This window comes from Bradyrhizobium sp. 2S1 (genome assembly GCF_011516625.5).
Lineage (GTDB): Bacteria > Pseudomonadota > Alphaproteobacteria > Rhizobiales > Xanthobacteraceae > Bradyrhizobium > Bradyrhizobium septentrionale.
Genome location: NZ_CP147717.1, coordinates 288,358 through 346,028, shown reverse-complemented (window position 1 = coordinate 346,028; position 57,671 = coordinate 288,358). Strand labels below are relative to the sequence as shown.

The 57,671-nt window shown below is 62.3% G+C and carries 44 protein-coding genes and 6 pseudogenes (1 of these 50 running past the window's edge); 31 read left to right on the top strand and 19 right to left on the bottom strand.

Going from position 1 to position 57,671, the window contains the following annotated elements:
- Window positions 1-40 carry the start of a hypothetical protein gene (locus HAP54_RS01600; protein WP_165128049.1) on the bottom strand. The gene continues 227 nt to the left of window position 1, outside the view, so the window shows 40 of its 267 coding nt (coding positions 1-40); it begins with the start codon at window positions 38-40; its stop codon lies off the left edge, out of view.
- Window positions 41-212: 172 nt separating this feature from the next.
- Here HAP54_RS01600 and HAP54_RS01595 point away from each other — a divergent pair, with 172 nt between their 5' ends.
- Window positions 213-437 carry a hypothetical protein gene (locus tag HAP54_RS01595; RefSeq protein ID WP_166298585.1) on the top strand — a complete coding sequence of 75 codons (225 nt, stop codon included), beginning with the start codon at window positions 213-215 and terminating at the stop codon, window positions 435-437.
- Here HAP54_RS01595 and HAP54_RS01590 read toward each other — a convergent pair.
- Complete coding sequence (locus tag HAP54_RS01590) at window positions 434-1,102, bottom strand: hypothetical protein (protein WP_165128053.1); 669 nt, start codon at window positions 1,100-1,102, stop codon at window positions 434-436. The genes HAP54_RS01595 and HAP54_RS01590 overlap by 4 nt on opposite strands.
- A gap of 1,029 nt (window positions 1,103-2,131) precedes the next feature.
- On the opposite strand from HAP54_RS01590, the gene HAP54_RS01585 reads away from it, so the two are divergent.
- Window positions 2,132-2,305 carry a hypothetical protein gene (locus HAP54_RS01585; RefSeq protein WP_165123024.1) on the top strand — a complete coding sequence of 58 codons (174 nt, stop codon included), beginning with the start codon at window positions 2,132-2,134 and terminating at the stop codon, window positions 2,303-2,305.
- Between the two features lie 223 nt (window positions 2,306-2,528).
- Here the strand turns inward: HAP54_RS01585 and HAP54_RS01580 are convergent.
- Window positions 2,529-3,337 (bottom strand): annotated as a pseudogene (locus HAP54_RS01580) (IS256 family transposase); the annotation flags it as partial.
- A 57-nt stretch (window positions 3,338-3,394) separates the two neighbouring features.
- On the opposite strand from HAP54_RS01580, the gene HAP54_RS01575 reads away from it, so the two are divergent.
- Window positions 3,395-4,729 (top strand): IS1182 family transposase, encoded by a 1,335-nt coding sequence (locus tag HAP54_RS01575; protein WP_166202952.1) that lies wholly within the window; start codon window positions 3,395-3,397, stop codon window positions 4,727-4,729.
- 223 nt (window positions 4,730-4,952) lie between these two features.
- On the opposite strand, the gene HAP54_RS01570 is transcribed toward HAP54_RS01575, so the two are convergent.
- Both HAP54_RS01570 and HAP54_RS01565 read right to left on the bottom strand, forming a co-directional pair.
- On the bottom strand, window positions 4,953-6,296 hold the full coding sequence (locus HAP54_RS01570; RefSeq protein WP_166204320.1) for an IS1380-like element ISBdi2 family transposase: 1,344 nt from the start codon (window positions 6,294-6,296) through the stop codon (window positions 4,953-4,955).
- Window positions 6,297-6,412: 116 nt separating this feature from the next.
- Window positions 6,413-6,771: pseudogene (locus tag HAP54_RS01565) on the bottom strand (transposase); the annotation flags it as partial.
- 386 nt (window positions 6,772-7,157) lie between these two features.
- On the opposite strand from HAP54_RS01565, the pseudogene HAP54_RS01560 reads away from it, so the two are divergent.
- Window positions 7,158-7,937, top strand: a pseudogene (locus tag HAP54_RS01560) (TrbI/VirB10 family protein); the annotation flags it as partial.
- Between the two features lie 4 nt (window positions 7,938-7,941).
- Window positions 7,942-8,184, top strand: a complete 243-nt coding sequence (locus HAP54_RS01555) for a DUF2274 domain-containing protein (protein WP_029085104.1) — start codon at window positions 7,942-7,944, stop codon at window positions 8,182-8,184.
- Between the two features lie 534 nt (window positions 8,185-8,718).
- Here the strand turns inward: HAP54_RS01555 and HAP54_RS01550 are convergent.
- On the bottom strand, window positions 8,719-9,774 hold the full coding sequence (locus HAP54_RS01550; protein WP_283843094.1) for a GDP-L-fucose synthase family protein: 1,056 nt from the start codon (window positions 9,772-9,774) through the stop codon (window positions 8,719-8,721).
- Window positions 9,758-10,840, bottom strand: coding sequence for a GDP-mannose 4,6-dehydratase (gene gmd / locus HAP54_RS01545; protein ID WP_166298584.1), 1,083 nt, complete (start codon window positions 10,838-10,840; stop codon window positions 9,758-9,760). Before gmd ends, HAP54_RS01550 begins: the two co-directional genes overlap by 17 nt.
- 718 nt (window positions 10,841-11,558) lie before the next feature.
- Here gmd and glmS point away from each other — a divergent pair.
- From glmS to HAP54_RS01525, 4 genes and pseudogenes are all read left to right on the top strand, one after another.
- Complete coding sequence (glmS, locus tag HAP54_RS01540; protein WP_166298583.1) at window positions 11,559-13,385, top strand: glutamine--fructose-6-phosphate transaminase (isomerizing); 1,827 nt, start codon at window positions 11,559-11,561, stop codon at window positions 13,383-13,385.
- Between the two features lie 692 nt (window positions 13,386-14,077).
- On the top strand, window positions 14,078-14,464 hold the full coding sequence (locus HAP54_RS01535) for a hypothetical protein (protein WP_275949058.1): 387 nt from the start codon (window positions 14,078-14,080) through the stop codon (window positions 14,462-14,464).
- A gap of 442 nt (window positions 14,465-14,906) precedes the next feature.
- Window positions 14,907-16,249, top strand: a pseudogene (locus HAP54_RS01530) (IS1380 family transposase).
- 227 nt (window positions 16,250-16,476) lie between these two features.
- A complete protein-coding gene (locus HAP54_RS01525) occupies window positions 16,477-17,811 on the top strand; it encodes an IS1182 family transposase (RefSeq protein WP_166202952.1) in 1,335 nt (444 codons plus the stop codon).
- Window positions 17,812-18,034: 223 nt separating this feature from the next.
- On the opposite strand, the gene HAP54_RS01520 is transcribed toward HAP54_RS01525, so the two are convergent.
- The gene (locus HAP54_RS01520; protein ID WP_166298582.1) at window positions 18,035-19,378 is read right to left on the bottom strand and encodes an IS1380-like element ISBdi2 family transposase; all 1,344 of its coding nucleotides are present in this window, start codon (window positions 19,376-19,378) and stop codon (window positions 18,035-18,037) included.
- A 141-nt stretch (window positions 19,379-19,519) separates the two neighbouring features.
- The gene (locus tag HAP54_RS01515; protein ID WP_166298581.1) at window positions 19,520-20,317 is read right to left on the bottom strand and encodes an N-formylglutamate amidohydrolase; all 798 of its coding nucleotides are present in this window, start codon (window positions 20,315-20,317) and stop codon (window positions 19,520-19,522) included.
- A gap of 103 nt (window positions 20,318-20,420) precedes the next feature.
- Here HAP54_RS01515 and HAP54_RS01510 point away from each other — a divergent pair, with 103 nt between their 5' ends.
- From HAP54_RS01510 to HAP54_RS01500, 3 genes are all read left to right on the top strand, one after another.
- Window positions 20,421-21,323, top strand: a complete 903-nt coding sequence (locus HAP54_RS01510) for a transglutaminase family protein (RefSeq protein WP_166307306.1) — start codon at window positions 20,421-20,423, stop codon at window positions 21,321-21,323.
- Between the two features lie 2 nt (window positions 21,324-21,325).
- Entirely contained in the window at window positions 21,326-22,138 is an 813-nt protein-coding gene (locus HAP54_RS01505; RefSeq protein WP_166298580.1) for a transglutaminase-like domain-containing protein, read from the top strand.
- Between the two features lie 183 nt (window positions 22,139-22,321).
- On the top strand, window positions 22,322-22,720 hold the full coding sequence (locus tag HAP54_RS01500) for a gamma-glutamylcyclotransferase family protein (RefSeq protein ID WP_166298579.1): 399 nt from the start codon (window positions 22,322-22,324) through the stop codon (window positions 22,718-22,720).
- Window positions 22,721-22,848: 128 nt separating this feature from the next.
- Here HAP54_RS01500 and HAP54_RS01495 read toward each other — a convergent pair whose 3' ends face one another.
- Window positions 22,849-23,403, bottom strand: a complete 555-nt coding sequence (locus HAP54_RS01495; protein ID WP_166298578.1) for a chlorite dismutase family protein — start codon at window positions 23,401-23,403, stop codon at window positions 22,849-22,851.
- Window positions 23,404-23,611: 208 nt separating this feature from the next.
- Between HAP54_RS01495 and dnaG the strand changes: the two genes are divergently transcribed.
- Both dnaG and rpoD read left to right on the top strand, forming a co-directional pair.
- Window positions 23,612-25,630 (top strand): DNA primase, encoded by a 2,019-nt coding sequence (dnaG, locus tag HAP54_RS01490; RefSeq protein ID WP_175619349.1) that lies wholly within the window; start codon window positions 23,612-23,614, stop codon window positions 25,628-25,630.
- Between the two features lie 250 nt (window positions 25,631-25,880).
- Window positions 25,881-28,013: an RNA polymerase sigma factor RpoD gene (gene rpoD / locus HAP54_RS01485; RefSeq protein WP_166298577.1), complete on the top strand. Its 2,133-nt coding sequence runs from the start codon at window positions 25,881-25,883 to the stop codon at window positions 28,011-28,013.
- A gap of 150 nt (window positions 28,014-28,163) precedes the next feature.
- Here rpoD and HAP54_RS01480 read toward each other — a convergent pair whose 3' ends face one another.
- From HAP54_RS01480 to HAP54_RS01470, 3 genes are all read right to left on the bottom strand, one after another.
- Window positions 28,164-29,267: an ISAs1 family transposase gene (locus tag HAP54_RS01480; RefSeq protein WP_166297973.1), complete on the bottom strand. Its 1,104-nt coding sequence runs from the start codon at window positions 29,265-29,267 to the stop codon at window positions 28,164-28,166.
- A 340-nt stretch (window positions 29,268-29,607) separates the two neighbouring features.
- Complete coding sequence (locus HAP54_RS01475) at window positions 29,608-29,844, bottom strand: hypothetical protein (protein ID WP_029082033.1); 237 nt, start codon at window positions 29,842-29,844, stop codon at window positions 29,608-29,610.
- A gap of 114 nt (window positions 29,845-29,958) precedes the next feature.
- Window positions 29,959-32,763: a CHAT domain-containing tetratricopeptide repeat protein gene (locus HAP54_RS01470; protein WP_166298576.1), complete on the bottom strand. Its 2,805-nt coding sequence runs from the start codon at window positions 32,761-32,763 to the stop codon at window positions 29,959-29,961.
- Window positions 32,764-33,208: 445 nt separating this feature from the next.
- Here HAP54_RS01470 and HAP54_RS01465 point away from each other — a divergent pair, with 445 nt between their 5' ends.
- From HAP54_RS01465 to HAP54_RS01450, 4 genes are all read left to right on the top strand, one after another.
- Window positions 33,209-33,619, top strand: coding sequence for an ester cyclase (locus tag HAP54_RS01465; RefSeq protein WP_051346428.1), 411 nt, complete (start codon window positions 33,209-33,211; stop codon window positions 33,617-33,619).
- Window positions 33,620-33,702: 83 nt separating this feature from the next.
- Window positions 33,703-34,032: a hypothetical protein gene (locus HAP54_RS01460; RefSeq protein ID WP_166298575.1), complete on the top strand. Its 330-nt coding sequence runs from the start codon at window positions 33,703-33,705 to the stop codon at window positions 34,030-34,032.
- 96 nt (window positions 34,033-34,128) lie between these two features.
- Window positions 34,129-34,935, top strand: a complete 807-nt coding sequence (locus HAP54_RS01455) for a lytic murein transglycosylase (RefSeq protein WP_166298574.1) — start codon at window positions 34,129-34,131, stop codon at window positions 34,933-34,935.
- Between the two features lie 111 nt (window positions 34,936-35,046).
- Window positions 35,047-35,895 carry an FRG domain-containing protein gene (locus HAP54_RS01450; RefSeq protein ID WP_166298573.1) on the top strand — a complete coding sequence of 283 codons (849 nt, stop codon included), beginning with the start codon at window positions 35,047-35,049 and terminating at the stop codon, window positions 35,893-35,895.
- Window positions 35,896-36,097: 202 nt separating this feature from the next.
- On the opposite strand, the gene HAP54_RS01445 is transcribed toward HAP54_RS01450, so the two are convergent.
- Complete coding sequence (locus tag HAP54_RS01445) at window positions 36,098-36,964, bottom strand: SDR family NAD(P)-dependent oxidoreductase (protein WP_166298572.1); 867 nt, start codon at window positions 36,962-36,964, stop codon at window positions 36,098-36,100.
- 168 nt (window positions 36,965-37,132) lie between these two features.
- Here HAP54_RS01445 and HAP54_RS01440 point away from each other — a divergent pair, with 168 nt between their 5' ends.
- The 5 genes from HAP54_RS01440 to HAP54_RS01420 all read left to right on the top strand — a co-directional run bounded on the left by HAP54_RS01440 (window position 37,133) and on the right by HAP54_RS01420 (window position 41,713).
- A complete protein-coding gene (locus HAP54_RS01440; RefSeq protein ID WP_166307300.1) occupies window positions 37,133-37,537 on the top strand; it encodes a response regulator in 405 nt (134 codons plus the stop codon).
- A 132-nt stretch (window positions 37,538-37,669) separates the two neighbouring features.
- A complete protein-coding gene (locus tag HAP54_RS01435; RefSeq protein ID WP_166298571.1) occupies window positions 37,670-38,527 on the top strand; it encodes a dienelactone hydrolase family protein in 858 nt (285 codons plus the stop codon).
- 22 nt (window positions 38,528-38,549) lie between these two features.
- Window positions 38,550-39,161 carry a LysE family translocator gene (locus HAP54_RS01430; protein WP_166298570.1) on the top strand — a complete coding sequence of 204 codons (612 nt, stop codon included), beginning with the start codon at window positions 38,550-38,552 and terminating at the stop codon, window positions 39,159-39,161.
- A 680-nt stretch (window positions 39,162-39,841) separates the two neighbouring features.
- Window positions 39,842-41,056: a GGDEF domain-containing protein gene (locus HAP54_RS01425; protein WP_166298569.1), complete on the top strand. Its 1,215-nt coding sequence runs from the start codon at window positions 39,842-39,844 to the stop codon at window positions 41,054-41,056.
- Between the two features lie 36 nt (window positions 41,057-41,092).
- Window positions 41,093-41,713, top strand: a complete 621-nt coding sequence (locus tag HAP54_RS01420; protein ID WP_166307297.1) for a peptidoglycan recognition protein family protein — start codon at window positions 41,093-41,095, stop codon at window positions 41,711-41,713.
- Between the two features lie 341 nt (window positions 41,714-42,054).
- On the opposite strand, the gene HAP54_RS01415 is transcribed toward HAP54_RS01420, so the two are convergent.
- Window positions 42,055-43,184, bottom strand: a protein-coding gene (locus HAP54_RS01415) for an IS3-like element ISRj2 family transposase (RefSeq protein ID WP_166204126.1) whose coding sequence is annotated in 2 segments (ribosomal slippage) — window positions 42,055-42,932 and window positions 42,932-43,184 — 1,131 coding nt in all. Because the reading frame shifts where the segments join, the coding sequence is not laid out codon by codon here.
- Window positions 43,185-43,478: 294 nt separating this feature from the next.
- Here HAP54_RS01415 and HAP54_RS01410 point away from each other — a divergent pair.
- From HAP54_RS01410 to HAP54_RS01395, 4 genes and pseudogenes are all read left to right on the top strand, one after another.
- Entirely contained in the window at window positions 43,479-44,360 is an 882-nt protein-coding gene (locus tag HAP54_RS01410) for a L,D-transpeptidase (RefSeq protein ID WP_166298568.1), read from the top strand.
- Between the two features lie 137 nt (window positions 44,361-44,497).
- Window positions 44,498-45,934 carry an IS1182 family transposase gene (locus HAP54_RS01405; protein WP_166298567.1) on the top strand — a complete coding sequence of 479 codons (1,437 nt, stop codon included), beginning with the start codon at window positions 44,498-44,500 and terminating at the stop codon, window positions 45,932-45,934.
- A 316-nt stretch (window positions 45,935-46,250) separates the two neighbouring features.
- Window positions 46,251-46,628 carry a VOC family protein gene (locus HAP54_RS01400; RefSeq protein ID WP_166209588.1) on the top strand — a complete coding sequence of 126 codons (378 nt, stop codon included), beginning with the start codon at window positions 46,251-46,253 and terminating at the stop codon, window positions 46,626-46,628.
- Window positions 46,629-46,866: 238 nt separating this feature from the next.
- Window positions 46,867-46,989 (top strand): annotated as a pseudogene (locus HAP54_RS01395) (N-acetylmuramoyl-L-alanine amidase); the annotation flags it as partial.
- A gap of 12 nt (window positions 46,990-47,001) precedes the next feature.
- On the opposite strand, the gene HAP54_RS01390 reads toward HAP54_RS01395, so the two are convergent.
- Entirely contained in the window at window positions 47,002-47,349 is a 348-nt protein-coding gene (locus HAP54_RS01390; protein ID WP_166298566.1) for a hypothetical protein, read from the bottom strand.
- Window positions 47,350-47,841: 492 nt separating this feature from the next.
- Between HAP54_RS01390 and HAP54_RS01385 the strand changes: the two genes are divergently transcribed.
- Window positions 47,842-49,635, top strand: coding sequence for an adenylate/guanylate cyclase domain-containing protein (locus tag HAP54_RS01385; RefSeq protein WP_166298565.1), 1,794 nt, complete (start codon window positions 47,842-47,844; stop codon window positions 49,633-49,635).
- Window positions 49,532-50,863 (top strand): IS1182 family transposase, encoded by a 1,332-nt coding sequence (locus tag HAP54_RS01380; RefSeq protein ID WP_166297236.1) that lies wholly within the window; start codon window positions 49,532-49,534, stop codon window positions 50,861-50,863. The genes HAP54_RS01385 and HAP54_RS01380 overlap by 104 nt, the downstream gene beginning before the upstream one ends.
- A gap of 399 nt (window positions 50,864-51,262) precedes the next feature.
- Here the strand turns inward: HAP54_RS01380 and HAP54_RS01375 are convergent, their stop codons facing one another.
- Window positions 51,263-51,637: a transposase gene (locus tag HAP54_RS01375; RefSeq protein ID WP_224741417.1), complete on the bottom strand. Its 375-nt coding sequence runs from the start codon at window positions 51,635-51,637 to the stop codon at window positions 51,263-51,265.
- 118 nt (window positions 51,638-51,755) lie between these two features.
- Window positions 51,756-52,944: pseudogene (locus HAP54_RS01370) on the bottom strand (IS3 family transposase).
- Between the two features lie 466 nt (window positions 52,945-53,410).
- Between HAP54_RS01370 and HAP54_RS01365 the strand changes: the two are divergent.
- Window positions 53,411-54,564 (top strand): IS3 family transposase gene (locus tag HAP54_RS01365; RefSeq protein ID WP_166295259.1). Its coding sequence is split into 2 segments (ribosomal slippage): window positions 53,411-53,660 and window positions 53,660-54,564, totalling 1,155 coding nucleotides; the frame shifts between segments, so codons are not numbered across the junction.
- A gap of 96 nt (window positions 54,565-54,660) precedes the next feature.
- Window positions 54,661-56,367, top strand: a complete 1,707-nt coding sequence (locus HAP54_RS01360) for an adenylate/guanylate cyclase domain-containing protein (protein WP_166298564.1) — start codon at window positions 54,661-54,663, stop codon at window positions 56,365-56,367.
- 335 nt (window positions 56,368-56,702) lie between these two features.
- On the opposite strand, the gene rpoH is transcribed toward HAP54_RS01360, so the two are convergent.
- Complete coding sequence (gene rpoH, locus HAP54_RS01355; protein WP_029084390.1) at window positions 56,703-57,599, bottom strand: RNA polymerase sigma factor RpoH; 897 nt, start codon at window positions 57,597-57,599, stop codon at window positions 56,703-56,705.
- Window positions 57,600-57,671 lie beyond the last annotated feature (72 nt).

The window sequence follows — 57,671 nt, the reverse complement described above, 5'->3', positions numbered from 1 at the left end:
CTTTGGGAACGCCGATTGAAACCATCCATCCTGCTGCCATCTCACTCGTCCGATATTCAAGACAGGCGGTTACTCTACGCATCCACGCCTAGTAGCCACCTCCCAATAATGGGAGGATTGCAAATCCGTGGCGGCCAAGTCCGTAGGATCACGGGACCCTCTTCCATGCGTAGCGCGAGCTGCGCTAGGCTACGACTTGGAGGAAAGCCGCCGTGGCGAGCAAGTTTGAGCGGATCGACACTGTCGCGCGGTCGGCCATCCTGCCACGCCTCCGCCGTGTGCAGGCGTGGCGCAGAGCGCGGTTCCAGCGCCTCCTATCTGATCCCAACATCGCACAGAATGACCCGGGAAGGCTCAAGTCTATCAAAGCGGCACAGCACTACATGGCCGTCTCCGTGCGCGCCAAAGCCATCCTCGCCGGGATCATCGATCGCTAGGGGACGCCGGGGGCAGCGCAGCAAATAGCCAAATCAAGCATCGGGCCGTAGAGCCTGCCAGCTCCGATCAATAGTTCTTCCGCGACAATTTCGATAGCGCGCCAGCTTTCCGCCACGAGCGTCTTTGCTTTCGCCTCATAGTGCTCGCGCGGCTCCGGCAATTGCGTCATTGCGCTGGTGATGTTGGCTTCGTCATCGCCAGCACAAAGCAGCCGGCCGGTGAAGCGAGCTTCCGCGAATGGCCCTGCCATCGTGATCAAGATTTCAGTCTTGGGACTGGCCTTCTCGTGCCACACGTGCCCAATGCGACCCATAAAAGGAATGATGGCAACACACGCGACCTCTATGTCTAGTGCGCGAGCAATCACTGCATGCCCCGCCTCGTGATATGCAGCGATCTCGCGCTCTTCGAATACTTCGGTGTACTCCTGCTCGATATCCGGAGGATGGCAGCGCGACCCTAGGGGCCTGACATTGCTAGGGCGTAACTTTAACGCGCGCATCCCCGTTATGGAAGAAAGCTTCCGTTTTGGAGGCCGCCTAGGTGTCGGCCTACGCGCTTCGAGCTTCGCGATCGCGGCAAGCACGACGGCCGTTGCGACCTTCCCTTGAGACCATTGTGTGAGCGCCTCAATGGCGATCTTTAACGCCCCTTCACGGGTCATGGCATGATCTCCACAGCGTGCACTAGGCCGATGCTACCGAAAGAAGCGCGAGCGGCTGGAGGAGCCGCTCGCGCTAGCGCAAGGCTGCGCGGACTTCGCCATCTCATGGGGGTTGCGCGAAAGTATGAGAAGCCGAGTCCAAACGTCCCTCAGCAACTCGCATGCCAGACCGTCGCGACGCAAAAGAGGCGAAAAGCTGCGCAGCCTTTCCACAGGTCACGATCCACACGAAGCGCGGCGCTAAGGCCAGCACCGTGAAAAGCGTGCGGACGGCGGAAGGAGCCGCCCGCACGAGTTGCTGGTGGAGACTTGGCCGTCTCACGAGGTTCATCAGTAAGCAACCAAGCCATAAGGGGGTAGCAACCGGCGTGCCAAATAGTCGAAATGCAACTCTGCTTGAAGGAGAGGCAGAACGCAGCGCTTCCAGCTTTGGCCCGAGCAATTACTCGCAATTCAAATGGCGGCTTCCGGACACATGTCATCAATCGGACGCGGGTGAGCGAGATCAGACGTGCAGCGCTTTTAGTGACGTTGGGGTCGCGAGATGATTGGATCGATCTAGTCATCGAGTATAGCGATCAGCTCGCCGGGCTCCACGCCGGGCCTTTGCAACTGCTTCTCTTCGATCGGGCAGTTTAGCATTGCGGCCTTTGCCCCCGCAGTCTTTCAGGGGCAGCTTCACGGCTGACCGCAAGGTTACATGCCTGTTCGTCGTCGCTGTCTTCCTTGAGGATGGCGACCGTCACTATCCAACCATCCATCTTGCTGCACCTTGGAAAGAGTCCTGGCTATGTGAGGCCGGCTCGCTCCGATAATCTTGCAAATCCGGAGCCACCGGACTTATCAACGCCGCGCAGCACCGCACTGTCGTCTATGCATGCCAAAGTCATTCTGTTGGGGCTGATAGGCGCTAGGCATATGCCGCGCGGAAAGGCGAAGGTCTTCTCAGCCCTATGGGCGAGACGCTAGGTCTTTACGCTCTCTTAACCTCTCATGCTGCGGATGTCAGGCAGAAAGGAGGTGACTGCCATGACACTCGACGAATTTGTCGCTGCCGATATCGCTCATCTTCGAAAGCCAATTGCGATCGGCGATAGCTGCCCGCCAATAGCGGACAAGAACAGGCACAGCGCGCTAATCGCAGAACTCGAAGCATCGCTCAAGACGACCGATCAGCCGCAGAGCGCGGCCTGGTCAGGCTAGATGCGGTAAGGGGCCCTGCTCCGAGCAAAGGGGGCATGATGGTGGCTGTCCCCTGATCAAACGGGGTCACGACTTGAGTCGGCCCAAGCATCCGGAGACGGAGGGTTGCCGTGGAGAACTAGGCCGGAATCGACGTGTCATTGGAACTGTCGAGCGTGTGCGTTGTGGATGCCCAGGGTAAAATCCTGAAGGAAGCAAAGGTCGCGAGCGAACCCGACGCCTTACTCAACGGCGCGATGGTTTCCAGTGTCATGTAACGGGCACGCTGGACGGCCCATTCATCGTTCTGCTCGAGCAGGATCGCGCCGATGAGGCGGACGATGGCATCCTCGTTGGGGAAGATGCCAACCACCTCGGTGCGCCGCTTGATCTCGCCGTTGAGGCGCTCGATTGGGTTGGTGGAGTGCAGCTTGGTGCGATGTTGCGGCGGGAATTCATGTAGGCCAGCACATCGGTCTCCGCTTCGTCGAGGAAGTCGGCAAGCTTGGGCAGCTTGGGGCGGAGTTGATCAGCGACCTTACGCCACTGCGCCGTTGCGGCTTCGGCATCGTCCTGGGCGAAGGCGGTGGCGATGAAGGCGGAGACGACGCGCCGCCCGCTCTTGCCGGCGTGCGCCAGCGCGTTGCGCATGAAGTGGACGCGGCACCGTTGCCAGCCGGCGTTGAGCACCTTGGCGACGGTGGCCTTGATGCCCTCGTGGGCGTCGGAGACGACGAGCTTGACGCCGCGCAGGCCGCGGCGGGCAAGTTTGCGCAGGAACGCCGTCCAGAACGTCTCGGCCTCGGAGGGACCGATATCCATGCCGAGAACCTCGCGGTGGCCGTCACTGTTGACGCCGACCGCGACAATCACCGCGACCGAGACGATGCGGCCATTCTGGCGCACCTTCACATAGGTGGCGTCGATCCACAGATACGGCCAGTCGCCCTCGATCGGGTGGGCGAGGAACGCCTTCACTTTGTCGTCGATCTCGCCGCACAGCCGGCTCACTTGGCTCTTGGAGATGCCGCTCATCCCCATTGCCTGCACTAGGAGCTTGTCTGGATAGTCGCTGTTCAAATCTGGTCGGGTCTGATTCAACATTGGGCGATGAGCAAGTATTTTCGGCCTTGGAACATCGATCAGACGCTGCTTCTGCCGCCGAATGTGCAGGACTTCGTGCCGAAAGGCCATGTCTCGCGGTTTATGGTTGATCTGGTGCGGGAGAGCCTCGATCTCAGGGAGATCATGGGCAGCTATGTGAGCGGGCTTGGGCAGCCGCCGTTTGATCCGCGGATGATGGTGGCGCTGCTGCTGCATAGCTATGCGAGTGGGCTGTATTCGTCGCGTCGGATTGCCAAGGCCTGCCGGGAGCGGAACGATTTTGTGATGATCGTGGCGCTGGATGCGCCGGATTTTCGGACGATCAGCGACTTTCGCAAGCGACATTTGAAGGCGCTCGGCGCGCTATTCGTGCAGGTTCTGAAGTTGTGCGAGACGGCCGGGCTGGTCAAGCTCGGTCATGTCGCGCTGGATGGTACGAAGATCAAGGCGAACGCGTCGAAACACAAGGCGATGAGTTATGAGCGCATGAAGAAGCGCGAGGCGGAATTGAAGGCCGAGGTCGCTCGCATGCTGGCGGCCGCCGAGGCGGCGGATGCCTCGGAGGATGAGACTTTCGGCAACAGCGACGAACTGCCGGACTGGACCGTCGACAAGCAGAAACGGCTGGCGAAGATCCAGCAAGCGATGGCGGCGCTGGAAGCGGACGCCAAACTGGCGGCGGAGGAAGAGCGCCGCATCGAGGCCGAAAAGGAACAGCAGCGCCAGGCCGAAGGCCGCAAGAAGCCGGGCAAACCGGCGGCGCTGCCATCGGAGGAACCCAATCCCAAGGCGCAACGCAACTTCACCGATCCGGAAAGCCGCATCATGAAGTCGAAGGATGGCTTCGTTCAGGCCTATAATGCCCAGGCGGCCGTCGATGCACATGCCCAGATCATTGTCGCGCAAGAACTGACCCAGCACGGCAGCGATCAGGGCCAGTTGGTGCCCCTGATCGAGGCCATCGAGAGCAATCTTGGCCGCAAGCCGCGGCAGGCCTCAGCGGATTCCGGCTACTGCAGCGAAGCCAATCTCGAAGCGCTCGACACACGCAGCATCGATGGCTATGTCGCGCCCGGACGCGCCAAGCACCCGACAGTAGCGAACGGAAAAGTCGGCGGCCCGCTGACACAGGCCATGCGAAAGAAGATCGACGATGGCGGCTTCGAAACACCCTACCGATTGCGAAAGCAAGTGGTGGAGCCGGTGTTCGGGCAGATCAAACAGGCAAGAGGCTTCCGCCAGTTCCTGTTGCGGGGCATCGAGAAAGTGCGCGCCGAGTGGACAATGATCTGCACCGTCCATAACCTCCTCAAGCTGTTCAACCTCGCAAACGCAGCCTGAGCCTGCTACTCTACAACAAATGCCCGTCACGAAAACATATCTGGACGGGCTCCTAGCCCGTCCTATTCGTGAGAGTGCTTTTTTTAGTCCGATTGATGTGGCCGCACATCTGCTCTGACGAGGCGCGCGGGATTGCCTTCGGCTTTTCACCGCCTGACCGACCCGTACTTTGCAACGCGCTTGAGGTGTAGGTTGGGCGAACGGGGGGCGGACGCCCCGCCGGTCAAGGACCGAGCGGCAGCAGCGCGCCTGGCAAGCCGCGGATCAGGTCGGCTTCGGGACATGCCGCGGCAAACGCAAGGCGAATGCGGCTCGTGGTCTCGACGACACGGGCAGCGAGTTTCAAGAGACGAAGACGCAGCGTCGCGAACTCGGCTGTGGCCAATTCCCGGGCTTTGGGAATCGCGTCGCGCACGGTCAGCATCAGCCAATAAGCGGCGGTGTGGAGAACGAGGCGGACTTGATTGGCGAGCGCCGAACGGCAGCTGGTGCGATCGGAGGCGAGCTGTGTCTTATGCAGCTTGATCAGATTCTCGGCTTGGCCGCGCGCGCAATACAGGCTGTCGTAGATCCACTCGGCCGAGCCGACATCGAGGCTGGTGACGACGAAACGGATGTCGAGGCCGAGCATCGTCGCCTCAATACGGGCGACGGTACGCCGTTCGCGATCCCAGGACTTGGCCTTGTGGCGCGTCTCGGTATAGCCACGCAGAACCGGCAGGTTCTCGATGGCGCGTCGCGTGCGGATGTCGTCGGCGGCCTCGTCGAGTTTTCTGGCGAGCGGCTTGGTGCCGGACAGACCGAAGATGTAGTCGATGCCGTTGGTCTCGCACCACGCCATTGCCTCCGGCCGGGCATAGTGCCCGTCGCCACGGAACGTAATTCGCGTGTTGTGCCACCGCGTCCGGATATGCCGTATCAGGCGGCGCAGATGGGCACGCACCTCGACGCCGCCCGGCGTCTTGCCGGGCCGCAACACGACCGCCACGGGCCGGCTCTTCTCCGTGTCGTAGACGTGGATCGGCAGGAAGCAGCGTTCGTCATAATGAGCGTTGAACAGCGAGAGCTGCTGATGGCCGTGGACGACATCGCAGGTATCATCGATGTCAAGCGTGACGGATGCCGGCTCGCGCGGGTAGCTATCCATCCATGCGTCGACCAAAGTGTAGGTCAGTCGGATCACGTCGCGCAGGCGCGGAGCATTCTCCAGCCGCGACAGCGTCGGTTGGGAACACAGATCGCGACCCGTGTCCGGCAGCCGTCCGCAGGCCAGCTTGAATGCGGGATCGGACCGCAGATGATCGAGGTCGTCGGCGTCCTCGTAGCCGCAGCAGATCGCGAACATGCGCGCGCGGAACATATCGACAAGGCTGTGCACGACCCGCGTCGGATCGCGCCGATCCGGGAACACCCGGGCCAAATTGTCGGCCAAGCCGAGACGCCGCTCGGCCATCGCCAGAAGCATCACGCCCCCGTTCGAGGTCAGCCGACCGCCATCGAAGGCAGCTGTGACTTTCTTGGCGTGAACGGCTGGAAACGAGAAGGGCAGAATCGTATCATCGGTCATGGCGGGCCTGGCGTTCGCGGTTGAGGTGATGGGGTTGGCTTTGCAACCGAATCCTACGCCGCATCAGCGCTTTACACCACGCTCGCCAGCCTCTCAGGCGCACTCTGACGAATAAGACGGGCTAGGTCGTCTACCGAACGGGTCGAGACGCCCTGCACGTAGGCCTCCTGCACCACGGCGGTGAGCGCCTTCTCGGCCATCCGGCGCGGCTCTAGGAAGCCTGGGAAGTAGGAGCCCTTGCGCAGCTTGGGGATGCGCAATTCGACCGCGCCGGCGCGGGTCTCCCAGATCCGGTCGCGGTAGCCATTGCGCTGCGCCAGACGCTCGGGGTTCTTCTCGCCGTAGGCCGCCCGGTGTGGCCCTCGACTTCCAGCTCCATCAGCCGCTGGGCGGCAAAGCCGATCATCTCGCGCAACAGATCGGCATCGGGGGTCTTCTCCACGAGCGTGCGCAGGTTCATCATATCGTCGGTCATCGGTGATTCCTCGGTTGCGTTGGCGTGTCGCAACCCGATCCTACCGGAGAACTGCCGATGACCACCGCAAAGCCGCCCGCCCGCTACGGCGCTATTTGAGGCGCGCGTGCGGGCGGCTTTGCTCTACCGAGCTACACCATCACTGGGGACACGACCGGATTCTCATAGAGCAGTTTCTCGGTGGCTCGCGCATCATCCACATGTACGGGAAAATACGAGACGATGTAGCCAACGCTATTCAGGTTGACTGAGAAGCAGAAGGCACGGTCTTAGAAGCTGCGTTCGGCCGTGGCACCGGCGAATATCATATGAGAATGAAGCACCTTCTTGATGTGGTACATGCTGCGTCAGCGGGGTTGCGTGTGATCGACCCTCACGACAAGCACAAGTCGGCGCGTACCAGCAAGGTCTGTGCCAGCACCAATGTCCGTCCCTCAACTGCTGTGACATCGGCCAATGAAACGCCTTCGAATGCCACGACATCATCTGATGAAACGTTCGCCCAGAATGGCCAGGAACGGAAGCTTGCCTTCGTCAGCGCATCCGTCGACCGCCGGACGACCAGTCCGGATCGCCTCGTGAGGCCAGCTTCGCCGTTTGTGGTGCAGGCCGGCACAGTCATTCCGGCCGCTCTCATCACGGGCATTCGATCCGATCTGCCGGGGCAGATCACGGCGCAGGTGACGGAAGCTGTCTATGACAGTCCAACGCGGCGAGCGCGCCTTATCCCGCAGGGGGCAAGGCTGATCGGCACCTACGACAGCCAGGTGGCATTTGGCCAGTCGCGCGTACTGTTGGTTTGGACGCGGCTGATTATGCCGAACGGGCGTTCGATCGTCCTGGAACGGCAGCCTGGCGCAGATGCATCTGGATACGCCGGCCTCGAGGACGAGGTCGACAATCACTGGAAATAGCTCTTGGGCGCAGCAGCGGTTTCGACACTGCTCGCTGTTGGCACGGAGGTCAATTCGGGCGCGGACGCAGGCAACACCAACAGCGACCTCATTGCTGCGCTCCGGCGTGGAGCGGAGGATTCCGCAAATCAGACAGGACAGCAGCTGGTTCGCCGCAATCTCAACATCCAGCCAACGTTGACGATCCGCCAGGGATTCCCGGTGAGGGTGATCGTCAACCGCGACCTGGTGCTCGAACCATATATAGGATAACGCGATGGCAAAGCTCAAGCTTGGAGCGATCGAAGACGACAAACCGATCAAAGTGGCGCACGAACTGCCGGCAAGCGTCCACCGGGACCTCGCTGCCTACGCTGAAATCCTGGCCCAGGAAACGGGACAACCCGTTCAGGATCCAGCCAAGCTGATCGCACCTATGCTGGCGAGGTTCATGGCGGCGGACAGGAGCTTTCGCAAAGCTCGGCGCGCGCGTCAGCGTGCGAATGGAGGCGAGGGGTAGCGCTCTAACAGCAAGTTCAATGCGGCCAACTTGGGTTGTCGTTGTCCGCTCGCGAATATGCCCAAGAGTCGAGCCGGCCGCGGCCGGTGCCGTCGCGCAATTCGCGTAGAAGAGGCTCGCATACGATTCCTGCGTTCGTGCTAATCAGGCTCGCCGCGGCGGCTCACACCGTGGCGCTCGATTTTTGGCGCCTTCAGGCTAAACTAGCTTGGAAAACAAAAGATCCTCAAAGGCTTTCCGTCTCGTAGTTCTGCATCGTCACGCTATCGCCGTGGGTGCTGATGACGGACTATCGCTGGACATGGCTGAAGAGGAATATTGGCGCGTTCCAACTCAATGATCGATCGCGGCTCAGCATCGACTTCAGATCGCGCTTATCAACTGTCGACTTCGGCGGAGTAGAACAACACATCCGCGATCATGATCATTCTGCGTCGTGATGCAAGCCGGTTGATCCGCATGCTGGCCAGCATGTACATGGTGAGGATCCAACCGGTCGCTGTGTTGAGAAGAAGGCCGTTCACGGAGTAGATATTACCGAGTGGCCTGGGCTGACGGACGGCCGGGAGAGTCGCCGCGGACTCGTCGTGCAGGATTGCCTTCCCTTAAGCCCACTTGCCGGGGATGAGCTGGATCACTCTGGTGGCCTTTATTGCTCTGGCCGAGATACGCCCGGTACGTCAACTTAATGCCTTCCTCCAGTGAGGTCTGGGCACGCCAGCCGAGCCTGGCCAAACGGCTGACGTCGAGCAGCTTGCGCGGGGTGCCGTCCGGGCGCGACGTGTCGAAGCTGATCTCACCGCGATAGCCGACGGCCGCCGCCACCAAGAGTGCGAACTCGGCGATGGTGATGTCTGCGCCGGTGCCGATATTGACCAGGTCCGGCGAGGAATAGGTCTTCATCAGGTGGATGCAGGCGTCGGCGAGATCGTCGACATAGAGGAATTCGCGGCGCGGCGTCCCGGTGCCCCACACCACGACTTTGGTTGCGCCTGAGACCTTGGCCTCGTGGAAGCGGCGGATCAGCGCGGCGACGACGTGGCTGTATTCGGGATGATAATTGTCGCCAGGACCGTAGAGGTTGGTCGGCATCACGTTGATGAAATCGGCTCCGTACTGGCTGCGATAGGCCTCGGCCATCTTGATGCCGGCGATCTTGGCGATGGCATAGGGCTCGTTGGTCGGCTCCAGCGGGCCGGTCAGCATCGAATCCTCGCGCAGCGGCTGCGGCGCCAGGCGCGGATAGATGCAGGACGAGCCGAAGAACATCAGCTTCTCACATCCATTGGCATGGGCGGCCTGGAGCACATTGGTCGAGATCGCGAGATTGTCGTAGAGGAATTCGGCCCGCAGCGTGTTGTTGGCGACGATGCCGCCGACCTTGGCGGCAGCGAGGAACACGGCCTGCGGCCGCTTCGCGGCAAACCAGGCGTTCACCGCGGCCTGGTCGCGCAAATCGACCCCGCTGCGCGACAATGTCAAGAGATCGGCCTGTTCGCGCGCCAGCCGGCGCATCAGCGCCGAGCCGACCATGCCGCGATGGCCTGCGACGAAAACCGTCTTGCCCTTCAGTTCAAACGTGCTTGCCATTGCCCGCGTCCTGCCTGGCCTCAGCGAGATCGCTGGCGACCATTTCCTTCACCAGCTGCGCGAACGGCGTCTTCGGCGCCCAGCCGAGCTTGGCGCGCGCCTTGCTGGCATCGCCGATCAGGAGATCGACCTCGGTCGGGCGGAAATAGGTCGGATCGATCTGCACCAGGGTCTTGCCGGACGCCTTGTCGACGCCGATCTCCTCAACGCCCTTGCCGCGCCATTCGATGCCGCGGCCGACCTCCGCAAACGCCAGCTCGACGAACTCGCGGACCGAGCGCGTCTCGCCGGTCGCGAGCACGAAATCATCAGGCTCGTCGGCTTGCAGGATTTTGTGCATGCCTTCGACATAGTCGCGGGCATGGCCCCAGTCGCGCTTGGCATCGAGATTGCCGAGATAGAGCTTGCTCTCCAGGCCGACCTCGATGCGGGCGACGGCGCGCGTGATCTTGCGCGTCACAAAGGTCTCGCCGCGGATCGGGCTCTCATGGTTGAACAGGATGCCGTTGCTGGCGAACATGCCATAGGCCTCACGATAGTTCACCGTGATCCAGTAGCCGTAGAGCTTGGCGACGCCGTAGGGCGAGCGCGGATAGAACGGCGTCGTCTCCTTCTGCGGCACCTCCTGCACGAGCCCGTAGAGCTCCGAGGTCGAGGCCTGATAGAACCGCGTCTCCTTTTCCATGCCGAGGATGCGGATCGCTTCCAGCAGGCGCAGCACGCCGATGGCGTCCGCGTTCGCTGTATATTCCGGGCTCTCGAAGCTGACCTGGACGTGGCTCTGGGCGGCGAGGTTGTAGATCTCGGTCGGCCGGATCTGCTGCATCAGCCGGATCAGATTGGTCGAATCCGTCATGTCGCCGTAGTGCATCAGGAACGGCACGTTGCCGGCATGCGGGTCCTGGTAGAGATGGTCGACCCGCGCGGTGTTGAACGAGGACGAGCGGCGCTTGATCCCGTGCACAGTGTAGCCGAGGCCAAGCAGATATTCGGCAAGATACGCGCCGTCCTGCCCGGTGACGCCGGTGATCAGCGCCACGCGCCGCTTTGAATTCTGAGCCGCCATGGTCTCTATTGGTTGCGCCGTAAAGAGCCCCCCTTAAGAACGCCAGTTGCGAAGCGGCTGCGAGAGATCTAGATGCTCAAGCGCGCTACACCCGCAACTAGAGGAAAGCGATCGTCAGCTCCGATCATACACATCATATATCCATGCACACTATATACATTGATTTATACCGATCCGGCAGTTGCTCTATCCCAATATTACAATCATTCGGACCTGGCTTATCGTGGCCGGATAAAGCGACGTGCTGAGGTTAGCCAGTTGCAAGTTAGGAGATCGGCATTGCATTGATAGAATCGCAGCATGCAGGCCGACACCCAGCCACAGCCTGTGCATAGATATCGCAGCCCACAATGCGTACCGCTCACTCAACCTCCAACAGAACACTCAGCCTAGGGCGCAGCAAGCTCATCGACCATATCGATGACATCGCTTCTGCTGGTGCAGGAAATACGGGGAGCTTGCAAACACTTGTATAGTTCTTCGAACGTTTCGATATCGAAAGTTTACCTTCGTACAATCGAGCTATCGATATTGATCGTTTAGTCTGATCTCGACAAGCGGAGCATGCATCTGTCCGAGTATCGCATGTTCGCCTGAACGAGCGCGACAAACATTTCCAGTAACAAATGGCAACACACGCTAGAGCAGCCCCGCAACCACGTCGACAGCAGGCCATTCGGAAGCCGCGGCTTCGCGAACTTGGGCTGCATTGATCAGCATGTGTGGAATTGTCGGCATCCTGGGGCGTGGTCCGGTCGTTGGACAGTTGGTCGCTTCGCTCGAGCGGTTGGAGTATCGTGGCTACGACTCCGCAGGCGTTGCGACGCTCGAAGGTCTCCGTATCGAGCGGCGGCGCGCTGAAGGCAAATTGAGAAATCTTGCCGAGCGGCTACACCGGCATCCGCTATCGGGTCATATCGGCATTGGTCACACCCGATGGGCGACTCATGGAAGGCCTACCGAAAGAAATGCCCATCCGCATGCGACGGAAAATGTCGCGGTCGTTCATAATGGGATCATCGAGAATTTCCGCGAGCTGAGAGCCGAACTGGGACAGAATGGAGCTCATTTCAGCTCAGAGACCGACACCGAGGTGGTGGCGCATCTCGTTGAATCCTATCTCATGAATGGCTACTCGCCACAGCATGCGGTGCAGGCGTCGCTGCCGCGGCTGCACGGAGCCTTCGCGCTGGTATTCCTGTTCAAAGGCCACGACGATCTTTTGATCGGTGCGCGCAAGGGATCACCCCTTGCGATTGGGCATGGCAATGGCGAAATGTATCTAGGATCGGACGCGATCGCGCTCGCACCCTTGACCGATTCCATTACTTATCTTGAAGATGGCGACTGGGCCGTGCTTACCCGCTCGATTTGTATGATCTACGACGCGGACGGCACTATCGTCCACCGGGAAACATCAAAGTCAGGCGCGTCGTCACTCCTGGTAGATAAAGCGAATTACCGCCACTTCATGGCTAAGGAAATCCACGAGCAGCCGATGGTGGCCGGGCAGACATTGGCTCATTATGTCGATATCGGCGCCGAGCGCGTAGCCCTGCCGCTCAAACTACCGTTCAACTTCAATTCGATTCAGCGAATCTCGATTACGGCCTGCGGCACGGCAAGCTATGCCGGTCACATCGCCAAATACTGGTTCGAGCGGTTAGCACGCCTGCCGGTCGAAATCGATGTGGCATCCGAGTTCCGTTACAGGGAGGCGCCTTTGCGCAAGGGCGATCTCGCGATCGTCATCTCGCAGTCGGGGGAGACTGCCGACACACTGGCTGCGCTGCGTTACGCCAAGAGCCAGGGTCTGCACACGATATCTGTAGTCAACGTCCAGACCTCGACGATTGCGCGTGAGAGCGAATCCGTGCTGCCGACGCTGGCGGGACCGGAAATCGGCGTCGCCTCCACCAAGGCGTTCATCTGTCAGCTAGTGGTAATGGCGGCGCTTGCCCTGGCAGCAGGCAAAGAGCGCGGTAAACTGCACGAGATCGATGAATCGAAGCTTGTCCGCGAGCTTATCGAAGTGCCGCGGCTGATTGCTGCGGCGCTGTTGATCGAGCCGCAGATCGAGAAACTCGCGCGTCATGTCGCCAAGTCGAGCGATGTGCTCTATCTCGGCCGCGGCACATCGGCCCCCCTGGCACTGGAGGGTGCGCTCAAGCTGAAGGAAATCTCGTATATCCATTCAGAAGGCTACGCCGCTGGCGAACTCAAGCACGGACCGATTGCATTGATTGATGAGACGGTGCCCGTGGTGGTGATCGCGCCATACGACGCGGTCTTCGGGAAAACTGTCTCGAACATGCAAGAAGTCGCGGCTCGCGGCGGCAACATCATCTTGATCACTGATGCGAAGGGCGCTTCGGAAGCGACGGTGGACACGCTCATGACCATTGTGATGCCGGACATGGGTGGAAGCTTTACGCCCATGGTTTATGCCATCCCGGTTCAGCTTTTAGCCTATCATACTGCCGTCGTTATGGGGACGGATGTGGATCAGCCGCGCAATTTAGCAAAATCGGTCACCGTCGAATAGCCGGCTCCGGCAATGTCGAGGTGCTTCTCCGTTGTCTAGCCATCAGGCTGCGGTGGCTGCCCCATCTGGTGGATTCAAAATCCGGAAAGGCTGTAGTCTCGCGCCTATCCATGGTTGGTCATGGTTGGTGGATACTTGGTTGTCGCGAATTCTGGTAACTGTTAGCAGGCCGCGCGCTCCCCCGGACTTATCGAGACTGCGATCTGGGCATACGTCTAGCATGGCGCGCGGCATCAGAAGGAGAGCGTTCGACGGCTGATTCAATAGGAGAACTATCGATCGAACCCGCTCCTGATAGGCTGACATTGCGAGCCATGCTCGTAGCCTCACCAATCCCGGCAACGCCAATGCGACGTGCATTGGTGCCGCTTTAGGAAAGCTTGCCGAAAGGATGGGAGGGCATTCACGGTCTCGCGTCAGGTTTTGGTAAGGCAGTCAGCCTATCAACTCCGCCGAGTTTAACAAGCCTGAACCAAATGCGGAAGTGTATGCCCGCTGGGAGCACCAATCGCCATGTATAATCGGATCAATGGCTTGTCCACTTCCAATCCTCACGCTTTGTCGAAGCTGACGAGCAAGGGGATGCAAACAGCTTCGCGGATGCGTTCGCCAATATGCGCTTGGCTGCGCCAGGCCCCAGTGGCAGCTCATCGTCGGCAACAAGACCGTATTCGCTCGTTCAAAACCCTCCTGTGGTGGAGATCAATAGGTCGTCGTTCAGAAAGGCAGCTCAGACCTATCACGGCGAAAAGATCAAGTACATCGCCGACAACCCGCAAGAGTACTCAGATTTCGTGTCCGCAAGAGCAGGGCGAACTGCGGAAATTGCTGAGGACTATGGAACAACTCGAGATTCCGATAATGCGCGATACTTCAGCTACCAATTAGGAAACAAGAGTGTCGGGCTTCTAAGAATGGAAGGCGGCGACAGCATGACAGAGTTCGACGTCAAGCGATGGCGGGAGCTGTTTCCTGGGCGAACGGGGACTACCTCGAGTGTAGATCTTCAGGTCGTTCATCCGCTTGTCGAGAACGCTGGCGATATTCTGCTCGAGCATCAACTTCGAATGGACGGCTAAAGGCCGTTGCTCAATTTGCGTCCGGCTAATCCAGAAGCAAGAGCCCGTGGGGAGAAGTTGGGGTTTGTCGAGGTTGACGCCGACAATATGGTTCTCGACCCAGAGATGTCAGAAAATTGGATAAGAACAGTGATGGTGAATGGCAGCGAAAAGGCGCTGCCGCGCGATATCTTTCCGAAATTGGCAACTGTGAGAACGGTGATACCGAGATCGACAGAAGGCTCCGCGACATACGATTGCGAGGATGATTTTATGTGACTAGAGTATAGTTGCGTGGAACGTATCTCGACGTGCTCTTCGCGCCGTCTTTGCTGCGCTAACCCGTCTTATTCGTCAGAGTGCGCCTGAGAGGCTGGCGAGCGTGGTGTAAAGCGCTGATGCGGCGTAGGATTCGGTTGCAAAGCCAACCCCATCACCTTCAGCCGCGAACACCAGGCCCGCCATGACCGATGATACGATTCTGCCCTTCTCGTTTCCAGCCGTTCACGCCAAGAAAGTCACAGCTGCCTTCGATGGCGGTCGGCTGACCTCGAACGGGGGCGTGATGCTTCTGGCGATGGCCGAGCGGCGTCTCGGCTTGGCCGACAATTTGGCCCGGGTGTTCCCGGATCGGCGCGATCCGACGCGGGTCGTGCACAGCCTTGTCGATATGTTCCGCGCGCGCATGTTCGCGATCTGCTGCGGCTACGAGGACGCCGACGACCTCGATCATCTGCGGTCCGATCCCGCATTCAAGCTGGCCTGCGGACGGCTGCCGGACACGGGTCGCGATCTGTGTTCCCAACCGACGCTGTCGCGGCTGGAGAATGCTCCGCGCCTGCGCGACGTGATCCGACTGACCTACACTTTGGTCGACGCATGGATGGATAGCTACCCGCGCGAGCCGGCATCCGTCACGCTCGACATCGATGATACCTGCGATGTCGTCCACGGCCATCACAGCTCTCGCTGTTCAACGCTCATTATGACGAAGGCTGCTTCCTGCCGATCCACGTCTACGACACGGAGAAGAGCCGGCCCGTGGCGGTCGTGTTGCGGCCCGGCAAGACGCCGGGCGGCGTCGAGGTGCGTGCCCATCTGCGCCGCCTGATACGGCATATCCGGACGCGGTGGCACAACACGCGAATTACGTTCCGTGGCGACGGGCACTATGCCCGGCCGGAGGCAATGGCGTGGTGCGAGACCAACGGCATCGACTACATCTTCGGTCTGTCCGGCACCAAGCCGCTCGCCAGAAAACTCGACGAGGCCGCCGACGACATCCGCACGCGACGCGCCATCGAGAACCTGCCGGTTCTGCGTGGCTATACCGAGACGCGCCACAAGGCCAAGTCCTGGGATCGCGAACGGCGTACCGTCGCCCGTATTGAGGCGACGATGCTCGGCCTCGACATCCGTTTCGTCGTCACCAGCCTCGATGTCGGCTCGGCCGAGTGGATCTACGACAGCCTGTATTGCGCGCGCGGCCAAGCCGAGAATCTGATCAAGCTGCATAAGACACAGCTCGCCTCCGATCGCACCAGCTGCCGTTCGGCGCTCGCCAATCAAGTCCGCCTCGTTCTCCACACCGCCGCTTATTGGCTGATGCTGACCGTGCGCGACGCGATTCCCAAAGCCCGGGAATTGGCCACAGCCGAGTTCGCGACGCTGCGTCTTCGTCTCTTGAAACTCGCTGCCCGTGTCGTCGAGACCACGAGCCGCATTCGCCTTGCGTTTGCCGCGGCATGTCCCGAAGCCGACCTGATCCGCGGCTTGCCAGGCGCGCTGCTGCCGCTCGGTCCTTGACCGGCGGGGCGTCCGCCCCCCGTTCGCCCAACCCATCCCTCAAGCGCGTTGCAAAGTACGGGTCGTCAGGCGGTGAAAAGCCGAAGGCAATCCCGCGCGCCTCGTCAGAGCAGATGTGCGGCCACATCAATCGGACTAAAAAAAGCACTCTCACGAATAAGACGGGCTAGGAGCTTGTCTGGATAGTCGCTGTTCAAATCTGGTCGGGTCTGATTCAACATTGGGCGATGAGCAAGTATTTTCGGCCTTGGAACATCGATCAGACGCTGCTTCTGCCGCCGAATGTGCAGGACTTCGTGCCGAAAGGCCATGTCTCGCGGTTTATGGTTGATCTGGTGCGGGAGAGCCTCGATCTCAGGGAGATCATGGGCAGCTATGTGAGCGGGCTTGGGCAGCCGCCGTTTGATCCGCGGATGATGGTGGCGCTGCTGCTGCATAGCTATGCGAGTGGGCTGTATTCGTCGCGTCGGATTGCCAAGGCCTGCCGGGAGCGGAACGATTTTGTGATGATCGTGGCGCTGGATGCGCCGGATTTTCGGACGATCAGCGACTTTCGCAAGCGACATTTGAAGGCGCTCGGCGCGCTATTCGTGCAGGTTCTGAAGTTGTGCGAGACGGCCGGGCTGGTCAAGCTCGGTCATGTCGCGCTGGATGGTACGAAGATCAAGGCGAACGCGTCGAAACACAAGGCGATGAGTTATGAGCGCATGAAGAAGCGCGAGGCGGAATTGAAGGCCGAGGTCGCTCGCATGCTGGCGGCCGCCGAGGCGGCGGATGCCTCGGAGGATGAGACTTTCGGCAACAGCGACGAACTGCCGGACTGGACCGTCGACAAGCAGAAACGGCTGGCGAAGATCCAGCAAGCGATGGCGGCGCTGGAAGCGGACGCCAAACTGGCGGCGGAGGAAGAGCGCCGCATCGAGGCCGAAAAGGAACAGCAGCGCCAGGCCGAAGGCCGCAAGAAGCCGGGCAAACCGGCGGCGCTGCCATCGGAGGAACCCAATCCCAAGGCGCAACGCAACTTCACCGATCCGGAAAGCCGCATCATGAAGTCGAAGGATGGCTTCGTTCAGGCCTATAATGCCCAGGCGGCCGTCGATGCACATGCCCAGATCATTGTCGCGCAAGAACTGACCCAGCACGGCAGCGATCAGGGCCAGTTGGTGCCCCTGATCGAGGCCATCGAGAGCAATCTTGGCCGCAAGCCGCGGCAGGCCTCAGCGGATTCCGGCTACTGCAGCGAAGCCAATCTCGAAGCGCTCGACACACGCAGCATCGATGGCTATGTCGCGCCCGGACGCGCCAAGCACCCGACAGTAGCGAACGGAAAAGTCGGCGGCCCGCTGACACAGGCCATGCGAAAGAAGATCGACGATGGCGGCTTCGAAACACCCTACCGATTGCGAAAGCAAGTGGTGGAGCCGGTGTTCGGGCAGATCAAACAGGCAAGAGGCTTCCGCCAGTTCCTGTTGCGGGGCATCGAGAAAGTGCGCGCCGAGTGGACAATGATCTGCACCGTCCATAACCTCCTCAAGCTGTTCAACCTCGCAAACGCAGCCTGAGCCTGCTACTCTACAACAAATGCCCGTCACGAAAACATATCTGGACGGGCTCCTAGCCCGTCCTATTCGTGAGAGTGCTTTTTTTAGTCCGATTGATGTGGCCGCACATCTGCTCTGACGAGGCGCGCGGGATTGCCTTCGGCTTTTCACCGCCTGACCGACCCGTACTTTGCAACGCGCTTGAGGTGTAGGTTGGGCGAACGGGGGGCGGACGCCCCGCCGGTCAAGGACCGAGCGGCAGCAGCGCGCCTGGCAAGCCGCGGATCAGGTCGGCTTCGGGACATGCCGCGGCAAACGCAAGGCGAATGCGGCTCGTGGTCTCGACGACACGGGCAGCGAGTTTCAAGAGACGAAGACGCAGCGTCGCGAACTCGGCTGTGGCCAATTCCCGGGCTTTGGGAATCGCGTCGCGCACGGTCAGCATCAGCCAATAAGCGGCGGTGTGGAGAACGAGGCGGACTTGATTGGCGAGCGCCGAACGGCAGCTGGTGCGATCGGAGGCGAGCTGTGTCTTATGCAGCTTGATCAGATTCTCGGCTTGGCCGCGCGCGCAATACAGGCTGTCGTAGATCCACTCGGCCGAGCCGACATCGAGGCTGGTGACGACGAAACGGATGTCGAGGCCGAGCATCGTCGCCTCAATACGGGCGACGGTACGCCGTTCGCGATCCCAGGACTTGGCCTTGTGGCGCGTCTCGGTATAGCCACGCAGAACCGGCAGGTTCTCGATGGCGCGTCGCGTGCGGATGTCGTCGGCGGCCTCGTCGAGTTTTCTGGCGAGCGGCTTGGTGCCGGACAGACCGAAGATGTAGTCGATGCCGTTGGTCTCGCACCACGCCATTGCCTCCGGCCGGGCATAGTGCCCGTCGCCACGGAACGTGATTCGCGTGTTGTGCCACCGCGTCCGGATATGCCGTACCAGGCGGCGCAGATGGGCACGCACCTCGACGCCGCCCGGCGTCTTGCCGGGCCGCAACACGACCGCCACGGGCCGGCTCTTCTCCGTGTCGTAGACGTGGATCGGCAGGAAGCAGCGTTCGTCATAATGAGCGTTGAACAGCGAGAGCTGCTGATGGCCGTGGACGACATCGCAGGTATCATCGATGTCGAGCGTGACGGATGCCGGCTCGCGCGGGTAGCTATCCATCCATGCGTCGACCAAAGTGTAGGTCAGTCGGATCACGTCGCGCAGGCGCGGAGCATTCTCCAGCCGCGACAGCGTCGGTTGGGAACACAGATCGCGACCCGTGTCCGGCAGCCGTCCGCAGGCCAGCTTGAATGCGGGATCGGACCGCAGATGATCGAGGTCGTCGGCGTCCTCGTAGCCGCAGCAGATCGCGAACATGCGCGCGCGGAACATATCGACAAGGCTGTGCACGACCCGCGTCGGATCGCGCCGATCCGGGAACACCCGGGCCAAATTGTCGGCCAAGCCGAGACGCCGCTCGGCCATAGCCAGAAGCATCACGCCCCCGTTCGAGGTCAGCCGACCGCCATCGAAGGCAGCTGTGACTTTCTTGGCGTGAACGGCTGGAAACGAGAAGGGCAGAATCGTATCATCGGTCATGGCGGGCCTGGCGTTCGCGGTTGAGGTGATGGGGTTGGCTTTGCAACCGAATCCTACGCCGCATCAGCGCTTTACACCACGCTCGCCAGCCTCTCAGGCGCACTCTGACGAATAAGACGGGCTAGCTGCCCGTTCTACGTCTTAGATCAGCGCCTCCGCGCGTAGCGCCGTCTCGATCTCGCCGAGCACGCGCGCCAGCCGCTCGGCCCACGCCGTCTCGCCGGCCTGATCGGAGATTAGGTCCTGGCGGATCTCGATGCCGGAATTCATCAGGCCGCGTTTCTCGCCGTGCGCCGGGATCGTGTAATCGGTCTCGTCGCTGACCGCATAGGGCTCATTGTCGCCGACCACGAGATCGCCCTCGTTGCGCAGCTGCTTCAAGAGCCGCGGCGGCAGCACCGTGTCGCGGTGGTAGAGCGTGCCGATGTGCCAGGGACGGGCGATGCCGGAATAAACCGGTGTGAAGCTGTGCAGCGACACCAGCACTGTCGCCATGCCCTGTTGCGCACGTGCGTCGATGATCTCGTCGATGCGCCGGTGATAGGGATCGAAGATCTGCGCGCGGCGCATCTCGGCGGCCTCGCGCGACAGGCCCTCATTGCCGGGAACGGTGGTGGCCTCGCTGATCAGCGGGATCGCGCTTGCGGCATGCGGCGGACGGTTGCAGTCGATCACGAGCCGCGAATAGCGCTGCGCGATCAGATGCGCATCGAGCCGGTCGGAGAGCTGGGTCGCGACGCCGGCGATGCCGACATCCCAGGCGATGTGCCGCACGAGCTCGCTTTCGGGCAGGCCGAGGTCGCCGAGCGGAGAGGGAATCAGCCTGCCGTAATGGTCGCAGGTGAACAGGAACGGCGAGCGGCCGGAGGCATTATGTTCAAGAACCGGTGAAACGTCGGTGCTTGCGAGCAGGAACGATGGATCACTGCCGTAATTCAAGGGCCTTTTCCTCAACTTTGCCTATTCAAGGGGCATGCTGGTCTGGAATCGAGCAGCATTCTCTATAGATTAAGCGGTCCGAAATCACGATGATTGTTTGAAGATGCCGCTGCTGACCATTCATCACAAGACCGTTTATCGCTACGCGCGCCCGGTGGCGTTCGGCGAACACCGCATCATGCTGCGTCCCCGCGACGGCCACGATCTGCGCGTGCTCGACAGTGCGCTTGTGATCGATCCGCAGCCGATGTCGCTGCGCTGGATCCACGATGTGTTCGGTAACAGTACGGCGATCGCCGCCTTCGACGAGCGCGCCGACACGCTGACATTCGTCTCGACCGCGACGGTGGAGCATAATCCGGCCGACACATTCGCGCTGACGCCTGACGATGCCGCCTACTTCTATCCGTTTCTCTACGACGATGAGGAATTCCCTGATCTGCAGCAGTTCGTCACGCCGCAATATGGCGACCCGAACGGCGAGCTGTCGGCCTGGGCGCGGCGCTTCCTGGATGTCGAGGCTCCGACGCCGACTTTCAATATCATGAGCGGCATGACCCATGGTATCCGCGAGAGCTTTAGCTATCGCAAGCGCCACGAACATGGCACCCAGCATCCGCTCGACACGCTGCAGACGAAGTCCGGCACCTGCCGCGACTATGCGCTGTTGATGATCGAGGCGCTGCGCCGGCTCGGCTTCGCCGCGCGCTTCGTCTCCGGCTATCTCGCGATGCCCACAGACAGCGCGCATGGCTATGTCGGCGGCGGCTCGACCCATGCCTGGGTGCAGGTCTATCTGCCGAGCGCGGGCTGGATCGAGTTCGATCCGACCAACGGCATCGTCGGCACGCGCGACCTGATCCGCGTCGCGGTGGCGCGCGATCCGCGCCAGGCGGTCCCGCTGCACGGGGTCTATCTTGGTCCGCCTGACGCTTTCCAGCGCATGGACGTCGACATCAAGGTCGTGTCGGTCGGTGAGGACGCGGCAGAACGGGAGACAGTCTGACGATGCAGATCAGGGTCGGCTTCGAGATCACCTACACGGCTCCGCAGCCGACGCCGATGGTGATGATGCTGTCGATCCATCCGTCGCGTTACGCGGACATCGTCGGTACAGAGCAGATCGTGACCGAGCCAGACGTGCCGTTCGGCCTCTATCGCGACGGCTTTGGCAATGTCTGTGGGCGTCTGGTCGCGCCCGCCGGTGGCGTCACCTTCCGCGGCAGCGCACTGGTGCGCGATTCCGGGCTGGCTGACGTCGTCAATCCGGCGGCGCAGCAGGTCCCGATCGAGCAATTGCCTGATGATATGCTGCTCTATCTGATGCCGAGCCGCTATTGCGAGACCGACAAGCTGACCGATATCGCCTGGTCGCTGTTCGGCAATACACAGCCCGGCTGGGCCCGGGTGCAGGCGATCACCGATTTCGTGCATCGCCACGTCACGTTCGGCTACGAGCACGCCCATCACATGAAGTCGGCGCACGACGTCTATGAAAGCCGCGCCGGCGTCTGCCGCGACTTCGCGCATCTGGCGCTCACCTTCTGCCGCTGCATGGGAATTCCGGCGCGTTACTGCACCGGCTATCTCGGCGACATCGGCGTGCCGCCGGATCCCGCGCCGATGGATTTCTCCGGCTGGTTCGAGGTCTATCTGTCCGGCCAGTGGTACACCTTCGATGCCCGCCACAACACGCCGCGGATCGGCCGCATCCTGATGGCGACCGGCCGCGACGCCGCCGACGTAGCCCTCACCACGAGCTTTGGCCGCATGACGCTGGCGAAGTTCGTCGTCATGACCGATGAGGTGGCGGCGGCTTGATGTAGAGCCGTCACCCTGAGGAGCGCGAAGCGCGTCTCGAAGGGTCGACGGCCACCAGCCGGGCCGTGCATCCTTCGAGACGCGCGTTCCGCGCTCCTCAGGATGACGGGAGATCGCCAGCGAGCAATCCATTTCGTGGCACGATGGATTGCTTCGCTTCGCTCGCAATGACATAGAACTCACATGATCTCCGATCTTCTCTTCGTCTATGGCACGCTGATGCGCGGCTTCGACCATCCGATGGCGAAGCTGCTCGCGGGCAATGCCGAATTCCTCGGGCCGGCGCAGTGCTGCGGCCGGCTCTATCTGGTGAAGCATTATCCGGGCCTCGTGGCATCGGACGATCCCGCCGACATCGTACACGGTGAATTGTTCCGCTTGCGCGAGCGCGAGGCCATGCTGCGCGAGTTCGACATGTACGAAGCCTGCGGCGAAGGGTTTCCGCCGCCGACCGAATATGTCCGCGAGATGCTGAAGGTCACGCGCGCCGACGGCAGCGCGAGCGAGGCGTGGACCTATTTCTACAACTGGCCGGTCACGGAGTTGCCGCGGATCGCGTCAGGAAAGTTTCTCGAGCATTGACGCTCGTGTCCCGGGCGCCCTGCGGCGCGAAGTGCCGCTGTGCAGAACCGGGGCCCATTTGTGTCACGATCATGGGCCCCGGCTCAGCAGCGCATCACTGCGTGCCGCGCTGCGTCCGGGGCAAGGGCTTACACTTCCCGCACCACGCGGATGTCGACCTCGCGCTCGACGAAGGTCCATTCCTCGGTCGCGCGCAGCACGCCGACCAGTTCGTCGAACAGGCTGACATGTTCGGGCGCGAATTCGAACCAGGTCAGGAAGTCGAAGGGCATGCCGAGGTCGCGGGCGTGAAACAGCTGGCGGGCGATCGCCGGCAGGAATTTCATGGTGTCTGCGATGTGGTGCGACTTGTCCTCGAATATCTTGCGGCGCTCCTCCTGCGTGAGCTCCCACCAGGCAGCCGATTTCCTGATCGGGATCAGCGCCGCATGCGTCGCCTCGCTGCGGCCGAGTGCGGCCTGCACGGCGATGAGTTTCTCGCGCTCCTCCTTCTCGGTGTAGCGCAGATGGCTTGCGACGCCGGCGAGCCGCCAGGAGGTCTGCGCCGGCAACAGCGGCAGCGCGATCGCGTCACTCGAGATCACCGAGAGCGCCTCGACCTTCGGCAAGGTCTCGCCCTTCACCCGCGTGATGGAAGTGACCTTCCAGCCGCCGCTCTGTCCGCCTCTGAACGTCGTGAACATGGCGCTATCCAATCCCGGAAGCGGGGAAGGTTCAAGTTGGCCGAAACGGCTCTCCACCGTGGATTTGGGGGTAGCCCGCTCGACCGGGCCCGACAGACCAGCCTGTGAATAGCCCGGAAAAGCCCCACATTGTTCGTCATGCCGGGCCGTCCCGCTATATGGCTAACCGGTTGTCCGCGATTCGTCGCCCGAGCCCAGAATCAAACTGATGCGTTTCACGCCCGAATTCCTCGATGAGTTGCGCGCCCGGCTTCCGGTCTCGGAAGTCGTGGGCAGGCGCGTCAAGCTCAAAAAGGCCGGGCGGGAGTGGAAGGGGCTGTCGCCGTTCCAGCAGGAGAAGACGCCGTCGTTCTTCGTCAACGACCAGAAGCAGGCGTGGTTCGACTTTTCGTCCGGGCTGAACGGCAACATCTTCGACTTCCTGATGAAGACCGAGGGCGTGACGTTCCCCGAGGCGGTGGAACGCCTTGCCGCGATGGCCGGTGTGCCGCTGCCGGCTGTGACGCCCGATGCGGCGCGGCACGAGCAGCATCGCCGCACCCTGCACGACGTGATGGAACTCGCGACAAAATTCTTCGCCGACACGCTGGCCTCGCGCAACGGCGCCAAGGCGCGCGGCTACCTCGCCGACCGCAGCATCTCGCCGGCAACCCAGCTCCAGTTCCGGATGGGCTATGCGCCGCCGGACCGCTTCGCGCTGAAGGAGCATCTCGGCGGGCAGGGCATCTCCACCGAGGACATGGTGGAGGCCGGGCTTTTGGTGTCCGGCGAGGACAAGCCGGTGCCGTTTGATCGCTTCCGCGACCGCGTCATGTTCCCGATCACGGATGCCCGCGGCCGCGTCATCGCGTTCGGCGGCCGCGCGCTGGAGAAGGACGTTCCGGCCAAATACCTGAACTCGCCGGAAACCACGCTGTTTCACAAGGGCGACAATCTCTACAATCTGTTCACCGCGCGGCAGGCCGCGCATGACGGCGCACAGCTGATCGTCGTCGAGGGCTATGTCGACGTCATCGCGATGGTCACGTCGGGCTTTCCCGGCGCCGTCGCGCCGCTCGGCACAGCGTTGACCGAGAACCAGCTCGGCCTGCTCTGGAAGATGGTCGACGAGCCGATCCTCTGCTTCGACGGCGACCGCGCCGGGCAGAAGGCGGCCTATCGTGCGGCCGACATTGCCCTCCCGCAGCTCAAGCCGGGAAAAAGCCTGCGCTTCGCGCTGCTGCCGGAAGGCCAGGACCCCGACGATCTCGCCCGCTCCGGCGGACGTGGCGCGGTCGAGGACGTGATATCAGCCGCGCGGCCGCTCGCCGAGATGATCTGGTCGCGCGAGATCGAGGGTGGCAATTTCGACACGCCGGAGCGCCGCGCGGCGCTCGAGGCGCGGATCGGCGAATTGACCAACGGCATCCGCGACGAGGTGGTGCGCCGCTATTATCGCCAGGACCTGCAGGAGCGGCTGCAACGCAATTTTGCCCCGGAGGGCGGCCGCGGCGGTTATGGCCGCGGCGGCTACGGCAGGGGCAATTTCGGCGGCGGCCGGGGCGGCGAATCATCCCGCCAATTTGTCCCCCGCGGGCAGGCCCAAGGGGGCCAAGGCGGCCGGTTTGGTGCCAAGGGCGGCGCCACCCCCGGGATTTCACGGGGGCCCTATCAGGCGGCGAGCCCCCAGCTCGCCAACAGCCCGATCATGCGCGGTCAGCGCAGCGCGATCTCCCGCCGCGAGGCGCTGATCCTGCAATCCCTGATCAACCACCCCTGGCTGCTGCACGACCATCTCGAGGAGGTGGCAGCCCTCGAGCTCGCCCATCCCGAGGCCCACAAGCTGCGGGCGGCCATCATCGCGGCCTTTGCCCACGACCATCACCACTCCCCTGATGTCGAGGAGCAGGCCGAGAAGATGCGGGCCGACCTCGAAGCGGGCGGATTATTACAGATTCTTCAAAGGGTTGATCGATCAATCACAACCCAGGCGGTGTGGGGCGCGCAGATCGGCGCGGCGCGCGAGGATGTTTTATCGACCTGGCGTCAACTCGTTGCCTTGCATCAGAAAACCCACGCCCTACTTAGGGAGAGAAAAGATGCGGAAGTGGCCTTGGCTGAGGACTCCAGCGAGGCCAATCTGGCATGGTTGCAGGATATCCAGGCCCGGATGGCAGAAGCCGATGGGACCGAAGCCCTGATTGAGGGGTTCGGGGAATTATCGGGCCGGTTCCAGCGTAATGTCTGATAACAAAAATGCTGCGGACGGCGCCGGCCGAACCCGCAAAAAGACTCGCCAAATCCATGGTTTGGCTGCAAAAACAGGGTTAAGCGAAACTTAATAGCCTCGCGGCTATTGCAGATGGAAACCATCGAGACGGATGACAGGGGTGGCGATTTGTTGCGCCGCCCTTTGTGCGTCGAGAGTAATTCTAGATAGCGTGCAAACATGCGTGCGTGGCACCATTTTGCACGACCGCGTTTCGGGAGCTTAGTGAATGGCCACCAAGGCAAAGACGCTGCAGGTTAAGGACAAGGAAAAAGACGACAAGGCAGCGGACGCTCCTGAGAAGGATTCCGCTGACGCGCCGTCGCCGTTGCTCGACCTGTCGGATGCCGCGGTGAAGAAGATGATCAAGCAGGCCAAGAAGCGCGGCTTCGTGACCTTCGATCAGCTCAACGAAGTGCTTCCCTCCGATACGACGTCGCCCGAACAGATCGAAGACATCATGTCGATGCTCTCCGACATGGGCATCAACGTCACCGAGGCTGACGATTCCGAAGGCGAGGACGAGAAGGACGACGGTGACGACGAGACCGACAACGAGCTTGTCGAGGTCACGCAGAAGGCCGTCACCGAGGTCAAGAAGTCGGAGCCCGGCGAGCGCACCGACGATCCCGTGCGGATGTATCTGCGCGAGATGGGCACGGTGGAATTGCTCTCCCGCGAGGGCGAAATCGCAATTGCAAAACGCATCGAGGCCGGCCGCGAGGCGATGATCGCGGGCCTCTGCGAAAGCCCGCTGACCTTCCAGGCCATCATCATCTGGCGCGACGAGCTCAACGAAGGAAAGATCTTCCTCCGCGACATCATCGATCTCGAAGCCACCTATGCCGGGCCGGAGTCCAAGGGCGGCATCAATCCGAACCTGATCGGCAACAGCGCCGGCGAGGGCGCTACCGCCGAGGCCAATGGCAACGGCGCTGACGCGGCCGCGCCCGCCCTGGTGGCGCCGCCCGCTGCGCCGCCGTCGCCGACCCCGTTCCGCGCCGCGCCTGCTGGTGGCGAAGCCGCCACCGAGGAGAAGGATCCCGGCGAGGCCGCGGCCGAAGCCGACATGGACGACGACGAGTTCGAGAACCAGATGTCGCTCGCCGCCATCGAGGCCGAGCTGAAGCCGAAGGTGGTCGAAACCTTCGACAAGATCGCGTCCGAATACAAGAAGCTGCGCCGCCTGCAGGAGCAGGACATCGCCAACCAGCTGCAGAGCGAGTCGCTGTCGCCCTCGCAGGAGCGCAAGTACAAGAAGCTGAAGGACGAGATCATCGTCGAGGTGAAGTCGCTGCGCCTCAACCAGGCCCGCATCGATTCGCTGGTCGAGCAGCTCTACGACATCAACAAGAAGCTGGTCTCGTTCGAGGGCCGCCTGCTGCGCCTCGGCGACAGCCACGGCGTCGCGCGCGAAGACTTCCTGCGCAACTACCAGGGCTCGGAGCTCGATCCGCGCTGGCTCAACCGTGTCTCGAAGCTTTCTGCCAAGGGCTGGAAGAACTTCGTCCATCACGAGAAGGACCGCATCAAGGACCTGCGCCACGAAATCCAGTCGCTGGCGGCGCTCACCGGGCTTGAGATCGGCGAATTCCGCAAGATCGTGCACGGCGTGCAGAAGGGCGAGCGCGAAGCCCGTCAGGCCAAGAAGGAGATGGTGGAAGCCAACCTCCGTCTCGTGATCTCGATCGCCAAGAAGTACACCAACCGCGGCCTGCAGTTCCTCGACCTGATCCAGGAAGGCAATATCGGCCTGATGAAGGCGGTCGATAAGTTCGAATATCGCCGCGGCTACAAGTTCTCGACCTACGCCACCTGGTGGATCCGGCAGGCGATCACCCGCTCGATCGCCGACCAGGCCCGCACCATCCGCATCCCCGTGCACATGATCGAGACGATCAACAAGATCGTCCGCACCTCGCGCCAGATGCTGAACGAGATCGGCCGCGAGCCGACCCCGGAAGAGCTCGCCGAGAAGCTCGGCATGCCGCTGGAGAAGGTCCGCAAGGTCCTCAAGATCGCCAAGGAGCCGCTGTCGCTCGAAACCCCGGTTGGTGACGAGGAGGATTCGCATCTCGGCGATTTCATCGAGGACAAGAACGCGATCCTGCCGATCGACGCCGCGATCCAGTCGAACCTGCGCGAGACCACCACGCGCGTGCTGGCCTCGCTCACGCCGCGCGAGGAGCGCGTGTTGCGTATGCGCTTCGGCATAGGCATGAACACCGACCACACCCTGGAAGAAGTCGGCCAGCAGTTCTCGGTGACCAGAGAGCGCATCCGCCAGATCGAAGCCAAGGCGCTGCGCAAGCTGAAGCACCCGTCAAGGAGCCGCAAGCTGCGGAGCTTCCTGGATAACTGATGCTGTCATTGCCGGGCTTGACCCGGCAATCCATCGAGACAAGAACGGCGGGCAAGGGCCCGCCGTTTTTGTTTTGGCGAGGGCGTATCGACATCTCGCGCCAGCACCCGCGGCCACCCCTCTCCCCAACCCTCCCCCGCAAGGGCAGGGCTATCGCATATGGCTGAGGGCTGCCATGAGGAAGGCATTGTCCCAGCCGGCGCGCTTAATTTTGCGCCGCAGGGAGGCTGGATCCGGGTGAGTTCGCAGGATGTTGAGGGCGAGCCTGCGCAGAATGGCAAGGTTCTCGGGCGCATGGTCGCAGCGTGAGCGGTTGCTATCCTCGGCAAAATGGACGTCGAGCACCCAATGGAGTTGGTTCTCGATGCCCCAATGGCTGCGAGTGACGTGGAGCAGCCGCTTGGGAGCGATGTATTTGGACAGGAGATAGTGACGCACGACAGGCGCATCGGCGCGCTGCTTCCGCAGGCGTCTGCGCGAGGTGATGCGCCCTATCGCGGCGGCCCCTGGGAAGCCATAGAGGTCCGCCAAACTGGTATTGCGCATGACTGTGGCACGTCGCACTTCGCGTCGATCGTGGGTGGAAGGGTCGATCTGCTCGGCTGTGCTGCGCTTGCCCGATCGCGCAAATTGTTGGGTCACCGCGGTGAACAAGCGCCCGCGGTTGGCCTTGATCGCCAGAACATAGTCGCCGCCGCGCTCGCGCACCGTAGCCGCAAAGGCGCGGGTACAATGCAGCGCATCGGCGGTAACGATGCAGCCTTCCAGCGACAGAAGGTCCAGTACCTCCAGAGCGCCCGCCGTCTCGTTGCGACCAGATGCCTTTTGCTGAGCCAAGGCCATGCGGGCATCCACCGCAAAGACGTTGACCATGTGCAGCGGGGTGGCCTTGCCGCCGCGTTCGTAGGCCCCGCGCAGGGCCTTGCCGTCAACCGCCACGACCCCAGTCAGCTTGATGCGGTTGGCCTTGGCAAAGGCCGCCATGAAGCGACGAAATGCGCACTCAAAGGCCTGCGGTTTGAGCAGGCGGAACACCCGACTGAATGTATCGTGGCTTGGGATGCCATGCTCCAGGCGAAGAAAGAGCCGCAACAGCTCCTCCTTCGACTGCCCGAAGTCCGCCATGTCCGAGCACGACTCCGCCCCGCACAGCATCGCCGCCAGTGCGATGAACAGCACTTCCAACAGATCGTGCCTGGCATTGTCCGCGCGCGGGTCCGGCAACCGCCGAAAGGCCGTCTTGAACTTCTTCATCCGACCCCCTCCTTAATCCGGGAGTCGTCTTCAGAATCGGTGTTGCCTTACAATGCAATAGCCAGCGAAACCCCATATGCGATTCCCCTGCCCTTGCGGGGGAGGGAGCCTGGAGAGCGTGCTCACCTCACGTCGCGCGTGGCTTTTTGTACTTCGCGTCACGACGCGTGCGGCACGCTGCTGCGTGCTGCACGGTGGTCGCAAATGTGAGTGAGGCACCGGCGGAAGGGCTCCCTCCCCCCTTGCGGGGGAGGGTGGGGAGAGGGGTGCCGCTTGTTCCGATGCGGATAGAGCGCGCAGTTCAGCAAATGCGTCCGTCTGGTGCGCCGTGCCCGCGCCGCTACTTCTTCTTCACACCGACGCGCTCGATGGTCTTGATCTCGAGTGGCGGGCGGCCGCCCTTTTCGGCGATCTCACGGTCCTGGTCGCGCAGGAAGGCGCGGACCGGCTCGTCGCCGTCGAGCCCGCCCAGCAGCTCCGATGGCACGCGGCGGTTGGAGCGCTGCGAGCCGTCCTCATAGAAGACGTTGAAGAAGGCGAATTCGCCTTTGGGATTGGTTCCGGGTTTTTTCGGCATGCGCGGCTTGTCCCCGATACCGGCAGCGCTGTCAAAGCAAATCACGCAGATTTCCGCGCCGATCTGCCCTGCGCTGGCGGAACGGTGACAGCCCTGTGACGTGCGGATCGCGCCTCAGCCCTCGAACAGCACGAACGCCGCCCACACGCTGGAATCCCTGGCACCGGCGATCTTGCCGTCGCGCGCGTCGCGCCGGGTCTGGCGCAGCGCGTCCGAATAGGTCAGTCCATCAGCGAGGTGCTCATAGAAGCGCACGGTGAAGTTCGCGGTGCCGTCGTCGGCGACCGGCCACAGCGTCAGCAATGCGCGCCGCGCACCGGCGATGCCAAGCGCGGTCGGCAGCCCACGAAGCCCGCTGACAAAGCTCTCGTCGCCGCGACCGGTCTCGCAGGCCGACAGCACCAGCAGATCGAGCCCGGACAGATCCCAGTCCATCAATTCGAAGGCATAGAGATAGCCGTCGCCGTCGTCGCGCAGCGGAAATCGGCTGTCGCCGGCGCCCGACAGCACGATGCCGCTCTGCCACAGCGTATCGAGGCCACTTGCCGTGCTGTCGTGATAGAAGCCGTGCGTCGCCAGATGCGCGATGCGTACCTTGCCGATCGCCTCGCGCAGCGTGCTTTCGCTGACGCCGCGCCCGCTCAGCATATCGACCGGCGCGCCGCGCGCGCGGGCGAGTTTTGCGATCGCCTCGATCTCGGTCTTGGTGCCGGGCAGGGGCATCGGCCCCGGCTGGCCGTATTCGATGCCGCCGGCGAGCAGCATCGCGCCCGTCCTGTCGAGCTTCTCGCGGGCATGGATTGCGATCAGCGCATCGGGACTGGTCAGCATCCGGATCGTGAAGCGGTCCTCCAGCAGGCCGCCGTCGGCATCAGGCAGCAGCGAGAACGGCACGGCAAACAGGAAGCCATCAGGCACGACATAGAGCGTGGTCTTGTCGTTCGGCAGCGGCTCCAGCGGCGCGAACAGCCGCTCGCGCAGGTTCTGGAAGCGGCCCCTCGCATCGAGTGGCCTGGCATCGAGATCAGCCACGGTAGCCCGTGTCGTGCGCAGCCGCGCGATCTCGGTCCGCACCCCGGTATCGACCATCCGGCCGGGATCGCCGAGATCGACCACGCGCGGCGCGCGCTGCGCGGTCTCGACGATAGCGTACAGCACCGTCGCCGCCAGCGGCTCCTTCGACTGGCGATCCGCCTTCCATTGCCGCGTGATGAAATAGTTGATGACGGCTTCATCGCCGGCGAGCAACTGCGCGGGGCGGAGCGGATCGGGCGGCGGCCTCATACCGATCGCATCGAGCCGCTGGTTCAACGCCTTCTCGGCCGCGTCCTGCCGCTGCCACACCGATCGCGCCCAGTCGTCGATATTGCCCGACGAGAACAGCTCCTGCTTCTCGCCATTGAGCCGCAGTGCCGTGCGCACCAGCGCCGCGGTCTCCTCGTCCTTGCCTGCCACCTCCGTCTCGAGCCGGCGCAGCGCCGTGGCGTCGCCGCCGCCGAGCGACTTCCAGCGCAGCACGGCGCTCGCAAACGCCGGCTGCGCCACCGATGACCCGGCGCCGGTGGCGAAGCGGCCGAACGCGAACAGCAGGTGATCGGCATGGGCGCGGATCGCCTCGGCGACGGCGCGGTCGCCTGATGTGCCGACCTCGCGCTTCATCCAGTCGAACATCTCGCGATCGAGCGCGGTGAAGGCCTGCAGCGCGCGCTTCGGATCAACAGCGATCAGCGCGGTCGCGATGCCGAGCTTGATCTCGAAGCTGACCGGATGCTGCGCGGTGAAGGCCCGCGTCGAGATCGCAAGCGCGGTCTCGCGCAGCCGCATGCCTTTGTCGGGCTCGCCGCGCTGCTCGCGTTTGCCGGCGGCCAGCCCAGCTGCCTTGATGCGCAGGAAATCCGCGAAATTCTCCTCGTTGGCAACGATCGCCTCCAGCTGCTCCAGATCGGCCGGCGCCATCGCGGCATCGCCCGCCGCGAGCATGTCGGTGTAGAACAGCCACGCGTCGGCCTGTCCCGCAAAACCCGGATCCTTCGGCGCCAGCACGGTCGCGATCGCGCGGTGCCGGCGGAAACAGCGGCGGGCGTCGTCGAAGCGGCCGAGGTTGAGGAAGTCCTGCCCGGCGTTGTTGACCGTCACCAGCGTGTTGAGGTGGTTCTCGCCATAATGCTTGGCGCGCTTCTCGATCGCGAACAGATCGAGCTCCAGCGCCTTCGCCGGCGCGCCGATCTCGCGCAGCATGTCGGCATAATTGTTGGCGAGCTTCCAGGTGGTGCGGTGGTCGGGCCCCAGCGCCTTCTCCGAAAGCTCGAAATTGTGCCGGCCCAAATTCGTCGCCGACGCGGCCGAGCCGTTGGCCGACAGCGCGACCGCGAGCTTGTCATTGGCGATCAGCGATTCCTCGGAGCCTTCGCCCCAATAGGCGTTGTAGGCCGCGATCGCCTTCATGTAGAGCGGCACCGCTTCGGCGATCCTGGCGTGGTCGGATAAGAGGATGGCATATGACAGCAGCACGTCGGCGTTGCCGGGCGGCGATTGCGCTGCCGCCTTGCCCTGCAGCGCCCGCGCGAACAGTTTCTCGGCGAGATCGTCGCGCTTCACCGCGCGCAGCGTGGCGGTCGCCTGGTAATATTGCCCCATGACGAACTGGGCGTCGTCGAGCCTGTCCGCGGCGTCGAGCGCCGCTGTGAGCTGCGCATAGCCGGCGTCGATCTTGCCGCTGCGCGTCAGCGCGATGGCGTTGTTCATTTGCGCGGTGATCGCCTGCGCGCTGCCTGCACCTTGCGCCGGCGCGCGTTTGGCGCGGGAGTCCTGCGCTGCGGCGGTGTCGATTGCTCCGGCGAAGGTCGCGCCGAGCGCGAGGACGATGCCGACGGATGCGGCAGCCCGGCGCGCACGCACAAATCCTCCGGCTGATGTCATCGGCAAACATCCTCGTCGTGAAGTCCGTCATCGGATGGCGTCGCCCGAATGACAGCGTCGTTGCAGCCAGCCGGCCTGGCTCTAGCGGCGCAGCTTAAAGACACGGCGATCGGTCACGCGTCAGCGCGGGACCGGCTCGCCGCATTGATCCTCGTTGGTCGCGGACGGTGCCTTCGGCGTTCATCCGCCGTGTCTTGAACGGCTTCCCGGTTAGTTGGGCGCGCGGCGTCGCTTGCATGCCAGCGGCGCTGCCTGCCATCGGACGATGTTACCGCCTGCAGATGAACGGCCTGCCGGCAACCGCCTTTCGCATCGGGCTCGAAACGCGCGCGGGCCGAAAGCCCCGATCTTTCTGACCATCGTCACTTGCGCGGCTACGTCCGATTCGCGTATGAGGCGCATCCTTCCTTTACTACAACTTCTCATTTTTGAGAGCCGATCGCCGATGTCCAACGCCACCCTCGACGCCAACAAGGCGCTCGTGCTCGCGCATTATGACGCCGTGACCAACCGGCACAATCCCGAGGCGATCCGCGCGCAGCTGGCGCCCGACTTCTTCGACCATGCGGCGGGTAAGCGGATGAGCGCCGAGGAGGTGATCGCGCATTCGGCCGCACTGCACGAGACCTTCGCCGACCTGTCGGCGGTGGCCGAATGTCTGGTGGCCGACCGCGACATCGTCGCCGGCCGCTTCGTCTGGCGCGGCCGGCACCGCAGCCCATGGCGCGGCATTGCCCCAACCGGCCGCCACGTCGAATTCCGCGGCATGACGTTCTGGCGCATCCGGGACGGCAGGATCTCCGAGCGCTGGGCAGAGATCGATTTCGCCGGGCTGGAGCAGCAGCTCAGGGATTGAGGGAAATCTGCACAACTCCGCCGTGTTACCGCCGGCGAACATGGTATCTCAGATCATTCTACCTAGTGTGCTAGGAGCATCTGATGACAGCTCGAAATGTTGCCTTCGACAAGGCCATGTTCGAAATCTATCGACGCGCCAAACACGAGGCGAACTACAACGCCACTATCTTTCTCAAGATGCTATCGGATAGTGATGGCCTAACAACTGCTAAGACGCTCATAAACGCAGCCAATGTATCGGATGGCTACACTGCGCTCTATCTGCGTGGGCGACTAGACCTCACCGTGGAAGCCGTCGTTACAGAAAGTGAGCAATGGAGTGCGTTGTTTACTGATGATGAAATCAGGAGGGCAAAGAAGCGGCTCCTCGCTTATCGCTACAAGCCAAAGAATTGGAGTGCACCAGCATAGAAGACACGTCCAAGCATCCGATCAAGACGATCAACACTTTGACTGCCCCGTTTCCTCCATGCCATGATCGGCCATTCGAAGCAGGAGGAAGTTTGCATGCTCAGGTGTCGTTTGGCGGTTGTGTTCGGCGCCTTGCTGCTTGCCACCCCCTCCTATGCCGCCCGCTGCGGCGGCAGTTTTCCCAGCTTCGTCCAGTCGATCTCGCAGGAGGCGGCTAGCGCCGGCATTTCGCAGGACGTGATCTCGTCGGCGCTCGGCGGGGTGCAGCAGGATGGCGGGGTGCTCGCGTTCGACCGGCGGCAGCGCTACACGTTCAACAAGACCTTTGAGCAGTATGTCGCAACCCGCGTCGGCGCCGGGCGCATCAATGGCGGCCGCGCGATGCTGCAGCGTCACGCCGCGCTGTTGTCGAAGATCGAGCAGCAATATGGCGTGCCGCGCCAGATCCTGGTCGCGATCTGGGGGCTGGAGACCGATTTCGGCAAGGGCGACATGGGCAAGCTGCCGGTGTTCCGCCTGCTTGCCACCATGGCGCATGATTGCCGCCGCACCGACCTGTTCCAGGGCGAGCTGTTGGCCGCGCTCAAGATCGTGCAGCGCGGCGATCTCCGCCTCAACGACATGATCGGCGCCTATGCCGGCGAGATCGGCCAGACGCAATTCCTGCCGTCGTCCTACATCAAGTACGGCGTCGATTTCGATGGCGACGGCCATGTCGATCTGCGCCACTCGGTCGCCGACGTGCTGGCCTCGACCGCGAACCTCCTGCACACCAACGGCTTCAAGATGGGCGCGCCCTATGGCGAGGGCACCGCCAATTTCGAGGCGATGCGCGAGTGGAACAGGGCGGTGATTTACCGCAAGACCATCGGGTATTTTGCCGATCAGCTCGTGGGGCGGTGAGGAATATCCCGCCGTCGTCATTCCGGGGCGCGCGAAGCGCGAACCCGGAATCTCGAGATTCCGGGTTCAGCCCTGCGGGCTGCCCCGGAATGACGGAATGAGTGGCCCTCTATGGAAACCATCGGCAGCCAAAAAATCTGGTCGTTCTTCGACCGCAGGGGATGCCAGGTTGCGAAGAACGCGGCGGTGCGGGAGGGGCCGGGCCACCGCGTCGGCTCCTATCTCGAACTCGCGACAAAAATCGCCGAGCTGCAATTCCTCAACCGCGATCATGTGCTGCTGTTTCGCGGCCAGGGCGCCGACTTTAGGAACATCAAGCGCAACTCGTCGCTGAAGCCGACGCTGTTTCGCAGCGGCCGTGGCAATCCGGATCAGGCGACGCTGGTGGCGCGGTTCGCGACGCTGGCCCGTGCCGAGCAGATCCTGATCGCGGAGTATGCGAAGGCAAAACTGCTCGGGCTGGAGCGGCTGAAGCGGCATCGCATCCTGCGCTGGTCGATCCTGCAGCATTACGAGGTCTGCACCACGCCGCTGCTCGACGTCACCCATTCGATCCGTATCGCGGCGTCGTTTGCCTCGCTGGCGGAGACCGGCACCGCGTTCCTCTATGTGCTCGGCGTGCCGAACCTCAGCGGCGCGATCACCGCCAGCGCCGAGGCCGGCCTGCAGATCGTGCGCCTCTCCAGCGTCTGCCCGCCATCGGCGGTGCGGCCGCACATCCAGGAGGGCTATTTGCTCGGCGAGTATCCGGAGATGTCAGGCACCGCGCAGAAGGAAAACTATTTTCCCTATGAGATGGATTTCGGCCGTCGGCTGGTCGCAAAATTCGCGTTCGCACCGGCATCGTTCTGGAAGAATGACAATTTTCCGCAGGTGACGAAGAGCGCGCTCTATCCGTCGGAGAAGAGCGATCCGCTGTTCCGGCTGGCGCTTGGGGTGAAGGAGCAGTTGGGCGGGTGAGGCGGCGGAACGAAATGCAAAGCTCGGGCAGATCGTGTCGCGAGAAGATGAAACTGGGTCCTCAATCACGCGTGTCATCGCCCGGCTTGACCGGGCGATCCAGTACGCCGCGGCCCCTCGGCTCAAGCACAGACGCCTCTAGAATACTGGATCACCCGCTTTCGCGGGTGATGACACCCGATTACCCGGCTACGCCCCGCATTCAACTCGCTCTCGCCGCATCCCTCGCCATCCGCCGCGCCGCGGTCTTCTCCATCTGCCGCTGCATCACCTTCCAGTAGGTGCCGGGGAGGAAGCGTTGCAGAAGGTCCATCAGGCGAGCGTCCTTGCCGATCAGGATGCGCGGCTGGTTTTTCTCGATGCCGGTGATGATGCATTGCGCGGCGTCGGCCGGCGTGGTCCTCGCCAGCGAATCGAAGCGCTCGATCGATTGCGCGCGGCGGGCATTGTCGGTGATGCCGCTTCCGGTGCGCGAGTTGCGCGCGATGTTGGTGGCGACGCCGCCGGGATGCACCACGGACAGCCTGACCGGACTGTTCGCCACCGCAAGCTCGTGGCGCAGGCTTTCCGAGAAGCCGCGCACCGCGAACTTGGCCGCGCAATAGGCGCTCTGGCCGGGCGGGGCGAGGATGCCGAAGATCGAGGAGATGTTGACGATATGCGCCTCGCGCTGCCGCGACAGCTGCGGCAGGAAGGCACGGGTGCCGTGCACCACGCCCCAGAAATTGATGTTGAACAGCCACTCCATCTGCGCCTGCCCGATCTCGCCGAACGCGCCGAGCAGCGCGACGCCGGCATTGTTGACGAGGATGTTGAGGCCGGGATGCACGGTGCCGGCGGCCTGCGCGAACGCCGTGATCTGCTCCGGCTCGCTGACATCGAGACGGTGCACGCTGACCTTGCGCGGGCCTGCTTTCGCGATCTCGGCAGCCACCGACTGCAGGCCGGCCTCGTCGCGGTCGGCGAGCGCCAGATCACAGCCGCGCTGCGCAAGTTCGAGCGCAAGCGCGCGGCCTATGCCGCTGGCGGCTCCGGTCACGGCGGCGGCGGATCCAGCGATCGCGGTCATGTCGGGTCAGCTCCATCTCAACAGGGGGCGCGGTGGCCGTGCGGGAACACGGCGGCTGTCCCCACTTTTCTCAAATTGGAACCGAACCATCCAGTGATTTTAGGCATTGAACCCGTGCTCGCTCTGAAAAACTGCAATCAAAAGGGAGGCCCAGCCATGGGATATTCTATGGGACAGTCGAGGCCCCACCGTGCGAAGGCCCTGGTCGTCGAGGACGACCCGATGCAGCGCGAGATGATCGAATTGCTGCTGGAGGAGAGCGAGTTCGACGTCATCGCCTGCGCGAGCGCGGAAGCCGCCGAACTGGTGTTGCAGGGCAACGGCGACAATGTCGTGCTGATGATGACGGATGTCGAGCTGGCCGGAAACATGACCGGCGTCGAGCTCGCTTATGCCGCGAAGAAATACAACCCCGATCTCGATGTCGTCGTCACCTCGGGCCGGCCGCTGCGGCAGCGCCTGCCCGATGGCGCGCTGTTCTGGGCAAAACCCTGGGCGCCGCTGGATGTGATCCGCCTTGCCGAGATGACGGCGTCGGCGCTGTCCGGCCGTGGGCCGCGCGGGTCTTTATAGCGCCGGTCGTCATAACGGAGTTGTCAGCGCAAGCGAGGCGCGGCCGGCCGGCCGCCGCTTCCGCCGCCCCGGACGCCGTGATATTGGCGGCTGATGTCCCGCCCGTGGTCGATCATCGGACTGGTCTGGTTCATGCTCGCGACCGCAATGGCTGGCGCGGCCGCGATCGCGGTGCCCGCGGCGGCGGCGGAGGCGATTGTCAATTTCCCCTCGCTGGACGGCGCGACCGACCTGATCGGCCATCTCACCCGTCCCGAGGGCGACGCGCCGGCGGCGGTTCTGATGCACGGCTGCTCCGGCCTCAACGACAAGAAGGGCCGCATCTTCGGTCTCTACCGCGCCTGGGCGCGCGCGCTCGCGGTGCAAGGCTATGTCACGCTGATCGTCGACAGCGCGTCGCCGCGCGGTCTCGGCCAGACCTGCTCGCGCGGACCGGACGCCCGCCGGATGTGGCGCGACCGGCCGAAGGACGCCTACGGCGCGCTCGGATATCTGCAGGGGCAGCCGTTCGTGAAGCCTGACCGCATCGCGCTGATGGGCTGGTCGCAGGGCGGCGGGGTGGCGCTGCTCTCGATCAACGACAAGAGCATCGGCCGGCCCGCCACGCTGGCGCAGGATTTTCGGGTCGCGGTGTCGTTCTATCCCGGCGTGTGCGCCGACATCTACCAGTCAAGGCCGTACACCAATGTCGAGCCGGACAGCTGGACCACAAGGGTGCCGCTGCTGGTGCTGATCGGCGAGGCCGACGTCTGGACGCCGTTCAAGCCGTGCGACGCCTTCATCGCGGCGGCCAAGGCGCGCGGCAATCCGGTCGAGCTGAAGAGCTATCCCGGCGCGGTGCACGCCTTCGACGCGCCGAACCTGCCGCGCACCGAGCTGCCGCAATATCAGATGCACGACGGCTCAATTCCCGTGATCGGGACCGATCCCGAAGCGCGCAAGGATGCCTTTCCCCGCGTGCTGGACTATCTGAAGCAACATCTGGAATGACGTGCCCCCGTGAGGATTTGAAATGACCTGGTCCTTCCTGCTGACCACCCTGATCGTGGTCGCTTCGCCCGGCACCGGCGTGCTCTATACGCTGGCGGTGGCGCTGACCCGGGGCTCGCGGGCGAGCGTGGCGGCGGCGTTCGGCTGCACGCTCGGGATCGTGCCGCAGATGATCGCGGCGATGCTGGGGCTCGCCGCCATCCTGCACACCAGCGCGTTGGCGTTCGCGGCGCTGAAATGGGGCGGCGTGGTCTATCTGCTCTACATGGCCTGGCAGGCGCTGCGCGAGCGCGGTGCGCTCGCTGTCGATACCGAGATCAAGCCGCGATCGAGCGGACGGGTGATCGTGACCGCGATCCTGATCAACATCCTCAATCCGAAACTGTCGATCTTCTTCCTGGCCTTCCTGCCGCAGTTCATCGCCGTCGACGAGCCGCATCCGCTGGCGCGGATGGTCGAGCTCAGCGGTGTGTTCATGGCGATGACCTTTGCCGTGTTCGCGGTCTACGGGCTGTTCGCGGCGTCGGTGCGCGACCGCGTCATCACCCGGCCGAAGGCGATGGCCTGGCTGCGGCGCAGCTTTGCCGCGGGCTTTGCCCTGCTCGGCGCCAAGCTTGCCTTCGCGGAGCGCTGACCGCGCCTAGCCTGCGCTGATGCAGGCAATAAAAAAGCAGGCCTTGCGCCTGCGGTGTTGCCCCATCCGTCCGGGGCCGACTCATTTGGATGGTGTATTTGAAGTTGATACTGTTGCGACCGGTGGTCCTGATCTGGATGTCCCGATCTGGGTGCCCGGGCAGGGCAGAGCCGCTACCCGGGCAAGAAACGGGTTACTTCTTCTTGGCGGCCTTCTTCTTCTTGGGGGCCTTTTTCGCCTTCGCCTTCTTCGCTTTCTTAGCCATAGTATCCTCTCAAGGTTTCATGGATTGAAACGCGACTCCGAGGCATGCTTGGCGGAGGGCCAGCCTCGCAACATCCTCAGTAGCAAACTCAGCAGATTCGGAGGCGGCTGCCGCGTGCTGTCACGGCGCTGTCATTGTGTTATCCACAGTTGTTAGCTGTTTTCGCCAGCTTTTTGCCGCGCTACGTGCGCCGCGCGGCGCATCCGGCATGCTTAACGATGCGCAAACGGCCGATGCGCACATCTTCATCAATTCAAAACCACAGCTTGGATTGGAGCATTGCGGGTGACAGTCCGTTAAGCGGCGCGGCCGCATCCTGTCCCGCAAGACAACGGGGATTGTCATTGGGGAAGCGCCCTAGGGGCGGCGGTCATTTCAGGAGAGGCGAGACCGATAGGGGTCTCGAACAGGGGCGATGTTGAGCGTTCCGACGCTTTGGACGGTATTCGTTATCAATTTTCTCGCGCTCGGCCTGATCTGGGCTTATGTCGCGCGCAGCTATCCTGCCTTCGGTGCAGCGCAATTCTGGACCGCGTCGGCGTTCGCCGCGGCGGCCGGTGCCGCCTGTGCCATGCTCCGCGTGGTGCTGACGGACTCGCTGCTGCCGCTGCTGGCGGCGGGGACGCTGATGGTGTTCGCCGCCGGCCTTGCCGCGATGGGCATCGAGCGGTTCTACGGCAAGCCGGTGGGCTGGCGCAGCACCATGCTGACCACCGCGCTCACCTTCGCCGGCCTTACCGTCTTCATCTTTGCCTATGACAGCATGCCGATGCGCATCCTGGTCTACACCATCGCGCAGGTCACGCCGTTCGCGTTGACGCTGAAGCTGCTGCTGTCGCCCGAGAACGGCCGCGTCAGTCCCGGCGCGCGGCTTGCCGGCATCGTCGCTTCGCTGCTGATCGGCATCTATGCGCTGCGCCTGGTCGGCGCCCTGCTGCAGCCCGGCGAATTCTCCTTCGTCCGCTTCAGTGCCGGCCAGTCGCTGGTGATCCTGCTGATGGTGTTCCTGTCGATGGCGCTCAATTTCGGCTTTCTGCTGATGGCGATCGACCGGCTGCGCAACGAGGTCGCCGACCTCGCGCTGCTCGACGACCTGACCGGCGTCGGCAACCGCCGCCATCTGCTACAGCGGCTGACCGAGGAATGCGCGCGCTCCGACCGCAACGGCGAGGCGTTCGCGTTGCTGGTGATCGACCTCGACGGCTTCAAGGGCATCAACGACACCCATGGCCACGCCGCCGGCGACGCCTGCCTGCAGCACTTCACGCTGATGGCGCAGACCAGGCTCCGCCCCGGTGACATGCTGGCCCGCACCGGCGGCGACGAGTTCTGCATCGTGCTGCCGTCCTCGACGCTGCGCGAGGGCGCGATGATTGCCCGCCGCGTGCTGGAGGTCTGCCGCGCCGATGCCGAGCAGTGCACCGGCCAGGACATTCCGATCGCGGTGTCGATCGGCGTTGCGCAATGGAGCCGCGAGATCGGCATGCATCCCGACCGCCTGATCGCCGCCGCCGACCACGCGCTGTACGACGCCAAGAAAGGCGGCAAGAACGGCTATGCGACCTACGAGCCCAAGCTGCCGCCCGAGATCGCCGATCTCGTGGAAGCGACCCTGCGCAAGCGCGCCTGAGCATGCTATCGAGGGACGACACTGGATCCTTCCGTGATGATGTCTCGCCTGCTCGCCGTACTTGCTGCGCTCGTGCTGTCCTCCGCGGCATCAGCTCAAATGTCCGATCTCGCGACCATCGCGCGATCGCAAGGCACGCCTGAGATTCCCGGGTTGAAAATGGTCTGGCTGTCGCCCTGGGGTGACGTCGCCAAGTCCCATCCCTGGCGCAACATCATCGTGCACCAGACCGAGGGCCCGCAGGGCTCGGCGCGGTTTGGCGCAGCAGAGCAGCACAACAACCCGACCCGGCGCGGCGTCATGGTCTGGGTCGAAACCGACGGCACGGTCTATTGGTCGGTCGCGGACAATTTGGTCCCGACCCACACCGACGGCGCCGACCGCAATGACAACAAGTATGTCGACAACAGCAAGACCTATCGGCAGGTGAACAAGGACACCTCGATCGGCGTCGAGTTCGCCGGCAACTATCCCGACGTCACGAAGGGCGCGACCGATGCACAGATCGCGGCGTGGCGGGTGCTGGTGCGGGTGCTGCGCGCGCGTTACGGCATCCCGCTCGACCACGTCTATGCGCACAACTGGATCGACTTCAAGGACGCCCGCTACTGCGAGGGCTGCGCGCTCGCGACCATGGCGCGGCAATGGGGCGAGTAGGGGCGCGTACGCGTCATGTGTGGACGAGGACACCCGGGCTAGCAAACAGCTGTCATCGCCCGGCTTCGACCGGGCGATCCAGTATTCCAGAGACAGCAGTTATTGCGCGTCCTCTCTCGACCCCGCGCCGTACGGGGTCCCCCGCTTTCGCAGCAGGACGACAGCTTCGTAGGATGGGTGGAGCGAAGCGATACCAGAGCTGGCGCCGGTTGTTTGGACAGCGCCCCGCGGGATTTAAGTGGATTCCTGCCGGGTTATGCTGAACGCGGGGCCTTACGATTTTGTCGTTGCGTCGGGAGGGCGTAGCCCGACCAGAGCGACGACAAAATCGTCGGCGACGGTCATGCGGCCATCACCATAGCTTGCGTGCCGAAGTAAGCCTCGTCGGGCGTGCGCCCGTCAAGGCTCGAGTGAGGGCGTCCCTGATTGTAGAAGGCCAGATACTTGGCAATTGACGCTCGCGCCTCGGACACGCTGTCGTAGGCGCGGAGATAAACTTCTTCGTATTTGACCGTGCGCCAGAGCCGCTCGACAAACACGTTGTCGCGCCAGGCGCCCTTGCCGTCCATGCTGATGGCGATCTTCGCGTCCAGCAGCACATCGGTGAACTCGAGGCTGGTGAACTGGCTGCCCTGGTCCGTGTTGAAAATCTCGGGCCTGCCGTGCTTCGCCAACGCCTCCTGGACCGCTTCGACGCAGAAGGCCGCCTCCATTGTGATCGAGACGCGATGGGCCAGGACCCGTCGGCTGAACACATCGACGACCGCCGCGAGATAGACGAAGCCACGCCGCATCGGAATGTAGGTGATGTCCATTGCCCACGCCTGGTCGGGCCGCTCGATCTTCAATCCGCGCAACAGGTACGGGTAGATCTTGTGACCCGGTGCCGGCTTACTCGTGTTCGGGCGACGATAGACCGCCTCGATCCCCATGCGCTTCATCAGCGTCGCGATGTGGCGGCGACCGGCGTATACGCCCTCCCGCCGCAGCAACGATCGCTGCATACGCGCTCCCGCGAAGGGATAATCGAGATGCAGCTCATCGAGCCGACGCATCAAGGCAAGGTCCTCGGCCGAAACTGGCCGAGGTTCATAGTAGACCGTGCTGCGAGCCAGCTTCAGGACCTTCGCCTGGCGCACGATAGAAAGATCATGACCGCGGTCGATCATCGCTTTGCGCTCAGCAGGCCCGCCTTGGTGAGCGCGCCGGACAAAAAATCGTTTTCCAACGCCAGCTCGCCGATCTTGGCATGTAACGCCTTCAAATCGACCGGCGTCTCGGCCGACGCCTTGTCATGCCCAAACACGCCGGCGGCGCCTTCCAGGAGCTGGTTTTTCCAGATCGTGATCTGGTTCGGATGAACATCAAACAGTTGCGCCAGCTCCGCCAGCGTCTTGTCGCCTTTGACCGCAGCCAAAGCAACCTTCGCCTTGAATGCCGGAGAATGCATCCGGCGGCTCTTCTTCGTCATCTTCGCTCCTGATTCGCAGCAAGAATCCTCGCCGCTGTCAGGCAGAAAATCCACTCAAGCTACTGTCCGAATTTGCGGAGCCAGCTCTACCCATCAACTTCGTGCCGCGCTGTGGGATGATGGGTATCGCTGTGCTCCACCCATCCTACCGACTGCCCGGATTTCGCTCAACCTTACGGAACAAGCGCTCGCGTTAACGACGCTTGGCGATTTCCAGCCTGAGCGAAATCGCTTCGAAGCTTGTTAAAATTTGCTGGGTACCTCTGCCAGCAAGGGATCAGGGGAAGAGAAGATATGGGCAAGCGGGCCAAACGTGGGAAGACTGAGGCGCTCGCGCTCGCGCTACCGGTGGCGGGAAGAGTTGCAATTGGCGCCGTGGCGGCTGTCGCATTGGGGTACGGTTTGCTGTGGCGTCCGGCGAGCGTCCAACCGATACGGAAGCAAGCCGCGCACCAGGTCCCGGCGCCATCGGCTCCGGTGCCATCGGCTCCTATTCACGTAGCGGCGCCGGTTCAGGCTCCTGCGCCAGCTCCGGTTCCAATCCCGGTCCCCGCGCCCCGGATCGAAACGCCAAAAGCCGCTGACGCTCCTGGAAAATTTGTTCGGCAGGTGGTTGATTACGCCAGTCACCAGGCGCCCGGCACCGTCGTCATCGATACCGGAAACACGTTCCTCTACCTCGTTCTGAACGACGGACAGGCGATGCGCTACGGCATCGGTGTCGGTCGCGAAGGCTTCACATGGTCCGGTGAACAGACCGTAGCCCGCAAGACAGAATGGCCGGATTGGCGTCCGCCGGGAGAGATGATTTCGCGCCAGCCTTATCTGCCGCGGTTCATGGCAGGGGGGCCCGGCAATCCGCTCGGCGCCCGGGCGATGTATCTGGGCGATACCGAATACAGAATTCACGGCACCAACAAGCCCGATACGATCGGGAAGCGGGTTTCGTCCGGCTGTATCCGGCTGACCAATGAGGACGTCGTGGACCTTTATGAACGAGTGAAAGTCGGAGCGAAAGTCATCGTGCTTCCGGCCCCCGCGGCCAATCGGCCGTCCCAGGGCGCGCCGCCCGACGCCGCCGTCCGATCACCGGATCTGGTACCGCCGTCGAACCGGCCCTCGGCAACCAGCGCGCAGATGCAATCATCTCGACCGAAGATGGCCGAGGCCCAGTAGCTTGATTCCTCTGTCCCGGGTCTACAACTGAGAGCAAACAGACATGCAAGTCGTCGGGTTTAATTCAGCTTCTGGCCCAGGCCGTGTGAAAACTCCGTCTCTGCTATTATTCTCCAATGAATCGGTGGGGACGGGCGATGGCGGGATTCGTGGAGGGGGTTGATCGCGGGCAGAGCACGTTGTTTCCCGCACTGCTCGACGACTACGTGGCCGAGGACAATCCGGTGCGTGCGGTTGATGTGTTCGTCGAGGGGCTCGATCTGGATAAGCTCGGCTTCGTTGGCGTCCAGCCACTCGACATGGGGCGACCCGGCTACCATCCCGGCATGATGCTCAAGCTCTACATCTACGGCTACCTCAATCGCGTGCCGTCGAGCCGACGCCTGGAGCGGGAATGCCAGCGCAATATCGAGATGATCTGGCTGACCGGGCAGTTGGCGCCGGACTTCAAGACTATCGCGGATTTCCGCAAGGACAATGGCAAGGCCATTCGTGAGGTCTGCCGCGAGTTCGTCGCGCTGTGCCGCAAGCTTGATCTGCTTGTTGGAGCGAGCGTCGCCATCGATGGATCGAAGTTCAAGGCTGTCAATGCGCGAGACAAGAACTTCACCGAGGCGAAGATGAAGCGGCGCCTCGAGCGGATCGACGAGAGCATCGCCCGCTATCTCTCGCAGCTCGAGACCGCCGATCGGCATGGCGATACAGTGCCAGAGGCGAAAGTTGCGAGGTTGAAGGGCAAGATCGAGAAGCTCAAGGAGGAGACCGGTCGGCTCAATGCGATCAATGCGGAGATGATGAAGAAAGAGGACAAGCAAATCTCGCTGACCGATCCTGACGCGCGCTCGATGGCGACCAGTGGCAAGGACACCGGGATTGTTGGCTATAACGTGCAGATTGCAGTTGATACGCAACATCATCTCATCGTGGCTCACGAGGTGACCAACGTGGGCACCGATCGCCACCAACTCGCCAAAATGGCCGGGCAGGCACGCGACGAGATGGCTGTCGAAACCCTCGAAGTCGTGGCAGACCGCGGCTATTACGATGGAGAGGCGATCAGGGCCTGCGAGGAAGCCGACATAACGGTGACGTTGCCGAAGCCGATGACTTCGGGCGCCAAAGCTGCTGGCCGCTTCGGCAAACAGGACTTCGTCTATGTCGCCGCCGAAGATGTTTATCGCTGTCCCGCCGGCGAGCAACTAACTTATCACTATACGAACGTAGAGGATGGAAAGACACTGCGTCGCTATTGGACAAGCACCTGCAAAACCTGCGCGCTAAAAGCTCAGTGCACGACAGGCCCCGAGCGCCGCATCTCACGCTGGGAGCACGAGGCCGTTCTGGAGAAAGTTCAGGATCGGCTCGACCACAGCGCCAATGCAATGGGTGTCCGCCGCCGGACAGTGGAGCATCCGTTCGGCACGTTGAAGTGTTGGATGGGAGCAACGCACTTTCTCACGAAAAAGCTGCCAAAGGTGGCCGCCGAGATGGCGCTCAACGTGCTCGCCTACAACATGAAACGCGTGATGATGATCCTGGGCGTAGGCGGATTGCTGGAGGCGATGCGGGCGTGAGGCCGACCTCCGCGCGACCAAGTCCGCGCCTACATGAAGTTCCTGGTTGCCACTGGGCTCGCTTCCACCGAATTAGAAGCTCGGCGGCCGCGAAATGCACCAGTGCGCCGCAAGTTACACGATTTTCACACGGCCTGGGCCCTTAGCCGACATGGCCAAGAGCGCCTCTTTTGTCCGCTCCTGAGGCTAATGCGAACATTCGTCGGCAGGCGGCGGTCATCTGGCTGCCCAGCTCCAACTCCCACCTTAAAGGTGACAAATTTTCAGACATTGAGAAGAGCGGACGAAAGTTGTTGCATGACGTCGGAGTGCACTAATGAGCCCTTCTGGAGCTTTGATCGCGATCCTGCCGTGTAATGACCTTGATGCGTCGGAGCGGTTCTACAATCGGCTGGGCTTTGCGCGCCCGGACAGCGAAAGGCCTGCTCCGGGAGAGCCCGACACCTATCGCATGCTGTCGAACGGGAAGGGCGGATATTTACATCTGACGGACGCGGTCGAGGGATGGTTAACGCCGGGCAGAAACCCTTTTGGGCTTTATCTATACCTCGAGAGTGTTGATGCTGCGGCGCGCGAATTTCAGCAATCACCCGAAGACAAGCCGTGGGGGATGTACGAATTTGCGATCTCTGACCCAGATGAAACATTGGTCCGTGTCGGTTGGCCAAGCCGTCTCCGCGCCGGAGCGCAATAATTCGTCCGCACTGGCCCTTGGCTGACATGACTAAGTGCGGTTCGTTTGTCCGCTACCGAGGCTGATGCGGATATTTGTCGGCAGGCGGATTTCTGGCTACACGCCCTGGATCGAGGTGCGTGCCGAAGCACCATGGCAAAAACCAGCTTCGCAGGACGGGTGGAGCGAAGCGATACCCGTCAACCTTGTCCTGCGCGGTGGGATGATGGGTATCGCGGCGCTCCGCCTATCCTACAGACTGCGCGCGCGTTACGGCATCGCGCTGGAGCACGTCTACGCGCACAACTGGATCGACTTCAAGGATGCCCGCTACTGCGAAGGCTGCGCGCTCGCGGCCATGGCGCGGCGGTGCGGTGAGTAGGATAGCGCTCGTTCAGATCGGCTGCGCCATCCAGCGGAAGAACCGGCTGATGGCGCCGGGCGGCCGCGCCACCTCCGGCTCATCGGGCTGTTCGGCCGCGAGGAAGCGGTCAGAGATGTAGTCCAGAAACCGCAAGTCGTTCGGCTCGGTAACCGTAAAGCTCTCGCCGCCGGTGAACACGGTGTAGTCGTAGAAGAACGGACCGACGAACGGCATCGCCGCCGGCGCGGCGGAGTCCTTCGAGAACACGAAGTCGGAGGGCTCGAGCCCGCCCTCGGTCATCGCCCGCTCCAGTGCGGGCAGCTTGCTCGTGAACTCGGCGGAGAAGCCGCCGACGGTCGATTGCAGTGTGATCGGCATCACAACCTCGCATCCGCGCCCGCCCCCGTGGCGATCGCTTCCCGATTGGTCGATCGAGGGGGAGCGGAGGTTCGTGGGCGTCGGCGAAGCGCGTGCTGAAAATCACGCCCAAACAAAAAAGCCGGCGTTGCCGCCGGCTTTCGCGTCTCTTGGCTCGACTCCGCGCGTTAGTGCGCGGCTCCGAGAGCAGCTTTCCGACGGGCAATCGTGCCCTTGACGGCGGGCTACACCTTCTCCAACGCGCGGGACAACTGGATCGACTTCAAGGACGCCCGCTACTGCGAGGGCTGCGCTCGCGGCGATGGCGCGGCAGTGGGGCGAGTGGGGCGCGTACTCCATTAAAATCCGGGAGGCCCGCTTTCGGAGACGAAGCAGAAACCCGATCCGACCTCAGGCCTATCGCCTTCTGACCCATCTCGGACACTGGACCTATCGGACATTGGCCCACTTTTCTGCTAAGCTGGCCCTTGATTTTCCGGTCCGAGGTGCGTCTTGAGCAACGAGCGCGTGGAACGGCGACTGGCAGCGGTGCTGGCGGCGGATGTTGCGGGATATAGTCGGCTGATGGGGGCCGACGAAGAAGAGACGCTGGCCCGGCTAAAGGCTGTAAGGAAGACCACCGTTGACCCCACCATAGCCTCCCATCGAGGCCACATGGTCAAGACGACCGGTGACGGCATGCTGATCGAGTTCGCCAGCGCCGTCGATGCGGTGCGCGGTGCAGTTGAAATCCAGCGCAGTGTGGCCGAGCAGAATGCCGGCGTGCCGCCCGATCAAAGGATCGAATTCCGGATCGGTATTCATGTCGGTGACGTCATTTTTGATGACAACGACATCTTCGGCGATGGTGTCAACATTGCCGCCCGCCTTGAGAGCATCGCCGAACCGGGCGGGATCTGCATGTCCGATGATGCTTATCGGCAGGTGCGGGGCAAAGTTGAAATTGCCTATGATGATATAGGACAGCAGTCCCTCAAAAACATTGCCGAGCCTATGCGGGCGTGGCGGGTTCGGCCGTCTGGTCAAACCCCTTCCGAAGTAAGATCAGGTTCGGCTGTGAGCCAGCCTCCGGTGCTCTCGCTTCCCGACAAACCATCCATCGCCGTGCTGCCGTTCCAGAACATGAGCGGCGATCCCGAGCAGGAATATTTCGCTGATGGGCTCACAGAAGATATTATAACAGAACTGGCCCATACCAGCACGATGTCGGTAATCGCTCGCAACTCGACATTTGTCTACAAGGGCAAGGCTGTCGACGTGAAGCAGGTTGGACGCGACCTCGGTACCCGTTACGTGCTTGAGGGCAGCGTCCGGCGCATAGACCGGCGTGTTCGTGTCACTGCGCAGCTAGTCGAGACCGCAATGGGGCGCCACCTATGGGCCCAGAAATACGACCGCGATCTCGCTGACATCTTTGAAATACAGGACGAAATCACGCGCAGCGTCGTGGGCTCGACCCAATGTCAAGTTGTCTTTAGCGAAGGGGTTCTGGCTGAACGAAGCGAGAGACCGGATTTTCGCACTTGGGATCTCGCCAAGCGCGGGTGGAAGGAAATTTACGGGCTGACGTCGGAAAGCATCGCAACAGCGCGCGAGATCGCGGTCGAAGTCACGCGCATCGATCCATCATTTGCGAAGGGTCATCAGCTTCTTGCTGCTGCGACATATCATTTGGCGTTGATGGGCTTTTCCAGCAACCCACGGGAAATGCTTGAGGCAGCTTTGCAGTCAGCCCAGAAAGCGATCCGGCTCGATGATGCCGATGAATATTCGTATTGGATGCTGGGCGGTATTCTGGGTCAGGGTCTTGGGTACCATGACAAGGCCATCGCGGCCTATCGACGAGCCCTTGAGCTCAATCCAAATTTCTTGATTGCTTTTGGCAGTCTCGGCACGGTGCTTGCCCTCGCTGGACGGGCAGAAGAGAGTATCCAAAATTCGGAGACATGCCTCAGGTTGAACCCGCGCGAACCGGGCAACTTTTTCCGCTTCTCTGGGCTTGCGCTGGCATATTTTGTTGCCCAGGACTACGTCAAAGCTCGCGAGTGGTCCGAAAAAGCCGTGCAGCGTAAGCGAGACTGGTGGCAAGGCCATGCCCTTCTTGCCGTTAGCTTTGCGCTGCTAGGAGCTTGTCTGGATAGTCGCTGTTCAAATCTGGTCGGGTCTGATTCAACATTGGGCGATGAGCAAGTATTTTCGGCCTTGGAACATCGATCAGACGCTGCTTCTGCCGCCGAATGTGCAGGACTTCGTGCCGAAAGGCCATGTCTCGCGGTTTATGGTTGATCTGGTGCGGGAGAGCCTCGATCTCAGGGAGATCATGGGCAGCTATGTGAGCGGGCTTGGGCAGCCGCCGTTTGATCCGCGGATGATGGTGGCGCTGCTGCATAGCTATGCGAGTGGGCTGTATTCGTCGCGTCGGATTGCCAAGGCCTGCCGGGAGCGGAACGATTTTGTGATGATCGTGGCGCTGGATGCGCCGGATTTTCGGACGATCAGCGACTTTCGCAAGCGACATTTGAAGGCGCTCGGCGCGCTATTCGTGCAGGTTCTGAAGTTGTGCGAGACGGCCGGGCTGGTCAAGCTCGGTCATGTCGCGCTGGATGGTACGAAGATCAAGGCGAACGCGTCGAAACACAAGGCGATGAGTTATGAGCGCATGAAGAAGCGCGAGGCGGAATTGAAGGCCGAGGTCGCTCGCATGCTGGCGGCCGCCGAGGCGGCGGATGCCTCGGAGGATGAGACTTTCGGCAACAGCGACGAACTGCCGGACTGGACCGTCGACAAGCAGAAACGGCTGGCGAAGATCCAGCAAGCGATGGCGGCGCTGGAAGCGGACGCCAAACTGGCGGCGGAGGAAGAGCGCCGCATCGAGGCCGAAAAGGAACAGCAGCGCCAGGCCGAAGGCCGCAAGAAGCCGGGCAAACCGGCGGCGCTGCCATCGGAGGAACCCAATCCCAAGGCGCAACGCAACTTCACCGATCCGGAAAGCCGCATCATGAAGTCGAAGGATGGCTTCGTTCAGGCCTATAATGCCCAGGCGGCCGTCGATGCACATGCCCAGATCATTGTCGCGCAAGAACTGACCCAGCACGGCAGCGATCAGGGCCAGTTGGTGCCCCTGATCGAGGCCATCGAGAGCAATCTTGGCCGCAAGCCGCGGCAGGCCTCAGCGGATTCCGGCTACTGCAGCGAAGCCAATCTCGAAGCGCTCGACACACGCAGCATCGATGGCTATGTCGCGCCCGGACGCGCCAAGCACCCGACAGTAGCGAACGGAAAAGTCGGCGGCCCGCTGACACAGGCCATGCGAAAGAAGATCGACGATGGCGGCTTCGAAACACCCTACCGATTGCGAAAGCAAGTGGTGGAGCCGGTGTTCGGGCAGATCAAACAGGCAAGAGGCTTCCGCCAGTTCCTGTTGCGGGGCATCGAGAAAGTGCGCGCCGAGTGGACAATGATCTGCACCGTCCATAACCTCCTCAAGCTGTTCAACCTCGCAAACGCAGCCTGAGCCTGCTACTCTACAACAAATGCCCGTCACGAAAACATATCTGGACGGGCTCCTAGGCGAGCAAGATGCGGCGCGCGCGGCGATCGGTGATTGGCTTCTCGCGATCCCGAGCGCAACCGTGAGCAATTTGCCACCAATACCATTCAGAAATGCAACGGACGCGGAACGTTTCCGAGACGCCCTTCGCAAGGCGGGTCTCCCGGAATGACGCAATAATCACCTCCAGCTAGAGTTGTGAAAGTCCACTCCTGGGCCCTTAGCGGACATGGCCGAGAGTGCCTCTTTTGTCCGCTCCTGAGGCTAATGCGGACATTCGTCGGCAGGCGGATCTTTGGGCATACGTTCTAGATCGAGGTGCGTGCCGAAGGATCATGCCAAAAACCAGCCCCGTAGCAACCATTAAGTCGCGGACGCCTGTTCGCGCCAAGGCGTTCCGCGCTGGATGACAGTGTTGGCATAGATCAGCAGCTTTCGCGCGCAAGCGATGAGAGCTGCGTTGTGGGCCTTTCCGGCTGCGGTTAGGCGTGTGTAGAGCACAATGAGGGCCTTGTTCCAGCGGAATGCCGCCGGAAGCGCCGCAGCAAACAGCGAACGTCGCAGCCGAGCCCGACCGCCGGCGATGCGCCGTTGGCCTTTATGTTGCCCACTGTCGTTGTCGAAGGGCGCGAGCCCCGCGAGGGCCGCAGCCTCCTCGCGGCTGACACGGCCGAGTTCGGGCATGCGGATCAAGAGCGCGAGTGCGGTGCGTTCGCCGATCCCGGGAATGCTGAGCACGAGGTCAAGGCGGGCAGCGAGATCGCGGTGAGCGCGTAGTTGCCTGGCAAGGTAACGGATCTGGGCGAGCCGCCGTGCCTTCAGCGGGGCTGATCTTCCCCCGAAAAAATGGACAAGGTTAAGCTGCTTTTAGCTCCATCTCGATCGGACTGACATAGCCGATGGCGGAGTGACGACGAGTTCGATTGTAGAAGCCTTCAATGTAAGCAAAGATATCACGTGTGGCCTCTGCGCGTGTTGCATAGTGAGTGTGGTAGACGAGCTCGATTTTGAGCGTGTGAAAGAAGCTCTCCATTGGAGCATTGTCATAGCAGTCGGCCTTGCGGCTCATCGATGCCCTCAAGCCGGCAGATTGCACGACCTTGCGGTATTCCGCCGATGCGTATTGGACGCCGCGATCGGAATGATGGATCAGACCGGCGCCAGGCCGCTGCGCTGAGACGGCCATCCGCAAGGCTGCCAGCGGCAGCTCGGCACGCAAATGATCCGCCATCGCCCAGCCGACGATCCTGCGGCTGTACAAATCCATGACGGTGGCCAGATAGAGCCAACCCTGATCGGTCTCGATGTAGGTGATATCGGCGAGCCAGATCCGGTTCGGCGCAGTGGCGGTGAAGTTGCGCTCGAGCAGGTTCGCCGCGATCGGGAGGTCGTGACGGCTATCGGTCGTCCGCACCCGGCGAGGCCGTGCCATGATGGCCCTGATACCGTGATGGCGCATCAGCCGCTCGATGCGGCCACGGCTCGCCCCGCGGCCCTGGGCCTTCAATTCGACATGGATACGCGGGCTGCCGTAGCGTCCGTTTGTCTCGCGATGGACGCGCTTGATGTCGTCGACAAGCTCACGGTTGGCGACCGATCGCTGGCTCTCCGGCCGGGAGCGCCAAGCATAATAGCCGGCCGGCGAGACACCGAGCACGTCGCACAGGATCGTCACAGGATCGTCACAGGATAGTCGGCGCGGCGATCTTCGATGAAGCGGAATCTCATTTCGGCCCCCCAGCAAAGATCGCGATCGACTTTTTTAAAATGTCGCGCTCCATGCGCAGCCGCTCGTTCTCTCGCTGCAGACGAGCGATCTCCGCCGCGTGGTCCGCCGACGGCAGCGTCGCTTGCGTTGTGGGGCGCCGCGCCGCAGCCGTCGGCTCTCGCCCAGTTCCACGTAGTTCCACCCAGCGCCGCAAAACTGAATCGCGCAGGCCAAGTTCCTTGGCCACCGATCCGATCGAGCGGCCACTCGAAGCGACCAGATCGACCGCTTGCCGCTTATAGTCGTCCGTAAACGACCTACGCTGACGTCCTTCCATCCAACACCTCTCCTGGCTCTTCGAGCCTACTACAGGTGTCCATCAATTCGGAGGAGGTTCAGGGCAATGTCACCCAGCACCAGGCGTCTCAGCGCGGGCTGATCGATATGCTCCAGCCGGGTCTTCAAGATTGATTGTGACGTTGACGACCGCTTGTGTCACTTTTCCGACCTGACAGGCCAGGCTGACCATGTCCGTTCGTGAGGGCGAAGCGGACTTCCCGGTTGCTCTCCAGGACTTCTGGGTTTGACCTAGGCTGTGAAGGGGATCACGATATGAGGGCAACACACTTCACGGTGGCCTCTGTGCTCGCAGGTCTGGGAAGTTGCTTCGTGGCCGTAATGCCCGTCGCCGCACAGCAGAGCGCTCCGCAGCCCTTGCGAGGTGATCAAGCGATGTCGCCTATTAAGCTGCTGCCGGTTTGATGGACACCGAGATTAGGTGTTTCATGAAGCCGGAGGTGGCGATGAAAAGACGGAAGTTCAGCCGCGAGTTCAAGGTCGAGGCGGTCAAGCTGGTGCGGGAACGTGGGGTGTCGGTGGCGCAAGCTGGCCGTGACCTGGATGTTCATGAGAATGTTCTCCGCAAATGGGTGAAGGAGTTGGGCTCCGACCCGGCGCAAGCCTTTCCCGGCCACGGGCAGATGAAGCCGGAGCAGCAGGAGATCGAGCGGCTGCGCCGTGAGGTCGCCAAGCTGAAGGCCGAGCGGGATATCCTAAAAAAGGCCGCAGCCTACTTCGCGAAGGAAGCGACATGAAGTTCGCCTTCGTCGCGAAGCACCGGACGATCTGGCCGGTGGCATGGCTATGCGATGCGCTGGGAGTGTCGCGGTCGGGCTTCCATGCCTGGCTGAACCGCTCTCCCAGCGCCAGATCCCGCAGCGACGAGGAGCTCGGCGGCAAGGTCAAGGCCAGCTTCGCCGCCAGCGACCGCACCTATGGCGCACGCCGGGTGTGGCGTGACCTGCTCGCCGACGGGGCGGATTGCGGCCTGCACCGGATTGAGCGGCTGATGCGCCTGCAAGGCTTGCGGGCGCGGCCGCGACGTCGGCGCTTACCGAAGGACAGCGGCGATCGACAGCTCGAGACCGTACCGGCGAACCTCCTTGACCGGCAGTTCGCCGCCGAGCGGCCGAACCAGAAGTGGATCGCCGACTTCACCTATCTCTGGACGGCCGAAGGCTGGCTCTATGTCGCAGCGGTGATCGACCTGTTCTCACGCCGCGTGGTGGGCTGGTCGATGAGTGCCTCCATGACGGCACAGCTCGTGACGGACGCATTGTTGATGGCCGTCTGGCGGCGCGGCAAGCCGGATGCGCTGTTGCATCACTCCGACCAGGGCAGCCAGTACACCAGCGAGCAGTTCCAGCGCCTGATGGCCGACCACGGCATCGTTTGCAGCATGAGCCGCTCCGGCAACGTCTGGGACAACGCGGCGATGGAGAGCTTCTTCTCCTCGCTCAAGACCGAGCGTACGGCCAACAAGATTTATCAAACCAGAGATGAGGCACGCGCCGATGTGTTCGACTACATCGAACGATTTTACAACACGACCCGCAGGCACTCGACCATCGGCTATCTCAGCCCGGTTGAGTTCGAGCGCAAGGTGGGATTAGCTTAAGCGGGTGTCCATCAAACCGGCAGCAGCTCATATTGGGGGCTCCCTGCCTAAGCCCAATTATGCGACCTACGTCATGCTCTGCCCGGACCCGCCCTAATGACGATCCGCAAGAAAATCTTTCTTCTCGCCGGGATTCTGCTTGCGCTGTTTGGCGTCGTGGTCGGCGTACTCGCCGTTATTCAAAAGCTGGACAGCGATCAAATAGGCAACATTGTCGAATACGAGTTGCCGCTGACGCGGCTGGTCGCAGAGATCGATGTCGATACCGACAGGTACGAACTCGGCATTTTGCGTGCGCTGCGCCTTGATCCCTTGAATCCTCCAGAACTCGCAGCGGCAATTTCCACCAAGCAGGCGATGACGGAGGAATTGCGCACCGACGTCGACAAGGCCACTGCGTTGCTCGCTAAGGCCATTCAAGACCCGAGCTACCAGACCACTGAACGCATCGAGCTGGCGCGCATAGAGGGATCGTTCAAATACCTCAGCCGCAGCCTCGAGGAATTTCTAGCCACCGGTGAGCTAACAATGGCGGCCCTAGCCGATGGCCGACGCGAGGATGCCCGGACGGCCTCACTTGGCTTCAGCAAGTTTGCACAAGCTTTCGGACCGGACCTGTCCGAGATTCGCCGTAGCCTTGCCAGTCTTACAGATCGGGCAACCCGCACTGTTCTCGCAAGACAACGGCTTAATACCTACTTGAGCTTTGGCCTGTTCTTGGCCGCCTGTGGAATCGGCCTCGGCATAAGCGCAGTGGGATCGGCCCGTGTGGTTGGAGGTTTGCGCCAGCTTGTGGTCCGCACCCGCGCAATCGAGTCCGGTACGGATTCGGAGCCGTTGTCGATTCTCACGCGCGACGAGGTTGGTGAACTCGCTCTATCGTTTAATCGCATGGTCGAGGAGCTTCGCTCGCGGGAGCGCATCAAGGATACGTTCGGCAAGTTTGTCGACCCACGCATCGTCACTCGTTTGATCGGCAGCGGAGCCGAACAGGCCGAGCGCCGCACGCTCACTATCTTCTTTTCCGATATCAAGGACTTCAGCGGCATCAGCGAGCAACTAACCGCCAGCGCCGTCGTCAACCTGCTGAACAGCTATTTCGGAACGGTCGCCGACGTTATTCATGCGCATCACGGCTTCATCGACAAATATATCGGCGACGCTGTCATGGCGTTCTGGGTCTCGCCTTTCTCTGCTGGCGACGATCATGCCAGCGATGCCTGCCTCGCGGCGCTTGCACAACAGGATGCGATCACCCTGCTTCGCGCCCAGTTGCCTGAGATCACCGGGATGCGACGCAATCCACCCAAACTTGCTATCCGTATGGGAATCGCCACCGGCGAAGCCGTGGTCGGGACCATTGGCTCGGATGCGGCGCGATCCTATACCGTGATCGGCGATACGGTGAACCTCGCCTCGCGTCTCGAGAGCATCAACAAACTCTATGGCACCTCGCTCATCCTCAGCGAGGAGACCTATCGAATGGCCCAACAAGTCGTTGAGGCACGCGAACTTGACCTCATCACTGTCGCCGGCAAGACCGAGCCGGTCCGTATCTTCGAAGCAATGGGTCGCGTTGGCGAGCTCGAGCCGGAGCGGATTCAGCTTCGCGAGATGTTCTCGGACGGTCTCGCCAGCTATCGCCGGCAGGATTGGGACGAGGCGCAGGGGTGCTTCGAAAGGTGCCTCCTCCATGATGCGGAGGATGGACCTTCGCGGCTATTTGTCGACCGCGTCTGCCAATTGCGCAGCATTCCGCCGCCAGCCGGTTGGGACGGGGTCTGGCATTTTTCCGAAAAATGACACCCTCGGTTAGATCAAAGGATCAAAGGGTTGTTGCGGTGGATGAGTCCGTTATTGGCCCTTTTCGGAAGTGCCGCGCTGGCTGTCGAAAGTCCGATGTCGGGGGTGGAGCGGACGTCACGATTGCGCGTTCTGACTTCCGAGTTTGACCCGAAGGCGACATGACGAAGTGCGCCTCGTTTGTCCGATCCCGAGGCTGATGCGGACATTCGTCGGCAGGCGGATCTATGGGTATACGTCCTGGATCGAGGTGCGTGCCGAGCACCACTTTGCAAACAACAAAAAAGCCGGCGTTGCCGCCGGCTTTCGTGTCTGTTGGCTCGCCCACCGCGCGCTTAGTGCGCGGCCTCGAGCGCTGCTTCCTGCCGGGCAATCGTGCCCTTGACGGCCGACTGCACCTTTTCGAACGCGCGGACCTCGATCTGCCGCACGCGCTCGCGCGACACGCCGAACTCGGCGGCGAGGTCTTCCAGCGTCATCGGCTCATCCGCCAGACGCCGCGCCTCGAAGATGCGGCGTTCGCGCGGGTTGAGCACACCGATCGCACCGTTCAGGGCCTGGCGGCGATGATCGAACTCCTCGCTCTCGGCCATCACGGCCTCGGCGTTGGGCGAGTTGTCGACCAGCCAGTCCTGCCATTCGCCGGCTTCGCCGTCGTCGCGGATCGGGGCGTTGAGCGACGCGTCACCGCCGAGGCGGCGGTTCATGTCGACCACGTCCTGATCGGTCACGCCGAGGCGCTTGGCAATCAGCTTCACCTGGTCGGGGTGGAGATCACCCTCTTCCAGAGCGGAGATCTTGCTCTTCGCCTTGCGCAGGTTGAAGAACAGCTTCTTCTGGTTCGCGGTGGTGCCCATCTTCACGAGCGACCAGGAACGCAGAATGTACTCTTGTATTGACGCCTTGATCCACCACATGGCGTAGGTGGCGAGACGGAAGCCCTTCTCGGGCTCGAATCGCTTCACCGCCTGCATCAGGCCGACATTGCCTTCCGAGACCACCTCGGAGATCGGCAAGCCGTAGCCGCGATAGCCCATGGCGATCTTGGCCACGAGCCTGAGATGGCTGGTGACGAGCTTATGCGCCGCGTCGCGATCGTCATGCTCGCGCCAACGCTTGGCGAGCATGTACTCCTGCTGGGGCTCCAGCATGGGGAACTTGCGGATCTCGGCGAGGTATCTGGAAAGACCGGACTCTCCATTGAGAACCGGTAAGGTAGCTGTACGGGCCATTACTTGCGCCCTCCAGTGGTTCAGGCCCCCGATAGCGGCGGGCCAGGCAGGTGGCCGCTGGGTTAAAGCCGG

Excerpts from the sequence above, each read along its gene's own strand:
- HAP54_RS01455 (WP_166298574.1), top strand. The coding sequence starts at position 34,129 with ATGCTCAGGTGTCGTTTGGCGGTTGTGTTCGGCGCCTTGCTGCTTGCC.
- HAP54_RS01410 (WP_166298568.1), top strand. The coding sequence starts at position 43,479 with ATGGGCAAGCGGGCCAAACGTGGGAAGACTGAGGCGCTCGCGCTCGCG.
- rpoD (WP_166298577.1), top strand. The coding sequence starts at position 25,881 with ATGGCCACCAAGGCAAAGACGCTGCAGGTTAAGGACAAGGAAAAAGAC.
- HAP54_RS01590 (WP_165128053.1), bottom strand. The coding sequence starts at position 1,102 with ATGACCCGTGAAGGGGCGTTAAAGATCGCCATTGAGGCGCTCACACAA.
- HAP54_RS01380 (WP_166297236.1), top strand. The coding sequence starts at position 49,532 with ATGAGCAAGTATTTTCGGCCTTGGAACATCGATCAGACGCTGCTTCTG.
- HAP54_RS01420 (WP_166307297.1), top strand. The coding sequence starts at position 41,093 with ATGATGTCTCGCCTGCTCGCCGTACTTGCTGCGCTCGTGCTGTCCTCC.
- HAP54_RS01445 (WP_166298572.1), bottom strand. The coding sequence starts at position 36,964 with ATGACCGCGATCGCTGGATCCGCCGCCGCCGTGACCGGAGCCGCCAGC.
- dnaG (WP_175619349.1), top strand. The coding sequence starts at position 23,612 with ATGCGTTTCACGCCCGAATTCCTCGATGAGTTGCGCGCCCGGCTTCCG.
- HAP54_RS01575 (WP_166202952.1), top strand. The coding sequence starts at position 3,395 with ATGAGCAAGTATTTTCGGCCTTGGAACATCGATCAGACGCTGCTTCTG.
- HAP54_RS01555 (WP_029085104.1), top strand. The coding sequence starts at position 7,942 with ATGGCAAAGCTCAAGCTTGGAGCGATCGAAGACGACAAACCGATCAAA.
- HAP54_RS01525 (WP_166202952.1), top strand. The coding sequence starts at position 16,477 with ATGAGCAAGTATTTTCGGCCTTGGAACATCGATCAGACGCTGCTTCTG.
- glmS (WP_166298583.1), top strand. The coding sequence starts at position 11,559 with ATGTGTGGAATTGTCGGCATCCTGGGGCGTGGTCCGGTCGTTGGACAG.
- HAP54_RS01495 (WP_166298578.1), bottom strand. The coding sequence starts at position 23,403 with ATGTTCACGACGTTCAGAGGCGGACAGAGCGGCGGCTGGAAGGTCACT.
- HAP54_RS01360 (WP_166298564.1), top strand. The coding sequence starts at position 54,661 with ATGACGATCCGCAAGAAAATCTTTCTTCTCGCCGGGATTCTGCTTGCG.
- HAP54_RS01480 (WP_166297973.1), bottom strand. The coding sequence starts at position 29,267 with ATGAAGAAGTTCAAGACGGCCTTTCGGCGGTTGCCGGACCCGCGCGCG.
- HAP54_RS01505 (WP_166298580.1), top strand. The coding sequence starts at position 21,326 with ATGCAGATCAGGGTCGGCTTCGAGATCACCTACACGGCTCCGCAGCCG.
- rpoH (WP_029084390.1), bottom strand. The coding sequence starts at position 57,599 with ATGGCCCGTACAGCTACCTTACCGGTTCTCAATGGAGAGTCCGGTCTT.
- HAP54_RS01470 (WP_166298576.1), bottom strand. The coding sequence starts at position 32,763 with ATGACATCAGCCGGAGGATTTGTGCGTGCGCGCCGGGCTGCCGCATCC.
- HAP54_RS01390 (WP_166298566.1), bottom strand. The coding sequence starts at position 47,349 with ATGCCGATCACACTGCAATCGACCGTCGGCGGCTTCTCCGCCGAGTTC.
- HAP54_RS01570 (WP_166204320.1), bottom strand. The coding sequence starts at position 6,296 with ATGACCGATGATACGATTCTGCCCTTCTCGTTTCCAGCCGTTCACGCC.
- HAP54_RS01430 (WP_166298570.1), top strand. The coding sequence starts at position 38,550 with ATGACCTGGTCCTTCCTGCTGACCACCCTGATCGTGGTCGCTTCGCCC.
- HAP54_RS01585 (WP_165123024.1), top strand. The coding sequence starts at position 2,132 with ATGACACTCGACGAATTTGTCGCTGCCGATATCGCTCATCTTCGAAAG.
- HAP54_RS01405 (WP_166298567.1), top strand. The coding sequence starts at position 44,498 with ATGGCGGGATTCGTGGAGGGGGTTGATCGCGGGCAGAGCACGTTGTTT.
- HAP54_RS01425 (WP_166298569.1), top strand. The coding sequence starts at position 39,842 with ATGTTGAGCGTTCCGACGCTTTGGACGGTATTCGTTATCAATTTTCTC.
- HAP54_RS01460 (WP_166298575.1), top strand. The coding sequence starts at position 33,703 with ATGACAGCTCGAAATGTTGCCTTCGACAAGGCCATGTTCGAAATCTAT.
- HAP54_RS01465 (WP_051346428.1), top strand. The coding sequence starts at position 33,209 with ATGTCCAACGCCACCCTCGACGCCAACAAGGCGCTCGTGCTCGCGCAT.
- HAP54_RS01475 (WP_029082033.1), bottom strand. The coding sequence starts at position 29,844 with ATGCCGAAAAAACCCGGAACCAATCCCAAAGGCGAATTCGCCTTCTTC.
- HAP54_RS01435 (WP_166298571.1), top strand. The coding sequence starts at position 37,670 with ATGCTCGCGACCGCAATGGCTGGCGCGGCCGCGATCGCGGTGCCCGCG.
- HAP54_RS01550 (WP_283843094.1), bottom strand. The coding sequence starts at position 9,774 with ATGGCAAGCACGTTTGAACTGAAGGGCAAGACGGTTTTCGTCGCAGGC.
- HAP54_RS01450 (WP_166298573.1), top strand. The coding sequence starts at position 35,047 with ATGGAAACCATCGGCAGCCAAAAAATCTGGTCGTTCTTCGACCGCAGG.
- HAP54_RS01500 (WP_166298579.1), top strand. The coding sequence starts at position 22,322 with ATGATCTCCGATCTTCTCTTCGTCTATGGCACGCTGATGCGCGGCTTC.
- HAP54_RS01510 (WP_166307306.1), top strand. The coding sequence starts at position 20,421 with ATGCCGCTGCTGACCATTCATCACAAGACCGTTTATCGCTACGCGCGC.
- HAP54_RS01400 (WP_166209588.1), top strand. The coding sequence starts at position 46,251 with ATGAGCCCTTCTGGAGCTTTGATCGCGATCCTGCCGTGTAATGACCTT.
- HAP54_RS01520 (WP_166298582.1), bottom strand. The coding sequence starts at position 19,378 with ATGACCGATGATACGATTCTGCCCTTCTCGTTTCCAGCCGTTCACGCC.
- HAP54_RS01440 (WP_166307300.1), top strand. The coding sequence starts at position 37,133 with ATGGGACAGTCGAGGCCCCACCGTGCGAAGGCCCTGGTCGTCGAGGAC.
- gmd (WP_166298584.1), bottom strand. The coding sequence starts at position 10,840 with ATGGCGGCTCAGAATTCAAAGCGGCGCGTGGCGCTGATCACCGGCGTC.